Here is a 57,671-nt window from a genome sequence, read left to right as displayed (position 1 = left end):
TCACGAAGTCCACGTCGTTGACCACCAGGAGCACCACGGCGGCGACGACGAGACCCACGGTCACCACCATCGCGATCTTGAGTCTTCGGTTCGACCCGACCAGCCTGCCCAGTTCCTCGGCGCTGAGTTCACGCATGGCGAACTCCCCCCTTTTTCGTCGTTCGTCGGCGGATCCGAAGGCGGGACCGTACCGCCGCGCGACACGCCGGTCGAGACCCCGAAGTCGTCCGGTCGCACGACTTCCGGCGGTCGTCGGTCCACGGGCCGCCGCGCGGTCGGCGACGAGCGGCGCGAGCCCGGTCGGGCACGGCGGAGGCCTGGGTTTGTTGCGAGTCACAACATGTTCTCGGGAGCGTTACCCGCAGGTCACGTAATGGTCTAGACCAAGATCGCCGGTATCCTCGAACCATGGACAACGGTCTACGGGCGAGGGTGGTCACGCCCGTTCCGGTGGAGCTCGCGCAGCACCTGCTGGTGTACAAGTTCGCGATCGACGAGCTCATGACGAAGCTGCGCATCCTGAGCGAGGAGTTCGACTTCGTCCACCAGCACGACCCGATCGAGCACATCACCAACCGGGTCAAGCGCCCCGAGGCGATCGTCGAGAAGCTCGCCCGCAAGGGGCTGCCACCCGAGCCGTCGCTGATCGCCGAGCACCTGCACGACGTCGCGGGCGTCCGCGTGGTGTGCCCGTTCGTCTCGGACGTCTACCGCGTCGAGGCCATGCTGCGCCGCCAGCACGACGTGGAGATCCTCCGGTCGAAGGACTACATCGCCCGGCCCAAGCCCAACGGGTACCGCAGCCTTCACCTGATCGTGCGAATTCCGGTGTTCCTCTCCGACCGGGTCGAGCACGTCAAGGTCGAGGTCCAGGTGCGGACCATCGCCATGGACTTCTGGGCGACCCTGGAGCACAAGCTGTTCTACAAGTTCGACGACCAGGCGCCGTCGGACTTCCTCGACGAGCTGACCAGCACGGCGCTCATCGCCGCGCAGCTCGACGACCGGATGGAGTCGCTGCACCAGCGGGTGCACAAGGAGGGCTGACCGCCCCACGCCGAACGACAGGTCGTCACGACCGATACGGCGGCACCGTGAGCCGAACGCGGTGAACGCGGTCACGCCGTGGGCCCGAAGTGGATTCCCGGTAGTATGATTCCAAGGAATCTACTTCCGAGACATCGACCGCGGGGGCACGATGGACCTCAAGGTCCTGTTCAACGACCTGATCCGCTTCGAGACCGAGCTGTGGAACGCCGTCGACGCCCGGCTGCGCGCCGAGGTCGGCCTGCCACTGGGCAACTTCGACGTGATGCGGGTGGTGCGGCGGGTCACGCCGTGCCGGGTGCACGACATCGCGCGGGAGCTCTCGATCACGGTCGGCGGCACCAGCAAGGCCGTCGACCGGATCGAGGCGCTCGGGCACTGCGAGCGGCGGGCCAACCCGGAGGACCGGCGGTCGTCGGTCATCGTGCTGACCCCGGCGGGCGAACGGCTCCTCGCCGACGCCACCGGGGTGTTCGAGTCCGAACTGGACACCCGCCTCGGTTCGGTCCTCTCCGCCCGCGCGCTGCGGGACTTCGCGGGCGCGCTCGCGAAGCTCCGCGCGGCGGGCGACGACGAAAGGCTTGTGTGATGCCGGAAACGATGCGCGCGGTCGTCCTGGACGCGCCCGGTCCCGTCGAGTCGCTCACGATCCGCGAGCTGCCCGTCCCCGTGCCGCGACCGGGGTGGGTGCTCATCAGGGTGAAGGCGTTCGGGCTCAACCGCTCCGAGCTGCACACCCGGATCGGGCTCGCCGAGGGCGTCACCTTCCCGCGCGTGCTCGGGATCGAGGCCACCGGCGTGGTGGCCGCGTGCCCCGGCGGCGAGTTCGCCGAGGGCACGAAGGTCGTGGCGATGATGGGCGGGATGGGCCGCACGTTCGACGGCGGCTACGCCGAGTACACCTGCGTGCCCGCGACCCAGGTGATCGCGTTCACCAGCGACCTGGACTGGAGCGTGCTGGGGGCGGTGCCGGAGATGCTGCAGACGGCCAACGGCGCCTTGACCATCGGCTTGGACGCACGGCCCGGCCAGTCGATCCTCGTCCGCGGCGGCACGTCGTCGGTCGGCATGGCCGTGGCCGTGCTGGCCAAGCAGCGCGGCATGACCGTGTTCTCGACCACCCGCACCGAGGGCAAGACCGCGGCGCTGAAGGACCTGGGTGTGGACCACGTCCTCGTCGACGACGGCGCCGTGGCCGCGCAGGTGCGGGCGATCCTGCCCGAGGGCGTGCACACCGCGCTGGAGCTGGTCGGCACGCCGACGCTGCCCGACACGCTCGCCGCGACGCGCGTGCACGGCGTCGTGTGCATGGCGGGCATGCTGTCCAACGAGTGGATCGTGAAGGACTTCTACCCCATCGGCTACCTGCCGCGCGGCGTCCGGCTCAGCGGGTACGGCGGCGACGCGGCCGACCTGCCGCCGGAGGTGCTGCAGGGCTTCCTCGACTCCGTCGCGGCGGGCGAGGTCGTCGTGCCGATCGACCGGGTGTACCGGTTCGACGAGATCGTGCGGGCGCACACCGACATGGAGTCGGGGCACACCAAGGGGAAGCTCGTCGTCACCACCTGAGCGACCTGAGCGGAGCGGGCGGGCGGTGCGGGGGCCGAGGGTGCCCCCGCACCGCACGCCGTCAGCGGCCCGGCCAGGAGTGGTACTCGCGCAGGCCGTAGACCAGCGGGCCGTGCTCGTGGCGCTCGGCGACGTTGAAGACCTCGCCGAACACCACGATGTGGTCGCCCACCTGCTCGGTGCGGCTGACCCGGCAGTCCGCCGTCGAGTGCGCGTCCTCGTGCAGGTGCGGACCCCCTGCCGCGGGCGGCATCTCCCACGGGATCAGGTCGAACCGGTCCGGGGCACCCGAGGCGAACAGCTCCGCGACCGTCTGCGCGCGGCCGTGCAGGAAGTTCACCGTGAAGGTCGAGCGGTCCAGGATCGCGTCGAGCGTCGGGCTGCCGCTGCGCAGGCACACCAGCAGCGTCGGCGGGCTCAGCGTGACGCTGCAGACCGACGAGACGGTCATCCCGCGGGGCGAGCCGTCGTCGCCCGTCGTCGTGACGACGGCGACACCGGTGGGGAACCGGGCCATCAGCGAACGGAAGTCCGCGATGGGCAGGTCGGTCAGCGATTGGGTCGGTGACTGCGTCATTGCCTACCACCTTGCAGTTCGAGTACCGGCAACGACGCCGTCCGGCGGGCGCGCAGGTCGATGAGCGAGAGCAGTGGTCCGGTGAGAGCGGTGGTCACGAGCGCCATGACCACGAGCGCCAGGAACAGCCCTGCCGTGAGCAGGCCCGCGCTGTACCCCGCTTGCAGCACCACGATCTCGGTCAGACCGCGGGTGTTCATCAGCACGCCGATGACGACCGAGTCGCGGCGGTCCTCCCCGCCGAGCCGGGCACCCAGGTAACCGCCGCCGACCTTGCCGACGATCGCCAGCGCCGTCGCGAGGACGACCGCGAGCCACGGCATCGAGGAGGTCGGGGTCGCGAACAGCCCCATGCCCGCGACGACGAAGAAGACCGGGACGAACAGCCTGCCCAGCGAGGCGACCGGCCGGGTGACGGCCTCCCAGCGCTCGGCGCCCTCGCCGTTGGGCATGGCGAGGCCGACCACGAACGCGCCGAACACCGCGGTGAGACCCCAGTGCTCCATCTGGATCGCCAGCACGAGCGCGACGACCGCGACCCCCACCGACAGCAGCTTCGGGATCCGGGCGGCCAGGGCGCTGGAGGTGCTGCCGCGCAGCAGGACCCGGCCGAGCACGGCGATGACGACACCCGCCAGGAGCACGGCCAGCGAGCGGACGACGCCGGTCCAGCCACCGGAGGCGGTGCCCATCGCGACGACGAGCAGCAGCCAGGCGGTCGAGTCGGTGAACACGGCCGCGGCCATCGAGAGCTTGCCGTTGCGGCCCGCCATCATGTCGCGGTCCTCGAGGATCCGGGCGAGCACCGGGACGGCGGTCACGCTCAGCGCGACGGCGATCATCAGGACCAGGGACAGGACGGGGGCGGTGCCGCGCAACGCGTCGTCACCCGACCAGAGCACCCAGCCCGCCAGCAGGAACCCCGCCGCGAGCGCGGGGAAGAACGAGCCGATCGCCACCCAGCCGACGGAGCGGGGCCCCAGTCCCCCGCTGCCCCGCCGCAGCTCGTGGGCCACGCCCACGAGGAACAGCACCAGGCCGATCTTGCCGATGTACTTCAGGACGCCGAGCACGTCGGGCGGCAGCAGGGCCGCCAGCGCACCGTGTCCGGCGACGGCGGCCACGACGGGCACCACCAGGATGCCCGCGAGGATCTCGCCGATCACTTCGGGCTGGCGCGCGGCGCGCGCCGCCACCCTTCCCAGCAGAGCCGCGGCCAGCACGACCGCCAGCACCGCGACCACGTGCGCCCCGACGAGCAGGTGCGCGCCCATCAGGCACGCCCCCGCGCACCACCGCCAGCGGACGGGGAGGGTTGCCGGACCATCGACAGGGCGCGGCTCCCGGAGAAGTTCTCGATCCGACGGGTGGTCGTCCTCGGGTGGTTGAACATGCTCACACTCCCCGTGTGTCGACTGCTACTCATGGTGACAGTTCACTCGGCGGGATGGCCCACCAAGTTGAAGAAGACGTCGTCGAGCGTCGGGCGCCGCATGGCGAAGTCCGCCACGTCGATGCCCTCGTCCTTGAGCGCCACCGCCGCCGCGGCGATGCCGTCCATGCCGTCGCGCAGCTGGAGCGCGATGACGCCCTTGACCGGGTCGGAGGTGGGGTGGTCGACGGCGATCGGCGCGAGCACGCGCACCGCCGCCTCGACCGTGTTGGGCAGCGCCACGACGACCTCGAGCCATTCCTGGCCGACCTTGCGCTTGAGCTCGTCGGGCGTGCCGTCGGCGATGACCTTGCCGGAGTTGATCACCACGATCTGGTCCGCGAGGTAGTCGGCCTCCTCGAGGTACTGCGTGGTGAGCAGCACCGTGACACCGTCGGACACCAGGCCCCGCACGGTGTTCCACAGCGACTGCCTGCTGGCCGGGTCGAGACCGGTGGTCGGCTCGTCCAGGAACAGCACGGCCGGGTCGGCGATGAGGCAGCTGGCCAGGTCGAGCCTGCGCCGCATGCCGCCGGAGTAGGTCTCCACCGGTCGGTCCGCGGCGGCGGTCAGGTCGAACCGCTCCAGCAGCTCCGCCGCCCGGCGGCGGGCGCCCGCCCGGCCCAGGTGCAGCAGCGTGCCCAGCAGCACCAGGTTCTCGCGGCCGGTGAGCAGCTCGTCGACGGCGGCGTACTGACCGGCCAACCCGATCCGCCTGCGCACCTCGATGGGCTGCTTCACCACGTCGTAGCCCGCGACCAGCGCGCGCCCGCCGTCGGGTTCGAGCAGCGTCGCGAGGACGCGCACGGCGGTCGTCTTCCCCGCGCCGTTGGGGCCGAGCAGCCCCAGCACCGAACCCTGGCGGACCGTGAGGTCGATACCGCCCAGGGCCTGGTGCTCGTTGTACCGCTTCGTCAGGCCTTCGACCTGGATCGCGACGTCCACGTGCACTCCTCGCCTACTCGAACCGAACCGGGGTCAGCCCGCGCGGGTGGCGGACTGGTCGCGGAGGCTCCTGGGACGCATGTCCGTCCAGTTCTCCTCCACGTACGACAGCGCTGCTTCTCTTGGGCCTTCACCGAGCGCCACGGTCCAGCCGGGGGGCACCTCGGCGAACGAGGGCCACACGCAGTACTGGCCTTCGTCGTTGACCAGCACTAGGAACGACCCGTTCTGGTCGTCAAAGGGGTTCGTCACTTCGGCACTCCCGTTGGCTCGTAACTTCCCCGGTGCCCCGCGGCCAATGCTGTCCGGGGGCGCTGACCGGGCACTGACGGATTCCTGATCTAGTTGGCGACGAGTTCGACGGGCAGACCGCTGTAGCCGTAGACGAAGTTCGAGTACAGCCGCGTGGGCTCACCGGTGAGGCGGATCTCCGACACGGTGTCGCGGAGGCACTGGAGCACCGCGCCGACGTGCGCACGGCCGAGGAAGGCGCCGAGGCAGAAGTGCGGGCCGAACCCGAACGCGAGGTGCTTGTTCGGGGTGCGGGCCAGGTCGAACCGCTCCGCGCCGGGGAACACGTCCTCGTCGAAGTTCGCCGAGCTGTTCCAGAGCGTGACGACGTCGCCGTCGCGGATGGTGCTGCCGCCGACCTCGACGTCGGCGACCGCCCGGCGGCCGAAGTGCATCGCCGGGGTGGTCCAGCGCAGCACCTCCTCGGTGGCGCTCTCGATGCTCACGTCACCGTTCTTGAGCGCCCGCCACTGGTCGGGGTTCTCCGCCAGCGCGCGGATCGCCCCGATGGAGGACATCCGACTGGACTCGTCGGCTCCGAGGATGAGGCTGTAGCAGTTGAACACGATCTCGTCGTCGGGCAGCGGCCTGCCCTCGACCAGTCCGGTGGCGAGCGCGGACACCACGTCGTCACCGGGGTTTCGGCGGCGCTCCTCGGCGAGGCCGCCGAAGTACATCAGGATCTCGTTGCGGGCGAGCCACTCCTCCATCTCGCCGTCTTCCGAGCTGTGCCTCGCGAGCGTCTTGTTGTTCCACTCGACGAGCTGCTGCCGGTCCGCCTGCGGCACGTCCATCAGGTCCCCGATCGTGTTGATCGGGATGTTGTCCGCGACGTCCGCGGCGAAGTCGAACGCTCCCTTGCCGACCACCCCCGCGAACAGGCCGCGGGTGCGCTGCCGGACGAGCTCGGCCACGTGCTCCAGCAGGCGCGGGGAGAACGACTTCAGCATCAGGTTGCGCACGGCCCGGTGGTGCGCGCCGTCGGTGACCGCGAGCATCTTGCCCGCCGCGGAGTCGTGGCCTTGCAGCAGCGTCGAGAGCACGTTGCCGCGCTCGGAGGTGAAGTTCTTGGTGTCCTTGTACACCGACACGACGTCGGCGTACCTGGTCACGGCCCAGAAGCCGGGCACGCCGCCCTTGGGCTCGTTCCAGTGCACGGGGCTCTGCTCGCGCAGCTCGCGCCACATCCACACCGGGTCCACGTCGATGTAGGTCTGCGGGTCGGCCAGGTCGAGCGTCGTCGCGTCGACGACGGCTCGGGAGTCAGTGGTCATCTCGTCCAGGTCCTTCGGCAGGAGGTCAAGCGGAGGCGGTGCGGTAGCGGCGGACGCTGAGCACGGTGGTCACCGCGAACAGCAGGCCGAGCGAGATCGCGATGACCGCGGTCGGGTGCTCGGACGGGAAGCTGGGCGCCACCGTGACCGGGTTGCCCCACAGGTGCCGCAGCGCGGTGATGACGGCGCTGACCGGGTTCCACTCGGCGATCGGGCGGATCCAGCCGGGCAGCTTGTCGACGGACAGGAAGCCGTTGGACATGAAGGAGAAGACGACGGCGACGATGCCCGACACCGACTCGATGGTCTCCAGGTTCTTCGACGCCATGCCGAGCAGGACGCCGACCCAGAGCATCGTGTACATGAACACCGCGAGCAGGGCGAACCCGGCGAGCACCGACAGCGGGTCGTTGTGCGACCGCCAGCCGAACAGCATGCCCACCCCGACGACGATCGCCAGGCCCATCAGCGTGATCACCAGGTCGGCCAGCGTGTGCCCGATGAGCACCGCCGACCGCGAGATCGGCAGCGAGCGGAACCGGTCGATCAGGCCGCCCTGCAGGTCGAGGCACACCGCCACGGCGGTCGGGCCGATGCTGGCCAGCCCGACCTGCGCCGCGACGCCCGCGAAGATGAACTCCATGTAGTTGTTGCTGCCGGGGATCTCGATGGCGCTCTGGAACAGGTAGCCCAGCGCGATCATCGTGATCAGCGGGTTGAGCGTGATCCCGACGAGCCTGCCGGGGTTGCGCTTGAGGCGGCGCAGCCGCCTCCCGCCGATGGCGAGCACCTCGGTGATCGCCGCCAGCGGGGCGGGCGGCGTACCGGGCCGCACGACCTCGAGCTTCCGGTTGTCGTCTCCGACGACGGTGGTGGTGCTCACGATTCCCCATCTCCGATCTCGGCTTCGTGCACCCGGCGGAGGTCCGCCGCGATCGCTGCCCCGATCAGCGCCTGAGGTTCGGGGTGCATCATGTACTCGTGTCCGCAGTGGACCCGGTGGAGCTCGATCTCCCCGTCCACGTGCGGGGCCCAGGCCGCGGTCAGCTCGCCGACCTCGTCCTCGGTCAGGTCCTCCACGGCGGCGAACAGCCGCATCGGGCCGGTGTAGCGGCTCGGGACGAAGCGCTCCATGAGCTTGCCGTGGTTGCGCACCACCGCGAGCATCGCGAGGAGCCGCTCCTCCCCCAGCTCCGCCAACGGGTTGCGGTCGCGCCGCAGCTCGTCGACGACGTCGCGCGCGGTCAGGTCGCGACCGGCGAACTCGGCGCGGTCGTGGCCGATGACCTCCATGACCCGCAGCAGCTGCTCGTGGTCGTCGACCTCCTCGTCGCCGTGCCCCGGCCGGTGCGGGTAGCCGTCGAGGTTGACCAGCAGCCCGACCTCGTCACCCGCCTCCTGCAGCCGCACCGCGATCTCCTGCGCCAGCACACCGCCGAACGACCAGCCGAGCAGGTTGTACGGCCCTTCCGGGCGCACCTCCTTGAGGTAGCCGATGTACTCCGCGGCCACCTCCTCCATCGACCGCGGCAGCGGCGCCATCCGGCCCACGCTGGGCGACTGGAGGCCGTAGACCGGATGCCCCTCGTCGATGTAGCGGGTCAGCCCCACGTACGGCAGCGCCGAGCCCAGGCCGCTGTGCACGAAGAAGAACGGCGTCCGGTCACCCTCCGGCCTGATCGGCAGCACGGTGGCGAACGGGTCCTCCTGCTCCAGCTCCTTGATCTCGTCGAGCACCCTGGCCACCGAGGCCGCGCCGGACGCCGCCTCGCTGTCGGGCTCCTCCTGGGCCGCCGCCGCGAGCGCCTGCACGGTCTTGTGCACGAACACGTCGGCGATGGTCAGCCGCAGCCCGGACTTGCGCGCCCTGCTCACCACACCGGTGGCCAGCAGCGAGTGGCCGCCCAGCTCGAAGAAGTCGTCGTCGATCCGGACCCCGCTGACGCCGAGCACGTCGGAGAACACCTCGACCAGCAGGTGCTCGGCGGGCGTGTTGGGCTCGCGGGTCGGCGTCCTGGTGCCGAAGTCCGGTTCCGGCAGCGCCTTGCGGTCCACCTTCCCGTTGGGGGTCAACGGGAACGCGGGCAGCACCACGAGAGCGGCCGGGACCATGTACTCGGGCAGCGAGACGCCGAGCGAGCGCTTCACCGCGGCCGTGTCCAGCTCGCCCGAGGGCACCAGGACGTAGCCGACCAGGCGCTTGTGGCCACCGGCGTCGGTGCCCACGGTGACGACCGCGTCGACCACGGCGGCCTCGGCGCGCAGGGCGGCCTCGATCTCGCCGAGCTCGATCCGGTGGCCGCGCACCTTGACCTGGTGGTCCTTGCGGCCCAGGAACTCGATCTCGCCGTGGCTGTCCCAGCGCACCACGTCGCCGGTGCGGTACATCCGCGACCCCGGCTCCCCGAAGGGGTTGGCCAGGAACCGCTCTGAGGTCAGGTCGGTGCGGTTGAGGTAGCCCCGCGCCAGCCCGTCTCCGGCGATGTACAGCTCGCCCGGCACGTTCGGCGGCACCGGCCGCAGAGCGCTGTCGAGCACGTAGACCTTGGTGTTGCTGATCGGACGGCCGATCGTCGGCGCACCGGGCGCGGCCGTGTCCACATCGGACACCGTGGACCAGATGGTGGTCTCGGTGGGCCCGTACATGTTGCGCACCTCGTGCGCCGCGGCGCGCAGCTGGTCGGCCAGCGACTCGCTGAGCGCCTCGCCGCCGGTGATCACGACGCGCACCTTGCGCAGCGACTCCGGCGTGATGCCCACCAGCGCCTGCCACAGGCTCGGCGTGGCCTGCATGACCGACGTGCGGCTGGACACCATCAGCTCGCCGAGCACCACCGGGTCGCGCACGGTGTCGCGGTCCGCGACGATCAGCTTCGCGCCCGCCACCAGCGGCACGAAGATCTCCAGGTTGGAGATGTCGAAGCCGAACGTGGTGACCGCGAGCAGCCGGTCGGCCTTGGTCATCGAGAGCCGGTGGCACATGTCCGTGATCAGGTTGGCCAGCGCCTCGTGCGGGATGACGACGCCCTTGGGCCTGCCGGTCGACCCGGAGGTGTACATGACGTACGCCGGGTTGTTCGGCTTGAGGAACCCGTCGCGGTCGGCGTCGGTGACGTCCACCGCGCCGCCGCGCCTGCGCAGCGCCCGCTCGGCCTCGGCGCCGCCGAGCACGAAGCTCGGTGTGCCGCCGAGCTCGGGCAGCTTGGCCCGCGCGGACTCGTCGGTGATCACCAGCACCGGCTTGGCGTCGGTGAACATGTACCGCACCCGGTCGGCCGGGTGGTCCAGGTCGATCGGCAGGTACGCGGCACCGGACTTGAGCACCGCGAGCGCCGCCACGATCAGGTCGGCGCTGCGGGTCAGCGCGATGGCCACCACCCGCTCCGGCCCGGCACCCCTGGCGATCAGCTCCCGCGCCAGCCGGTTGGCCCGCGCGGTGAGCTGCCGGTAGGTCAGCGTCACGTCGCCCGCGATCACCGCGGTGGCGTTCGGGCTGCGCTGCGCGGTCGCGGAGATGAGGTCCGGCAGCACGGTCGCGCTGATCGCGCGGCCGGTGTCGTTCCACTCCACCAGGATCCGGTGCCGCTCCTCGGCGCTGAGCACGTCCGCCTCGCTCAGCGGCGCGTCCGGGGTCGTGACGACGGCGCGCAGCAGGCGCACCAGCCGTTCGCCGATCTCGTCCACGGTCTGCCCGGTGAACAGGTCCGTGCGGTAGGCCAGCACGCCGTCCATGCCCGCGGGCGTGCCGTCCTCGTGCTGCTCGACCAGCTCGAACTCCAGGTCGAACTTGGAGCGCGTCGCCTTCATCTGCACGACGCCGCTCTCCAGGCCGGGCATCGCGTCGGCGGGCTCGTCGTTGTTCTGGAACGAGAGCATCACCTGGAACAGCGGGTGCCGCGAGAGCGAACGGGTCGGGTTGACCGCCTCCACCAGCGCCTCGAACGGCAGGTCCTGGTGGGCGTAGGCGCCGAGGTCGGCCTCGCGGACCCGGTGCAGCAGCTGGCGGAACGTCGGGTCGCCCGCCGTGTCCGTGCGCAGCACCAGGGTGTTGACGAAGAAGCCGATCAGGTCGTGCAGCGCCTCGTCGGTGCGTCCCGCGATCGGGCTGCCCAGCGGGATGTCCGTGCCCGCGCCCAGCTTGGTGAGCAGGGCCGACACCGCGGCCTGCAGCACCATGAACACGCTGGCGCCGGTCTCCCTGGCCAGCGCCACCACACCGGCGTGCAGGTCCGCGGGGACCGCGAACTGGCGCACGTCGCCGTCGTAGCTGCTGATCGCCGGACGCGGGAAGTCGGTCGGCAGCTCCAGCTCCTCGGGCAGCCCGGCCAACGCCTCGGTCCAGTAGGCCAGCTGGGCGGACAGCACGCTGTCCGGGTCGGTCTCCGAGCCGAGCCACTCCCGTTGCCACACCGCGTAGTCCGCGTACTGGGCGGGCAGCGGGCTCCACCGCGGGGCCCGGCCCGCGCGCCGCGCCTCGTAGGCCGAGGCCAGGTCGCGGGCCAGCGGGGCGGTCGACCAGCCGTCGAACGCGATGTGGTGGAACACCAGCACCAGCACGTGGTCGTGCTCGCCGAGCACGAACAGGTTGGCGCGCATCGCGGTGTCGGCGGCCAGGTCGAAGCCGCGGTCGATCTCCGCGGCCACGGCGGCGAACAGGTTCACCTCGCCCAGCTCGCGCACGGTCAGCACGACCGGGCTCGGGGGCAGCACCTCCTGGTAGGGGACGCCGTCGACGTCCGGGAACACGGTGCGCAGGATCTCGTTGCGCGCCACCACGTCCCCGAGCGCGCCGGTCAGCGCCTCGACGTCCAGCTCACCGGTCAGCCGGACCGCGAGCGGGATGTTGTAGGTGCCGGTGGACTCCTCCTCCATCCGGTTGAGGAACCACAGCCGCCGCTGGGCGTAGGACAGCGGCAGGCCCTCGTCGCCGTCGCGCTCCTGGGCCCGCAGCGCGGGTCGGGCGCCGTCGGCGTCCGCGACCAGCCTCGCCAGCCCGGCCACCGTGCGCGCCTCGAACAGCGAGCGCACCGGGAGCTCCACGTCCAGCACGGTCCTGACCCGGCTGACCACGCGGGTGGCCAGCAGCGAGTGGCCGCCCAGGTCGAAGAAGTCGTCGTCCACCCCGACCTCCGGGACGCCGAGCACCTCGGCGAACACGCCGCAGAGGATCTCCTCGACCGGGTTGCGCGGACCGCGGGCCCGCGGCTGGGCCGCGAGGTCCGGCGCGGGCAGCGCCTTGCGGTCCACCTTCCCGTTGGGGGTCAACGGGAGCGCGTCGAGCACCACGATCGCCGACGGCACCATGTAGTCCGGCAGCGCCTGCGCCAGGTGCTTGCGCACCACGGCGACGTCCAGACCGGTGTCACCGGGAGCCGGGACCACGTACCCGACCAGGCGCTTGTGGCCGCCCTGGTCCGAGCTGACCGCGACGGCGGCGTCCCCGACGACGTCGGCGGTCCGCAGCGCGGCCTCGACCTCGCCCAGCTCGATGCGGTGGCCGCGGATCTTCACCTGGTGGTCGCGGCGCTCCAGGAACTCCAGCTGCCCGTCGGGGCGCAGCACCACCCGGTCGCCGGTGCGGTACATCCGCGCGCCGGGCTCGCCGAACGGGTCGGCCATGAACGCCAGCGCGGTCTTGGTGCGGTCGTCCAGGTAGCCGCGGCCGACGCCGGTACCGCCGACGTACAGCTCACCGGCCACGCCGGCGGGCACCGGGCGCAGGTCGTCGCCGAGCACGTAGAGCCTGGTGTTGCGCACGGCCCGACCGATCGGGACCTTGAAGGACGCCCACGCTGTCGTCCCGTTGTCGGCTCCGTCGACGTCGTCCTTGGTGATGACGGCGTGCGTGACGTCGTCGGAGCACTCGGTGGGCCCGTAGGCGTTGACCAGCGCGATGTCCGGGAACCGCTCGAACCAGCGGCCGCACAGGTCGGGCGGCAGCGCCTCGCCCGTGACGACCAGCCACTTCAGGCCGGGCAGCGCGGGCACCTCGCCGGTGACGTCCCACGAGTCCAGCGCTGCCCGCAGCAGCGACGGCACGACCTCCAGGATCGTGACGCCCTCGTTCGGGATGGTGGCGAACAGCAGGTCCGGGTCGACGGCCGTGTCGCGGCCGACCACGCGGGTCGTGCCGCCGACGAGCAGCGTCGTGAGCATCTGCCAGACCGAGATGTCGAAGGTGACCGGCGCGTTGTGCACCAGCTTGTCCACAGAGGACACTTCCAGGTCCTCGGCCTTGCACAGCAGGTGGTTCACCATGCCGCGGCGGTGCACCATGGCGCCCTTGGGCTTGCCGGTCGACCCGGACGTGAAGATCACGTACGCCAGGTCGTCGGCCGCGCCCAGAGCCGGCGCCAGCGCGTTCGGCGCGTCCTCGGCGCCGTCGAGCACGACCACGTCGACCGGGCTCCCGGCCGCCTCGACGATCTCGGCGGCCAGCGCGCGGTGGGCGTCGTCGACGACCAGGCGGGTGGCGCCGCTGTCGGTGAGCAGCGCGGCGATGCGCGTCACGGGCGCGGCCACGTCCAGCGGCACGTAGCCGCCGCCCGCGCCGAGCACGCCCAGCACGGCGGTCACGAACCCGATGCCGGGCGCGGCCAGCACGGCCACCAGGTCGGCACCGGAGACCCGGCGCGACAGGGCGCTCGCCCGGCCGACCAGCGACTCGTAGGTGACCTCGGCGTCGTCGTCGACCACGGCGAGGGCGTCCGGAGTGGACAGTGCGAACCCGCGGACCCGCTCCACCACGCCCTCGTACAGCTCGGGTCGCACGGCGCCGGTGCCGATGGCGAGCAGCTCGTCGCGCTCGCCGGGGTCCAGCACGTCCACCCGGCTCAGCCTCGTGGTCGGGTCGGCGACGACGGTCCGCAGGAACCGGACCAGCCGCTGCGCCAGGCGTTCCGCCGTGGCCCTGGTGAACAGGTCGGTGCTGTACTCGACGATGCCGCGCATCCCGGCCGGCAGGCCGTCGGCGTACTGCTCCTCCAGCAGCACGGTCAGGTCGAACTTCGACCGCAGCGACCGCACCGGCTCGACCCGACCGGTCAGGCCGGGCAGCAGCAGCGGCGCGTCCTCGCTGGTCTGCAACGTGAGCATGACCTGGAACAGCGGCTGCCGGTTGAGCGAGCGCACCGGGTTCAGCGCGTCCACGAGATGCTCGAACGGCACGTCCTGGTGCTGGTAGGCGGCCAGGTTCGTGTCGCGGACGCGGTGCACCAGGTCGCGGAAGCTCGGGTCGCCGCTGGTGTCGGTGCGCATGACCAGGGTGTTGACGAAGAACCCGACCAGCTCGCCCAGCTCCTCGTCGGCGCGGCCCGCGGTGGGGCTGCCGAGCGGGATGTCCGTGCCCGCGCCCAGCTTGGTGAGCAGGGCGGACAGCGCGGCCTGGAAGAGCATGAAGATGCTCGCCCCGGAGTCGCGGGCCAGCGCGACCAGCGCCCGGTAGAGCTCGGGCTCCACGGCGAACTCCAGCTCGTCGCCGTCGTAGCTGCTGACGGCGGGACGCGGGAAGTCCGTGGGGAGCTCCAGCTCCTCCGGCAGGTCGGCCAGCGCGCCGGTCCAGTAGGCCAGCTGGTGGGCCAGCAGGCTCTCCTCGTCGGCGTCGTCGCCCAGCAGCTCCTTCTGCCACACCGCGTAGTCCGCGTACTGCACGGGCAGCGGCTCCCACTCGGGCGCCTGCCCGGTGCTGCGCGCCTTGTACGCCAAGCCCAGGTCGCCCACCAGCGGTGCGATCGACCAGCCGTCGAACGCGATGTGGTGGATCACCAGCAGCAGCACGTGCTCGGTGGGCGAGACCGCGAACAGCCGCGACCGCAGCACCGGTTCGGTGGCCAGGTCGAACGACAGGTCGGCCTCGGCCGTCATGGCGTCGGACAGCTTGGCCTCCGACAGCCGCTTGAGCGGCAGCTCGGGGTAGCCCTCCGGCGCGTCGAGCACCCGCTGGAACGGCTCGCCCTCCACGTCCGGGAACACCGAGCGCAGGATCTCGTGCCGCACCACCAGGTCGTGCAGGGCGGCGCGCAGGGCGTCCACGTCCAGGTCGCCCACCAGCCGCACGGCCAGCGGCACGTTGTAGGTGCCCGTCACGCCCTCTTCGAGGCGGTCGAGGAACCACAGGCGCTGCTGGGCGAACGAGAGCGGCACGACGCCGTCCTCGCCGCGCACCGCGGGGACCAGCGCGGGACGACCGGCCGCCGCGACGCTGTGCACCTGCTCGGCCACACCGGCGACCGTGCGGGTCTCGAACAGCGCGCGGATCGGCAGTTCCACGCCGAGCGCGGCGCGGGCCCGGCTGATCACGCGGGTGGCGAGCAGGGAGTGCCCGCCCAGTGCGAAGAAGTCGTCGTCGATGCCGACCTGGGGCAGGTCGAGCACGTCGGCGAAGATGCCGCACAGGATGTCCTCGACCGGCGTGCGCGGACCGCGGCCGCGGCCCTGCCCGGCGAAGTCGGGCTCGGGCAGCGACTTGCGGTCGACCTTGCCCTGCGGGGTCAGCGGGATCTCGTCCAGCACCACGATCGCGGACGGGACCATGTACTCCGGCAGCGACTCCACCAGCAGCTCGCGCAGGCCGACCGGCACGGTCGTGCCCTCGTCGACGACCACGTAGGCCACCAGCCGCTTGTCGCCGGTCGGGTCCTCGCGGACGATCGCGACGGCCTGGCTGACCGAGGCGTGCGACACCAGCGCCGACTCGATCTCGCCCAGCTCGATGCGGAACCCGCGCAGCTGCACCTGGTCGTCGGCACGGCCGACGTAGTCCAGCTGCCCGTCGGCGTGCCAGCGCACCAGGTCGCCGGTGCGGTACATGCGCTCGCCGTGCCCGAAGAACGGGTCGGCGACGAAACGCTCCGCGGTCAGCTCGGGGCGGTTGAGGTAACCGCGGGCCAGGCCGCCGCTGACGTACAGGTCGCCCACGACGCCGGCGGGCACCGGCTGGAGCACCGAGTCCAGCACGTAGACGCGGTGCGCCGAGGTCGGCGTGCCGATCGGCGGACGGCCGCCGCCCGACAGCGGACCGCCGACGGTCGCGGCGATCACGGACTCGGTGGGGCCGTAGCCGTTGAACATCCGGTGCGTGGCCGACCAGCGGGCCACGACCTCCGGCGGGCAGGCCTCGCCCGCGACCACGATCACCAGGTCGTCGGGGAGCACGGTGCCCTCGGCCAGCCCACCGGCCACCACGGGCGGCAGCGCCGCCAGCGTGACCCGGTTGCCGGTGATCAGGTCGACCAGCGGCTGTCCGGGTGCCCGCGCCTCGTCGCCCGCGACCACGACCGTGCCACCGGCGAGCAGCGGGAGCGCGAACTCCCAGACGGTGGCGTCGAAGCTGTAGGACGCGAACTGCAGGACGTTGGTGTCCGGCGTGATGTCGAACTTCTCGATCAGGCTGGCCGCCATCGCGACGAACCCGCGGTGGTCGACGACGACGCCCTTGGGCTTGCCGGTCGAGCCGGAGGTGTAGATGACGTACGCGGGGTGGTTCTGCCGCAGCGGTTCCACCCGCTCGGCGTCGGTGACGTCGTGCGACGGCAGCGCCTCCAGCTCGGCGACCAGGTCCGGCCCGTCGATCGCGAGCACCGGCGCGCCGGTGACGGTCAGGCCGTCGGCGACCGCCGTGGTGGACAGCAGCACGGCGGGGACGGCGTCGGCGACCATGTAGTCGACGCGGTCGGCCGGGTACTTGGCGTCGATCGGCAGGTACGCCGCACCGGCCTTGAGCACGCCGAGCACGGCCACCAGAGCGTCGAGCGACCGCGGGAACGCCAGCGCGACGACCTGCTCCGGCCCGATCCCGCGGCCGATGAGCAGCCGGGCGAGCCGGTTGGCGCGGGCGTTGAGCCCGGCGAAGGACAGACTCGTCCCCTCGAACACGGCCGCGGTCGCGTCGGGCGCCGCCGCCGCACGGGCCTGGAACACCTCGGGCACCACGTCCGCCGCGATCGGCGCCGGATTGCCCGCCCACTGCCCCAGGATCAGGTCGCGCTCGACCCGGTCGAGCAGGTCGATCCGGGCCAGCGGCCGGTCGGGGTCGGTCACCAGCGAGGTGAGCAGCATCCGGAACCGGTCCACGATGGACTCGACCGCGGGCTCGTCGAAGGAGTCCGAGCGGTACTGGGCCAGCAGCCGCAAGCGCTTGCCGGGGTAGACCGACAGCGCGAACGGGTACTCGGCGACCAGCCGTCCGTCGGCGGAGACCACGCGCACGCCGGGGATGAGGTCGCTCAGGTCGTCCACGTCGTGCGGGTAGTTGTGGAAGCTGACCACGGTGTCGAACAGCTCGCCGACGCCGACCAGCTGCTGCACGTCGGCCAGGCCGAAGTGGTGGTGCGGGGCCAGGTCGAACTGGTCCTCCTGCAACCGCGCCAGCAGGTCCGCGAGCGACGCCTTCGGGTCGAGCTGGACCCGGACCGGCAGCGTGTTGAGGAACAGGCCGACCATGGACTCCATGCCCGCCAGCTCGGCCGGGCGACCGGAGCTGACCGCGCCGAACGCCACGTCGCGCTTGCCGGTGAGCCTGCCGAGCAGGACCGCCCAGCAGCCCTGCATGACGGTGTTCAGCGTCAGGCCGCGGGCGCGGGCCCACGACGACAGCCGGTGCGTCACGTCCTCGGGCAGGTCGACGACCAGCGACTCCGGCATGACCGACACGCGGTCGCGCTCGGCCGGGCCGAGCTTGCTGGCCTCGCCGAAACCGTCGAAAGCCGCCCGCCACGCGGTGCGCGCGGCCTCGTCGTCCTGCGCGCCCAGCCACGCCAGGTAGTCCCGGTAGGGGGCCACCGGCGGCAGCGCCGACACGTCCGCGCCGTTGGCGCACAACGTGAACAGCTCGCGCGCGAAGATGGGCATGGACCAGCCGTCGACCAGGATGTGGTGCACGGCCCAGAGCAGCCGGAACCGCTCGTCGCCCAGCCGGACGACGGTGAAGCGGATCAGCGGCGGCGCGGTCATGTCGAACCGCTCGGCCCAGTCCGCGTCGGTGATCCTGGCCAGCTCGGTCACGGCGTCCTCGTCGGCCATGCCGGTGAGGTCGACCTCCTGCCACGGCAGGGAGACCTCGGCCTGGATCACCTGCACGGCGTCACCGGCCGGGCGCGACCGGAAGGACGCGCGCAGCGCGGGGTGCCGCCGGACGACCGCCTCGGCGGCGGCGCGGAACGCCACCACGTCCAGCGGGCCCTCGACGTCCACGACCGCCTGCAGCGTGTAGACGTCGCTGCCCTGCTTGTCGTACTCCGCCTGGAACAGCAGGCCCTTCTGCAACGCCGACAGCGGGAGCACGTCGTCGACGCCACCGGAGTCGCGCTCGAACTCCTCGATCTCGTCCTCGGTCAGCGAGACGAGCGGGAAGTCCGACGGGCTGTGCCCACCGGCGGAGGGCAGCGCGACGAACGACTCCAGGACCCGGAACCAGGACCGGGCGATGTCGTCCACATCGGACTCGGAGAGCAGGTCGCCCGCCCACAGCCAGTCCGCGACCAGGTGCGGGCCGTCGGGCCGGTCCTCGGTCACCGGGGTGACCGCGAGGACGTGCCGCAGCGGCATGTCCGGGCTGACGCCGGTGCCGACGACGGAGTCGCCGCCCTCCAGCGACCACGGGGCCGCGGTGTCGCCCGCGGCGAAGCGGCCGAGGTAGTTGAAGCCGATCTGCGGCACGGCGAACCTGGCCAGCGCGCCGACGGTCTGCGGGTTGAGGTGGCGCAGCAGGCCGAAGCCGAGGCCGCGGTCCGGCAGCGCGCGCAGCTGCTCCTTGACCCGCTTGATCGCGATGCCCGCGCTGGCGCGGTCCACCTCGCCGGGGTCGACGCGCAGCGGGAACACGCTGGTGAACCAGCCGACCGTGCGGGACAGGTCCAGGTCGTCGTCGAGCTGCTCGCGTCCGTGGCCCTCGACCTCGACCAGCACACCGGAACCCGTGCCGCCCAGGCGCTTGCGCCGCCACTCGGCCACCGCGAGCGCGAGGCCCGCGAGCAGCACGTCGTTGATCTCGCCGTGGAACGCGGTGGGCACGGTGGTGAGCAGCGCCGAGGTCGTCTCGGGCGGCAGCACCACGCGCAGCGACCTGGCCGTGCCGTAGGTGTCCAGCTCCGGGTCGAGCGACCGGGAGCCCAGCCGCGGGTCGTCCGGCTTGACCTGCTCGATCCACAGCGGCAGCTCGCGGGTGCGGGAGGCGGTGCGGGCCTTCTCCGAGAGCACCTTGGCCCAGCGGCGGAACGAAGTGCCGACCGGGTCGAGCGCGATCGCGCGACCGGCGACCACGGCCTCCCAGGCCGCCTTCAGGTCCGGCACCAGGATCCGCCACGACACGCCGTCGACCACCAGGTGGTGGACCACCAGGACGAGGCGGGACTCCAGCAGCACCGCCTGGACGACCCGGCCCTCCTCCGGCACGAGCCGGGCGCGCGCGGCGGCGACCTCGGTGTCCACATCGGACGAAGCGCCGACGGTGAGCACGTCGGCCGCGCTGATCGCGCCGGCCGGCAGGGTCTCCAGCGACCACAGGCCGTCGACCGGCACGGAGAGCCGGGTGCGCAGGCCGTCGTGGTGGTCGAGGACGGCCTGGAGCGCGGTCGTGAGGGCGGCCGCGTCCAGGCCGGTCGGCACCCGCAGCACCACGTACTGGCTGTACTGGCGGGTGCGGTCGGTCAGCGACTCCAGGTCCTCGCGGAGCTGGTGGGCGATGGGGGTCAGCTCGACCTCGCCGACGCCGTCGTCCGCGGTCGCGACGGCCGCGGCACCCGCCGGGCGGGCGATCGCGGCGATGGCCGAGGGCGACCGGTGGCGCAGCACGTCGCGCGAGGTGATCAGCAGACCGGCCCGGCGGGCGCGGCTGACGACCTGGATGGAGCTGATGCTGTCGCCGCCGAGGGCGAAGAAGCTGTCCTCGACGCCGACCTCGGGCAGGCCCAGCACCTCGGCCATGACCTCGCAGAGCACCCGCTCCTCGTGGCTGCGGGCGACCCGACCGCGCGGGCCCGCGCTGAAGTCGGGGGCGGGCAGTGCCTTGCGGTCCACCTTGCCGTGCGCGGTCAGCGGCATCGAGTCCAGCGCCAGCAGCGTGGAGGGCACCATGTACTCGGGCAACAGGCCGCCCAGCCGCTCGCGCACGTCGGCGGTGTCGACCGGGGTCCCGTTGTCGGCCACCAGGTAGCCGACCAGCCTCTTGTTGCCGACGGGGTCGGTGACGACCGCCACGGCCGCGTCGCCGACGTGCGGCAGGCCGCGCAGCGCCGACTCGATCTCGCCGAGCTCGATCCGGTGGCCGCGCACCTTCACCTGGTGGTCGCGGCGTTCCACGAACTCCAACTGCCCGTCCTCCCTGCGGACCACCCGGTCCCCGGTGCGGTACATCCGGAGACCGGAGCCCGCGAAGGGGTCGGGGACGAACGTGGTCGAGGTGCGGGCGGGGTCGCGCAGGTAGCCGCGGCCCACCCCCAGCCCGCCCACGTAGAGCTCACCGGCGACGCCGGGCGGCACCGGGCCGAGGTCGTCGCCCAGCACGTAGAGCCGGGTCCCGCGCACCGCGCGGCCGATCGGGACGCGAGGAGGAAGCCACCCTCCAGTCCGATTGTCGTCTCCGACGACGGTGTCCACGGTGATCGTCGCGTGCGTCACGTCGTCGGAGCACTCGGTCGGCCCGTAGGCGTTGACCAGCGGGATGGTCGGGAACCGCGCGAACCAGCGCAGGCACAGGTCCGGGGGCAGCGCCTCGCCGGTGACCACCAGGCGCCGCAACGAGGGCAGCCGGGGGCGGTCGCCGACGACGTCCCACGCGTCCAGCGCCGCGCGCAGCAGCGACGGCACGACCTCCAGCACCGTCACGGACTCGTCGGCCACGAGCGGGAACAACGCGTTCGGGTCGGCCGCGGTCTCGCGGGTCACCACGCGCACCCGGCCGCCGACCACCAGCGGCGCCAGCATCTGCCAGACCGAGATGTCGAACGTGAGCGGGGCGTTCTGCACCAGCGAGTCCGCCGCCACGAGGGCGAGGTCGTCGATCTTGGCGAGCAGGTGGTTGACCATGCCGCGGCGGTGCACCATGGCGCCCTTGGGCTTGCCGGTCGACCCGGACGTGAAGATCACGTACGCCAGGTCCTCCGGGGCGCCGAGCACCGGCACGAGCACGTCGTCCTCGGCGCCGTCGAGCACCACCAGGCCGATCGGGTGCCCCGCGGCGGCGGTGATCTCCTCGGCGAGCACGCGGTGCTCGGGGTCGACCACCAGCGTGCGGATCCCGTTGTCGGTCAAGAGCTCCGCGCTGCGGCGCACCGGCGCGCGGGTGTCCAGCGGCACGTACGCGCCACCGGCCCCGATCACGCCGAGCACCGCGGACACGAACCCGGCGCCGGGCGCGGCGAGCACGCCGACCAGGTCGGCGGTCACCCGACGGGACAGCGCGCTGGCCCGCGCGACGAGCGCGGCGTACGTGGTCGCGGAGTCGTCCTCGACGACGGCGAGCGCGTCGGGGTGCGCCGCGGCGTGCGCGCGCACCGACTCGACGAGGTCGGCGTCCGCGCCCTCGGCGAACGTGCCGGACCGCTCCAGCCAGCCCGACCGCTCCGACGCGCCGACCACGTCGACGCGGCCGAGCGGGACGTCGTCGGCGACGGCGGCGAACGTGGCCAGGAACGCGGTGAACCGCGCCAGGTGGTCCTCGACCTCCTGCGCCGTGTACAGCTCGGGGTTGCCGTTGACGTGCACCTCGGTGCCGCCGTCGGGCGCGTCCACGACGGTGATCATCAGGTCTTCGATGAGCCCGGTGGACAGGTTGTTGACCGTGACGTCGCACGCCCCGAGCGCGAACTCCGTCTGCTGCGGGAGGATGTTGACGAACGGGCCGAACGGCCTGCGGTCCTCCGAGGACAGCCCCATCTCGCGGCGGATCCGGCTCACCCGGTAGCGCTGGTGCTTGAGCACCTGCGCCAGCTCGCGGGAGGTCTGCGCGAGCAGCTGCGCCCTGGTGGCGTCGGGGCGGACCCGGACGCGCAGCGGCAGGTAGTTCGCGATCATGCCCGGGATGGCGCGCATCGAGGCGCCCATCCTGGCGGTCGCGGGCAGCGTCAGCAGCACGTCGCCGACACCGGTCATCCGCTGCGTGTAGACGCCGACCGCGGACAGCACGACGGCGGGCCAGGTCGAGGTCGACCGGCGGGCCAGGTCGCGCAGCGCGGTGGCCGTCGCGGCCGGGACCACGGCGGTGCGGCGCAGGAACCCGCGCACCGCCGTGCCGGTCTGCACGCGCTGCGACAGGCTCGGCAGGTCCGGCGCCTGCTCGAAGCGCGCGGCCCAGAAGTCGCGGTCGCGCTGGAACCACACCGAGTCGGTGTAGGCCTTCTCGGCGTCCAGCAGCTCCTTGAGCGGGGGCAGCTGGCCCTCGACGACCGAACGGCCCTCGACCAGCGCCTGGTAGATCTCCGCCAGCCTGCGCCAGAACACGACCTGGCTGTACCCGTCGCAGAGCAGGTGGTGGATGCACATGTAGAAGAAGTGCCGCTGTCCCTCCTCCGCCTCTCCGCCGACTGCGGTCCGATTGTCGGCTCCGCCGACGGACAACACAGCCAGCCGGAACATGGGGAAGTCGTCCAGGGTGAACGGCTTCGCCAGGTCGGCGGCCATCCACTCGACGGCCTCGGCCTCGCTCATGTCCAGGGACACGAGCGGGACCTCGGTCAGCGGTTCGACGACCTGCCGCGGCGCGCCGTCGACCTCGACGTAGCGGGTGCGCGTGCACTCGGCCTCGACGACCAGCCGCCGCGCCGCCGCGCGGAACGCGTCCACGTCCAGCGGACCCCGGATGTCCAGGTATCCGGCGGAGTTGTACGCGACACCGCGTCCGTGGAACTTCTCGTCGAACCAGATCTCCGCCTGACCAGCGGACAGTGGCAGACTCGCCGCTGCGGTCATGAGCTTCTCCTTGAGATGGCCGTCGGAGGGGCCGACAGTCGGGATCCGTTCTCCGCCAGCACTTCGGCGCCGTAGATGTCCGCGATCCACTGGTCGTGGTAGATGGTGTCCAGGTACCGGTCACCCAGGTCCGGTGAGATCGCCACGGCCGAGAGCCCGTCGTCCGGCCGGTTGCGCGCGAGCCAGTCCATCGCCCCGCTGATGACGGTTCCGGTGGACCCGCCGAACAGGAAACCGTGGCGCACCAGCATCCGGCAGGCCCGCACGGTGTCGATCTCCGCCACGTGCACGACCTCGTCCACGATGGACTCGTCGAGCAGCGGCGGTCTCACGCTGGTGCCCAGGCCCGGCAGCATCCGCGGCTGGGCGGGCGTCCCGAAGGTCACCGAGCCGACGCTGTCGATCGCCACGATCCGCACCGACGGCCGGTTCTCCCGGAAGTACCGCGAGCAGCCCATCAGCGTGCCGGTGCTGCCCGCGCCGATGAAGAGCACCTCGACCTCGGGGAAGCTCTTGAGGATCTCCGGCCCGGTGGTGAGGTAGTGCGCCATCGCGTTGCCGGGGTTGGCGTACTGGTTGAGCCAGACGTAGCCCCGCTCGCGGCGCATCCGCTCGACGAACCGGATGCGCGCGCCGAGCAGCCCCTCCTCGGGGTGCGGCTCGGTGACGACGTGCACCTGCGTGCCGAGCGACTGCATCAGCTGGCGCGCGGCGAGCGTGCACCGCGTGTCCGTGACGCAGAGGAACCCGTAGCCCTGGCTCGCGGCCACCAGGCTGAGGGCGACGCCGAGGTTGCCCGACGAGCTCTCGACCAGGGTGTCCCCCGGCCGCAGCTGCCCGTTGCGCACGGCGGTCGCGACCATCTCGGTCGCGGCCTTCAGCTTGATGGACCCGGCGAAGTTGAAGCCCTCGCACTTGAGGTACAACGGGTGCCCGGACAGCGTCCGGAGATCTACGTACAGATCGTCCACGTTGAACTCTTGCGGCGTGGATATGACTGGCATGAACCGACTCCTACGAGATCGACCAGCAGCGACTCATCGCTTCCCGTAGCGATGCAGGTCATAGAAGAAGTCGTCCACGTGGGTCAGGTCGCCTGCGCGGCCCACCTCGTCGTGGACGAACTTGCCGACGGCCAGGTCCAGCACACCCAGACCGAACGGCGAGAAGAAGATCGGCTTGTCCGCGGGCAGCCGCGCCGCCCCGGTCATCACGTCGAACAGCGTCCCGGACAGGAAGTCGCGGTTGCCCTCCGCCTGCTCGGCCAGGTGCACCGAGGTGTTGGCCTTGAGGCAGTGCTCGACGTCGTCGACGATGTTCGTGCCCGACAGCACGACCTCCGGGGAGAGGTCGCGCAGCGACACGTGCAGCACCAGCGGGTTGTGCTCGAACCACGTCGGGTCGGTGATGTGCGGCTCGCCCGCGACGGTCGCGAACACCACGAGGTCGGAAGCCCTGATCAGGCTCTCGGCGCTGTCGTGGATCCGCACGGTGCCGTCACCGGTGGACTCGACGTAGCCCTGGAACCCGGCGGCGTGCTCGGCGCTGAGGTCGTGGATGCCGACCTCGTCGAACGACCAGCCGCTGCCGGTGAGGTAGGTGTGGATGTAGCGGGCGATCAGCCCGGTGCCGATGAAACCGACCTTCGTCGGCCTGCCCCGGTCGCGGGTCAGCCAGTCGGCGGCGAGCGCGGCCGACGCGGCCGTGCGCACCGCGCTGATGATGGAGCTCTCCATGCAGGCGATCGGGTAACCGGTCTCCTGGTCGTTGAGGATCAGCACGGCCGAGGCGCGCGGGATGCCCCGTTCCACGTTGGCAGGGAAGCTGGAGATCCACTTCACGCCGTGCACGCCGATGTCACCGCCGACCGAGGCCGGCAGGGCGATGATGCGCGACGCGGGGTCCTGCGGGAAACGCAGGAAATACGAAGGAGGGTTCACGGTGTCCCCGGACCCGTGCAGCCGGTAGGCCGCTTCGACCAAATCCAGGAGGTGCTTGTCGCGACCCTGCAATACCTCGTGGACTTGAGCGCCGGAAATCACCGCGAAGGTCGGAGTCAGATCCGACATGTGTACCCACGCTCCTCTGCGCTAACCGCGGCAACGTACCGCGGCGACCTGATGAATATGCTGCCGACCAGGGCTGACGAGGCGCTGACACAGGGCTGACGAACCGACCTACCTGCGGTTACCGGTCCACCGGGGGTCGACTAGAGAAAATATATAGAAAATCGAGTTGTCCACTCGCGCGCAACGTGGGCGGAACATTGACAGGCTCACTCGACGGTGCTTATGTTTGATCCCAGTAGAGCGCGCCATTTACCGGACTGCCGTCGCGCCCCCATCAACAATTCACATCCGCGACTTTTGTCGTGTGCGGACAGGAAGGATCGTCTTCGATGGAAGATCGCAGGATCAAGAATGTCGTCGTCCTGGGTGGCGGCACGGCGGGCTGGATGACCGCGTCCTACCTCGGCAAGGCGCTCGGCCCCGCTGTCAAGATCACCGTGCTGGAAGCACCGTCGGTCCCCAGGATCGGCGTCGGCGAGGCGACCGTCCCGAACCTGCACAAGGTGTTCTTCGACTTCCTCGGCCTGGCCGAGGAGGACTGGATGCGGGAGTGCAACGCCAGCTTCAAGATGGGCATCAAGTTCACCAACTGGCGCACCGGCGGCAGGGGTGACGCGAACCCCCGGCCCTACCGCGACACGACCGACCACTACTACCACCTGTTCGGTCTGCTGCCCAACCACGAGAACGAGCCGCTGTCGGCGTACTGGTCGCACAAGCGCCTCACCGGCCAGACCACCGAAGCGTTCGACTACGCCTGCTACCGCGAGCCCCCGATCCTCGACGCGAAGCTGGCGCCGCGGTTCGCCGACGGCACCAAGTGGACGAACTACGCGTGGCACTTCGACGCCGCGCTGGTGGCCGAGTTCCTGCGCAAGTTCGCGACCAACAAGCAGGGCGCGATCCACATCCAGGACGAGTTCATCGACGCCGACGTGGACACCCGCGGCCACGTGACCGCGTTGAACACCAAGGGCGGCCGCAAGATCGAGGGCGACTTCTTCGTCGACTGCTCCGGTTTCCGCGCCCTGCTCATCAACGGCGTCATGCGCGAGCCGTTCCTCGACATGAGCGACCACCTGCTCAACGACCGCGCCGTCGCCACCCAGGTGCCGCACGACGACGAGGCCAACGGCGTCGAGCCGTTCACCGGCTCCATCGCCATGACCAACGGCTGGACCTGGAAGATCCCCATGCTGGGCCGTTTCGGCACCGGCCACGTCTACTCCAGCCGCTTCACCACCCAGGACGCCGCCACCCAGGAGTTCTGCGACATGTGGGGCCTCGACCCCAGCGAGCAGAAGCTCAACCACATCAAGTTCCGCGTCGGCCGCAACCGCCGCACCTGGGTCCGCAACGTCGCCGCCATCGGCCTGTCCTCCTGCTTCCTCGAGCCCCTCGAGTCCACCGGCATCTACTTCATCACCGCCGCGCTCTACCAGCTCGCGAAGCACTTCCCGGACAAGAACTTCGACCCGATCTTCGCCGACCGCTTCAACGCGGAGATCAACACCATGTTCGACGACTCCCGCGACTTCCTCCAGGCCCACTTCAGCCTGGCCGCCCGCAACGACACCGAGTTCTGGCGCGCCTGCAAGGACCTGGTGCTCGCGGACGACATCAAGGAGAAGATCCGCATGTACAAGGCGGGTCTCCCCATCAACATGCCCGTCACCGACGAGAGCACCTACTACGGCAACTTCGACGCCGAGTTCCGCAACTTCTGGACCAACGCCAGCTACTACTGCGTCTTCACCGGCCTCGGCTTCGACCCCCAGCAAACCCTCACCAAGCTCACCCACCACCCCTCCATGCTCGACTCGGCGGAACACGTCTTCGCCGACATCAAGCGCAAGCAGGCCGAACTCCTGAAGACCCTCCCCACCACCTACGACTACCTCAAGCAGCTGCACGCCAAGTAGGAAAAGAAAACCCGAAGCCGGAGCGGTCCCCCGACCCGCTCCGGCTTCGGCACGTCTTGGTCAAACGCAAAGCAGGCAAGGACGCCTCGTCCGACGGCCAAGCCGAGCACAACACCACGTTGGGCGCAGCCCGCCAGCACGCATCCGGCGCGGAGCGCCCACCCGCTTTGTCCGACGCGCAGCGAGGACGCCTCGTCCGACGGCGAAGCCGAGGATCCGTCGTCGGGCGAAGCCCGCCAACGCGCATCCGGCGCGGAGCGCCTGGGGCCTTGTCCGCCGCGCAGCAAGGATGCCCTGTCCGACGCGAAGCGCGGATGCCTTGTCCGACGGCGGAGCCGAGGATGCTTGAGTCAGGCGAAGCCTGATGCTGGCGAAGCCAGACTTCCCCTCTGCCCCCGATCCACAGCGCCCTCCTGCTTGATCTTGCTTGTCAAGACAGCTCTATCGTCTTGACAAGCAAGATCAAGCATTGAGACAATCGCGCGCCGGGGGCCGGGCTTCCCCAGGGGTGGGAACAACGAAACCGGAGCCTGGACTCGCGAGGGCAGGACCCAGGAGCCAGCCTCACGGGCAACGACCAGACCAGAGACCAAGCTCCCCGGAAAGCCCCCAGCCACCGAGCGGTACACACACAACCCCTCACCTCCCCCCAAACGGCACAAACCCCACCAGATCCCCCTCCACCATCCCCCCACTCCTCACCACCATCCCCACGAACCCCCTCCTCCCCCTCCCCGCCACGATGAACCCCTTCGCCACCCCTTCCACCACCTCCGGGTAGTACTTCGCGATCATCGCCGCCGGCTGCGCGCACGGCGTGTTCACCCGCGTCACCATCACCGTCGCCCCGGTGAACTTGCGCTGTTCCGCGTCGTACGGCCCGAAGTCCACCCCTGGTGGGAGCACCAGGAAGTCCTCGATCTCCCCGGCCCCCTGGAACCCCTTCACCACCACGTTCACCCCCAGGCACTGCGCCAGGAACAGCCGTACGGCCGCGTCGCCCTCCACGTCCCGCGGCGCCACCTCGTAAGCCGCGGCCAACGACTGCAGCCCCTTCCCGCACGCCTCGGCCTCCAGCCCCAGCTCCCCGGCGATGTGGTCCAGGTCCGTGTCGCTGATCAGGGACACGGACTGCCGGTTCAGCACCGGCGTGTACCGCGGGTAGGCGGGGCTTCGGACGTCCGCACCGATCACCTGCCCGGTGTTGCGGACGCTCCCCTCGATCCGGTTCGCGACCACGTCGAACTCGGCGGCACCGACGGGGACGGTGCAGAACTCGGCGGTGCTGGGGGCGACGAGCAGGAGATCCAGGTGACCGAGCGGGGGAAGCGTCGACATCGCGCGGATTCTAGGCGGCGGAGGTCACGAGCCGGGTTCGTCCGAGGATCCCGGCCCCCAGCCACACCAGGGACGTCCCGACCGCCACGTGCAGCAGGCTGGTCGCCGGGCCGTCCGGCAGCCGGGCCGCGACCGCGAACACCGGCAGCAGCACGGTGTACCCCCACACCGGCACCCGCGGGTGCACCCCGGCCCGCAGCATCGCCACTCCGAACAGCACGGACCCCACCGCGAACACCAGCGCGCTGCCCAGCAACCCCACGACGGGCACCCCCGAGGGTCGTACGTCCAGGAAGAACAGCACCATGTTCAGGCTGAACGCCGCACCCCCGAACAACCCCAGCCCCACCAGGTTCACCAGGTAGGCCACGGCACCGAACCGGTCCGACCGCTGCCCCTCCCGCAGCACCACCAGCAACGGCACCGCCAACGCCGGTGTCAACGCCAGCAGCGCGCTCGTCACCCCCGTCTCGCCCAGGAACCCCTCGACCCCGCCGGTCAGCCCGATCACCGCACCGGCCACCACCCCCGACCACGCGCCGGACCGGGTCACCACCGTCTCGGACATGCCCTCTCCTCCGTTCGACACGCCCCGGAACGCTAGGAACCCGCGGCCGTGCCCCGGAAGTGCCCACCGGCACGTGCCGCCCGGCACTACCGGACCGGCGCCGAACCGGCGACAGTGGTCGGTGATGCGTCTCTTCCGGGTGTCCGTGCTCGTCTACGCCGTGGTGCTGCTGGCGGGCCTCTACTACGCCGTCGCGGGCCTGTCCCCCGACGCCGATCCCCTGCGCTTGGCCGGTTTCGTCGCCGGGATCGGCGTGCTGGTCGCCGTGGAGTCCCTCGGCGGGCGGCACGTCGTCGCGCTGCTCGCCCTCCGGCTCGCGCTCTACGTCGCGGTCGCCGCGCTGGACGAGTCCGGGCTGTCGCGGGTGCTGTTCGTGCTGGTGCCGTTCACCGCCTACCTCCAGCTCGGGCGACGGGTCGGGCTCGCGCTCGGCGGGGTGTCCCTGGTGCTGCTGCTCGGCGGCTACCTGCTGTGGATGCCGGGCTGGTACACCGACGCCACTTCGGTGTCCGACGTGCTGATGTTCTGCGTCGGCCTGGTGCTCGCGCTGTCGATGGCGGCCATCGCCACCCGTGAACGCGAGGCGCGCGCCCGTGCGACCGAGCTGTCCGCGGCGGTGGAGCGCACCCGGCTGGCCCGCGACATCCACGACGGGCTCGGCCACCACCTCACCGCGATCGCCGTGCAGCTGGAGAAGGCCGAGGCGTTCCGCGACCTCGACCCGGCCGCCGCGGACCGCGCGGTCGCCGACGCCCGCCGGTCGGCCCGGCTGGCGCTGCGCGACGTGCGCTCGTCGGTGCGCGCGATGCGGTCGGACACCGACCCGTTCGACCTGCCCTCGGCGCTGGCGGACCTGGTGCGCGACACCGGGATCGGCCTCACGGTCGTCGGCGAGCACACCGCCGCCGACCGCGCGTCGCTGGCCACGCTGTACCGCGCCGCGCAGGAGTCGCTGACCAACGCCCGGCGGCACGCGCACGCGACCACGGTGTCGGCCACGCTCACGTTCGGCGACCGCGAGGCCCGGCTGGAGGTGGTCGACGACGGCCGCGGGTTCGACCCGGACCAGCCGGAGGGGTTCGGGCTGCGCGGGATGCGGGAACGCGCGGAGCTGGTCGGCGGCCGGGTCGAGGTGGCCAGCAGGCCGGGCGCGGGCACGCGGGTGACCGTGACGGTGCCGTCGTGACCGTCCGGGTGCTGGTCGTCGACGACCAGGAGCTGGTGCGCGACGGGATCGCCTCGCTGCTCGGCATCCAGCCCGGCATCGAGGTGGTCGGGGTCGCCGGTGACGGCGCCGCGGCCGTCGAGGCGGCGCTGGAGCACCGGCCGGACGTCGTGCTGATGGACGTGCGGATGCCCGTCGTGGACGGCGTCGAGGCCGCTGGTGTCCTCGCCCGGAGGGCACCGGGGTGCCGGGTCGTGATGCTGACGACGTTCGACGACAACGACTACGTCGTGCGGGCCCTGCGCGCGGGCGCCGTCGGCTACCTGCTCAAGGACCTGCCCGTGCGCGAGCTCGCCGAAGCGGTGCGGCTCGCCCACGCCGGGGTGGCGCAGCTCGACCCCGCGGTCGCGCGCGAGCTCGCCGCGCCCCGTCCCGCGCCGGTGTCCGCGTTGACGGCGCGGGAGACCCAGGTGGTCCGGCTGGTCGGCACCGGCGCCACCAACCGCGAGATCGCCGCCCGGCTGCACCTGAGCGAGGGCACCGTGAAGAACCACGTGTCCCGCGTCCTCGGACGGCTGGGCCTGCGCGACCGCACCCAGTTGGCCTTGTACGCCAACCAGTTGTGACCGGCCGCCGTCAGAACCGCATGCGGGCCAACCGCGCGCGGGTGGCCACCGTCGTGGGGTGCCGTTCCCCCAACACCTGCGCGTAGTCCGACAGGAGCTGGGTGAGCATGCCGCGGGCACGGGCCCGGTTGCCGGACTCGTAGACCGCGGCCACCAGGTTGCCGCACACGTCCATGGTCTGCGGGTGCTGCCGGCCGAGGTCCGCGAGGAACCAGGAGTGGGCGCCTTCCAGCAGGGCCAGGCCCCGCGCGTGCTCCCCCAGCGAGAACAGCACCGCGCCGAGCGTCCCGACGGTGGTGGCCGTGTCGTTGTGCTCCCCCAGCACCCGCCTGCGCCGTTCCAGCGTGTCCTCCAGCAGTGCCAGGCCCTCCTCGCGCTCGCCGCGCATCACCAGCGCGGTGCCGAGGTTGTGGGCGCAGTGCAGCGACGCGGGGTGGTCGACGCCCGCGGACCGGTGGTAGCGCGCCAGGGCCTCCCGGTGCATCGCCTCGGCCTCGGGCAGCCGCCGCATCTGGTACAGCGTCCCGCCGAGGTCGTCCAGCAGGGCGATCGTCACCGGGGCGTCCGGCCCGAGGACCCGTTCGGCCGACCGCAGCACCTCGCGCAGCCCCGGCTCGGCCTCCTCGTGCCGTCCCTCGTCCAGCAGCGCGAACACGCGGTCGCCCAGCTCGACGACCTCCGGCGGCAGCTCCGGCTCGGTCACGGGGTTCTCCTCACGTCCCGGAGTGCACCAGCGGTGCCCAGGTGATCGGTAGGTGCTCGTTGCCCGCGCGGACGCGCAGGACGGCGTGGTGCAGGGCGACGGCCGCGCGGGCGGGGTCGAACGCCCCGGTCGCGGTCAGCTCCCGGTAGACCTCGGCGCTGACCTCCGCCGCGGTGGTGGCGCCCACGGACCAGAGCGTGCCGACCACGTGGCGCCAGCCGGTGTAGTGCAGCGCGCTCGCCAGCGTGACCGCCTCGTCCGGGACGGCGACGGTCCCGCGCGCGGTGTGGCAGGCGGACAGGAACGCGAACTCGCCCTGCTCGAACCGCTCCCCGCCTAGGTCCTCCACGGTGAGCCTGCCGTCGTGCAGCTCGACGCCGCTCGCCGACGGGGTGTCCAGGTCCTGCCTTCCGTGGCAGGACAGGTGCGCCCACGTGCCGGTGCGCAGCGCGGCGCGGACGGCGTCGACGGTCGCCTCGGCGTCGCGCAGGACCAGGGCGTCGGGGAACGTCCTGGCCAGCTCGTCGAGCTCGGCCGCGACCTGCGGCAGCGCGCGCTGCCCCGGTGTGGCGGCCATGCCCACGGCGACCATCCGTCCGTTGTGGACGGTCGGCCGGGCGCGGCTCTCGACCAGCGCGCGGACCGTGGGCGTGTAGGAGGACACGACCCGGTCCGGCACCTCGCCCGCGGCGTGCAGCGGCAGCAGGGCGAGCAGTCCCGTCGGGCACCACCAGACCCGCTCGACCGGCCCGAGCGCGGCCAGCACCGGGGTACCGACCACCCGCCACAGCCAGTCCAGCGTGCTGAGCAGGTGCTGGTTCAACGTGACGCGGGCGGTGGCGTCCTGGGTGGCCTCGAAGTGCTGCAACGCCACCAGGTAGCGCAGCGACCGCTCGAACGCCTCCCGGTCGTCCAGGCCCGCCAACGGCACCACGGCGGTCCTGTCCGCGGTGACGACGAGCGCGTCGCACCGCCACCGGCTCGCCGTGACGACCACGACCGGGCCGTCCACCGCGGCCCGCCGCAGCTCGGCCGCGCCCATCGGGCGGCGGAAGTCGGCGAACCCCGGCAGCGACCTGACCCGCCCGACCAGCTCGTCGCGCTCCTGGGCCAGCCGCAGCCGCTGGTCGGCGACCCGGCGCCACCACGGGTCGGCCAGGTCAGGGCCGGTCTCCAGCGCCGCTTCGACCTCAGCCAGCCGGTCGGCCAGTCCGGGGTCCGCGGCGTGCAGGGCGGTGAGGTCGGCGCGCACGTCGAGCAGCTGCGACCAGAGCACGCCGCGGCCCTGCTCCAGCAGCTCCAGCGCCAGGTCCGGTTCGCCCGCGTTGAGCGCGCACCCGGCCGCCTCGGCCGCGAGCCCGGTCCACCCGGCGAGCCGCCGTTCCCGCACCGACCGGTCGACCCCGCGGGTCGCCAGCGCGCCGAGCATCCCGATCGCCGCCGTGTACCCCTGCAGCGCCAACGGCCAGAGGCCGTGCCCGGCGGCCGTCTCCGCCCACCGCACGGCCGCGCCCGCCCGCGCCGACGGCGCCGCCACCGGGTCCTCGACGACGCCGCGCCACAACGCGATCGCCTCGTCCCAATCGGCGGGGTCGCGGTCGACCAGCAGGCTCGCCAGGTTGGCCGAGGCCGCGGCGCGGGGAAGACCGCCCGACGCGATCGCCTGCCGGAAGTACCCGGCGGCCTCGTCGGCGTCGGCCGGGTCCCGCAGTGCGGAGAACCGGGCGGCCAGGCCGACACCGAGCCCGTTGAGGTGGTCGCCGCGGTGGGGGTGTCCGGGCGCGCTCGCGGCGAGGGCCGCGCGGTGCCACCGCACCACCTCGTCGAGCGCGGCGGCGTCGGGCTCCGGCGGCGGCTCCTCGGCGGCGGGCCCGAACATCGACCAGGTGGCGCGCCGGGCGGCGGGCAGCACGGCCTCGTCGTGGCGGTCGAGCAGCGCGCCCGCCAGGTTCGCCACGTGGAACGCCCGGCGCGGGTGGTCCTCCGGGCACAGGTCCACCGCCTCCCGGAAGGCGGCGACCGCCTCCTCCAGGGCGGCGGGGTCGCCGGTGACCTCGTGGAGGCGGCGCAGGGCGGCGCCGTGGTTGGCGAGCGACAGCGGCCGCTGCGGGTCACCGGGGGCCGACGCCAGGGTCGCGTCGCGGCCCGCGGCCAGCGCGTGGTCGAGGTCGTCGGGGTCGTCGCTGTGCTCGTGCCTGGCCAGCAGCGCCGTGGCCAGGTTGGACAGGTGCACGCCCTTGGTCGCCGAGTCGGGCGGGGTCGCGCCCACCGCGCGGGTGAGCAGGTCGATGGCCTCGTCCAGGTCCGCGAGCCGCCCGGTGCGCCGGAAGCGCGCCTCCAGCAGGCCTCCGAGGTTGGCCTGGTAGGTCACTCGTTCCCGGTGCCCCTCGGGCAGCGCCTCGACGCACATCCGCGCGCGCCCGACCGCCTCGTCGAGGTCTGCCGGGTCCCCGACCAGGGCGTACCGCTGCGCCAGCGCGCCCGCCAGCAGCGACACGTGCACCGCCCAGAACTCGTGCGACCGCGGTGTGCCCCGCACGGACTGGGTGGCGAACTGGACGGCCTCGGCGACGTCGATCGTGTCGCCGTGGTGGCGGGCCCGCAGCGTGAGCGCCGCGCCGAGGTTCGCCACCCGGTTCGGCAGGTCGTCGTCCAGCGGCCCGTAGCGCACGGCCGCGCGCGCCACCTCGACCGCGCGGTCCAGGTCGGCCTCGTCGCCGCGCCGGTCGAACCGCAGCCGCAGGGCGTACGACAGGTTCGACATGTCCCCCGGCCAGAACCGGTGCTCCGGCGGGAACGCCTCGACGGTGCCGCCGTAGAGCTCGACCACCTCGTCGAGCGCGGCCGGGTCGTCGACGACCTGCACCCGCTTGAGCAGCCGGATCGCCCACCGGCCCCACTGCTCAGGGCCGGTGGACGACGGGTCGACCACCGGCCCGCCGCGCAGCAGTCGGAACACCTCGTCGGGCAGCACGGACGGGTCGACCTCGGCGAGCACCGCGTAGAGGCGCAGCGCCGTCCACAGCTCGCCGGTGTTGTCGTCGGCCCGCGCGAGGCAGCGGCACCAGTGCAGCTCGGCCAGCGCGTGCAGGACCTCGAACGGGGCGCCCTGCGGCGACAGCGCGAGCCGCCACAGCTTCCCGGCGTCGGCCAGCACGCCCTTGCCGAGCACCGCGTCCACGTCACCACGCCGGTAGCGGGCGATCCGCCGCCTCACCGCGTCGAGCACCCCGTTCACCCCCGGAACGCCTGGTCTGCCACGTACCGTAGTCGGGCGCGTACGCGGACGGGTGGAGATCGACGGAGGAGGCCCCGGTTGGTAAGCGCCGAGGACTACGCGGCGGCGGCGTGGCTGTGCGCGGCGCTGCCCGCGCTGCGGGCGGGTGCGATGGGCGACGACCTCGTGGCGGCCAGGATCGAGGCGGCCGCGCTGGCGGTGCGCGACGGCGCGGGCGCGGCCGGGGTGTGCCGGGACCTGGGCTACGACGCCGACCCCGCGCCGACCAAGAGCGCGGACCTGCCGGTGCTGGACGACTTCGGCCTGGACCCGGTGCGGGTCGAGGGCACCTACCGGTGTCCGCACCAGCGGTGCTTCCGCCGCGCGCACGCCGACGAGCGCGGCCGCGAGCCGGTGTGCTCGATCGGCGACGCCCCGATGGTCCTGCGGGCGGGGTAGCAGGTGACGACGCTGGTCGCGGAACTGGGGAAGAAGCTCGCGGACCGTTGGCTCGGCACGCTCGTGCTGCCCGGTCTGCTGTTCGTCGCGGTGGCGACCTGCGGGCGGCTGCTCGGCCACGGCCGCGCGCTGCGCCCCGGCGTGCTGCCCGCGGAGGTCGACCGGCTGGTCCGCGGGCTGTCCGGCACGTCCACCGCGTTCGCCGTGGCGGGACTGCTGCTCGCGGCCACCGCGGCCGGGGTCGCCGCGCGGGCGGTGGCCGCCGCGGTGCGCCGGGTGTGGACCGCCCGGCGCCCCCGGCGGTGGGTGGCGTGGCGGCACCGGCGGGCGCTGGCGGCCGCTCCGGAACGGCTGCCCGTGCAGTACCTGCCCGCGCGGGCCACCCCGGTCGGGGACCGGTTCCGGCTGGTCGACGAGCGGGTCGCGGTCCAGTTCGGACTGTCGGTGGTGCTGGCGTGGCCGCGGCTGTGGCTGCTGGTCGCCGAGCCCACCGCGGCGGCGGTCCGCCTGGCCGCGGCGAGGTACCGGGCGGCGACCGAGACCACCGCGTGGGGCGTGCTGTACCTGGTGCTCGGCGCGGTGTGGTGGCCCGCGGCCGTGGTCGGCGCGGCGGTCGTCGTGGTCGGCTACCGGCAGAGCCGGGTGCGCGGCGGCGTGCTCGCCGACGTCGTGGAGGCGACCGTGGACGTGCACCAGAAGCAGCTCGCGGAGGCGGTCGGCGTCGACCTCCCGCACGGTCGGGTGACCCCGGCCGAGGGGCTGCGGATCAACGACGTCCTGAACAAGCGAGCCTGATCACGCGGGTGCCCGCCCGTGCTGCGGGCGGCGGTCGGGACGGGAATGCTGGGAGGCGCCCGTCCCCTACCCCGTGAGGAAGCATGGCGAACCCGAGCCGCACCGCCGCACTGCACTGGACCGTCGTCGTACCGGTGGTCGCGGCCGCCGCGCTCGCGCTCACCTGGGGGCGGGCGCTGCCGGTCGTCGCCGTGGTGCTGGTGGCCGTGCTGCTGGCCGGTGCCGTGCTCGCGGCCGTGCACCACGCCGAGGTCGTGGCCCACCGGGTGGGCGAGCCGTTCGGGTCGTTGGTGCTGGCGGTCGCCGTGACGGTGATCGAGGTGGCGCTGATCGTGACGCTGATGGCCGACGGCAAGCCCGGCAGCGAGACGCTGGCCAGGGACACCGTGTTCGCCGCGGTCATGATCACCACCAACGGGATCATGGGGATATCGCTGCTGGTCGGCGCGTTGAGGCACCGGGTGGCGACGTTCAACCCCGAGGGCACCGGCGGCATGTTCGCCACCGTCACCACGATCACCACGCTGAGCCTGGTGCTGCCGACGTTCACCACCACCAAGCCGGGCCCGGAGTTCTCCCCCGCCCAGCTGGCCTTCGCGGCCGTCGCGTCACTGGCCCTCTACGGCCTGTTCGTGGCCATGCAGACGGTCCGCCACCGCGACTACTTCCTCCCGCTCGACGAGCACGGCGAGGTCGTGGAGGAGCACGCCACCCCGCCGACCTCGAAGGCCGCGGCGGTCAGCCTCGGTCTGCTGCTGGTGTCGCTGGTCGCGGTCGTCGGCAACGCCAAGGCTGTCTCGCCCGCGATCGAGGCGGGCGTCGAGGCCGCGGGCTTCCCGTTGGCCGTGGTCGGTGTCGTCATCGCCCTGCTGGTGCTCGCCCCGGAGACGCTGGCCGCCGTCCGCGCCGCCCGCCGCGGCCGGGTGCAGACCAGCATCAACCTCTCGCTGGGCTCGGCGATGGCGAGCATCGGCCTGACCATCCCGGCCATCGCCATCGCGTCGATCTGGCTGACCGGTCCCCTGGTGCTGGGCCTTGGCCCGACCCACATGGTGCTGCTCGCGCTCACCGTCGTGACCGGCACGCTGACGATCGTGCCCGGCCGCGCCACCCTGCTCCAGGGCGGTGTCCACATCGGACTGCTGGCCGCCTTCCTGTTCCTCGCCGTCAGCCCGTGACGGCGAGGAACAGGCCGACTCACACCACCGCGAGCGGAGCCGTGCGGAACGGGTCGTCGCGGTCGAGCTTGCCGGTGAACAGCCCCTGGAACAGGTTGAGCTTCTGCATGTTCGAGGTGCCCTCGATGAACTCCATGCCCCGCGCGTCGCGGACCAGCTTGTCCAGCACCGGGTGCTCCAGCCGCGCGCCCGCCCCGAAGAACGTGCACGCCTCCTGGGTGGCGTCGTGCGCGAGCTGGGCGGCCCGCACCTTCGCCGCCGACGCCAGGTAGCCGTCACCGGTGCGGGCGTCGACCGCGGCCGCCGCCAGGTGCACCAGCCTGCGGGCGCCGTCGATCCGGCGGGCCAGCAGGTCCAGCCGGTCGCGCTCGTCGCGGCGCAGCGAGGTGCGGTGCGTGATCACGTACTCGTGCGCCGCCCGCGCGATGCCCAGCGCGATGGCCGCGACGCCGGGGCGGAGCAGGTTGAACGTCTGCACGAACGCCCACATCCCGCGCCGCGACGGCGAGAGGTGCCGTCCGAGGAAGCGCTCGGGCGCGATCTCGACGTCCTCCATCGTGATCGCGCTGATCCGCGCGCCGCGCAGGCCGATGGTCTCCAGCGCCTCGGCGTGGAAGCCGGTGCTGGGGTTCTCGACCAGGACGGCGTTGATGCCCAGCGGGCCGGGGCTGGTCCGCGCGAACACCACGCCGAGCTGGGCGCGGGCCGCGTTGCCGACGTACCGCTTGGCACCGCTGAGCAACGCGGGCCGGTCGGCGGTCGCGGGCACGACGGTGGTGCTCAGCGCACCGGCGTCGGACCCGCGGTCGGGCTCGGTCAGCGCGAAGAACGTCCACAGCGGACTCTCCAGCATCCGGCCGTAGAACCAGTCCTTCTGCTGCTCGTCGGCGAGCAGGTCGATCAGCACGCCCGCGAGCAGCGGACCCGGCGAGGCGACCAGCATGCCGACGTCGGCGCAGGACAGCTCCTCCATGATGATCGCCCGTTCCAGGGCGAGCGTCCCGTAGAACCTGTTGCCCGCGATGGGGATCGGCACGTTGCCGTACTCCGGCGGGATGCCCATGGTGGACAGGTACCGCACGGCGGGCAGGTCGAAGTGCTCCCGGATCAGCTCGGGGTCGCGGTCGAGCGCCAACCCGAGTGCCCGGAAGTCGGCACCCCACTCGCGGACCTGCCCGCGCAGCGCGAGCAACCGGTCGTCAAGCTGGATCATCGTCACACCTCCGGACGGCAGTAGGCCTCGGCGAGCAGCTCCGAGACGCGGGCCACCTGCCCCGGCCCACCGGCCAGGTACCCGCTGGCACCGAGCAGCTTCACCAGCGCGCGGTCGGCCTCGGTGAGCTGGGCGTGCAGGTGGTTGAGGACGGTGTCCGGCAGCTCGCCGGGCCCGATCCCGGTGAGCACCGCGCGGACCTCCAGGTGCTCGATGAGGCCGTCGGCGACCGTGGACTTCACCATCTGCTGCTGCAGCAGCGTCGAGTTCCCGGTGCGCCTGCCGTTGAGGTAGCGCATGGCGGTCTCGCGCAGCTCCTCCGACAGCCCGAGCCGCAGCCAGACCAGCCCCAGCGTCCAGCAGGCCCGTTCGGCGGGCGAGAACCCGTTCGCACCGGGCTCCACCTGGTGGCGCAGCAGCTCGACGTCGCCGCCGGGCAGCTCGACCACGCCGAGCGCCTTCTCCACGCCCGCGCCGCGGTCCACCGTGACGCCGTCGGCCCAGACCCGCGCCGCGCCGGCCGCGATGCCCGTGGGCACGATGGCGTGCCCCGCGGGGCCGCACGGCAGCAGGCCGGGCAGCACCGCGGTGGCCAGCTCGGTCAGCGCGGCGGACACGCCGTCGGTGCGCGCGGCGCGGTGGCAGCGCGACCACTGGTCGGCCCGCGCGATCGTGGTCACCTCGGCCCCACCGCGCAGGAACCGAGGTCGCCCGTGGTGCGGTCGTAGTCGATCAGCACGACCGGTCCGGTCGGCACGCCGTGCGCGGCCAGCAGCGACCACGCCGACGTGCACGGGTAGCCCGCACCGCCGACCAGCACGGGGCCGTCGTGGCGCACCAGCTCCGGGTCGACGCCCGCGCCGACGATCACCGTGGCGGCCGAGCCCGGTCGGACCAGCGCGCCCAGCGCCGCGTCGACCGCACCGGGCAGGTCGGCCTCGCGGACCGCCACCTCGTGGGTGACCGCCAGCGGCGCCGAGCCGGTGTCCTCCAGCAGCAGGGCCACCCCCGCGTTGCCCCGCGGCGCCGCGCCCTCGATCTCGTAGGGCAGCGTCGACTGGTCCAGGACCAGCACGAGCGCGCGGTGGTAGCCGTGCCTGCGGGCGTAGTCGCCCGCGAGCTCGAGCGCGGTGAACGGCGCGCAGGTGCCGCTGTCGGACAGCGCGAACACCAGCGGGCCGTTGGTCAGCTCCTCGGACAGGAACGTCGCCGCCGAGAGCCTGCAGTCCAGGTCCGGGGTGCTGTGCGCGACCATCGCGAGGTCGACCACGTCGTCCTGCGCGAGGTCCAGCTCCCGCAGCAGCACCTGCGCCATGGCGGTGAACGTCGTCCCCGCCCCGAGCACCTCCGGGCGGACGGCGACGCCGTAGTCCCTGGTGAGGTCGGCGAAGTGCCGCTGGGAGAACTCGTCGTCGATCCGGCGGTCCCCGCCGTCGAACTTCCTGTGCACGACCCGTGCCACCCCGAGCGGGGACTCGACCAGGCGGGGACGCCTGGTCGCCTCGGGAACGGGTGCCGCCGTCCGGTACATGCTCAGGCGTCCCGCTCTGCCACGACGAAGTCGGCCAGCGAGGCCACCGTCTCGAAGTGCGCCATCTCGAGGTTGTCGGTGTCGAACTCGACCTCCAGCGCCTCCTCCAGCTGCATCAGCAGCTCGAAGACACCGGTCGAGTCGAGGCCCAGCTCGTCGAACAGCCGGGAGGACTCGGTCAGCTCGGGCAGGTCGTAGTCGAGCACCTGGGCCAGCACCGAGGTGATGGCGGAGACGATCCGGGCGCGCTCGGGGGTCGTCGTCTGGAGGTCGGCCGTGTCACTCATGGGTCTTTTCCTTCCGGGGGTGGAGCGGGTCTATTCCGGCGTCGCCAGTGCCGCGGTCTCGGGGAGGTGCTGGTGGCGCAACAGGTCCTCGGTGGTGTCGCGCTCGCGCACCAGGTGCGCCCGGCCGTTCAGCACGAGCACCTCGGCGGGGTAGCCGTGGCTCAGGAACAGCACCGGTGACGCGGTCGGGCCGTACGCGCCGGAGCGCAGCACGCCGACCAGGTCGCCGGGGCGCACCGGCGGGAGGGCGATCTTCTTGCCGAGGGTGTCGTTCGGGGTGCAGAGCGGGCCGGTGACGTGCCAGCTCTCGTTCGCGGGCTCCTCGATCCGGTTGAGCACGCGCATGGGGAAGTTGCGCTTGACGAAGGACCCGATGCCGACCGCGGCCATGTGGTGGTTCGTGCCGCCGTCGGCGACCGCGAACTTCTCCCCCATGGACTCCTTCACGTAGGCCACCCGCACGACGTACGTGCCGGAGGTGGCGGTGAGGTAGCGGCCCAGCTCCATGACGAGCCGGGTCTCCGGGTGGGCGTCGGCGAACTCGGCGATGATCGGGTTGACCCGCGCGGCCAGCAGCGGCAGGTCGAGGTCGCGCTCGCCCTCGAAGTAGGCGACGCCGAGGCCACCGCCGATGTCGACCATGTCCAGCGGGAACTCCAGCACGTCGGAGACCCGGTTGGCCAGCTCGAAGATCCGCTCGGTGTTCTCGGCGATCGCCTCCTCGCTGAGGATGCGGGTGCCCATGTAGACCTGCACGCCCATCAGCCGCACGTTGGGGTGCCGCTGGGCGAGGTCGGCGTTGTCGAAGACCTGCGTCTCGTCGATGCCGAACTGGCGCGGCTTGCCGCCCATGGTCAGGCCGGAGCCCTTGACCGCGAAGCTGGGGTTGATCCGCAGCGCGACCGGCGCGGTGACGCCGCGCAGCCGGGCCAGCTCGTCGATGACGGCCAGCTCGCCGAAGGACTCGCAGATGATCGTGTAGATGCCCTCGTCCAGGCACGCCTCGATCTCGTGCGCGCTCTTGCCGGGCCCGAGGAAGATGATGTTCTCCGGTGCCACGCCCGCGCGGCGCACGGTGAGCAGCTCGGCCATCGAGGAGCACTCGACCCGCGCGCCCGCGCCGTGCAGCACCGAGCAGACGCCGATGTTCGGGTTCGACTTGAGGGAGAAGAAGAACTCGAGCCGCGGGTGCATGTGCTCCTTGAGCCCGTGCACCCGCGACGCCAGCTCGTCGCCGTCGTAGAGGTAGAGCGGCGTGCCGAACTCCTCCGCGATCTCCGTGATCGGAATGCCCTGGACCTCGAACTCAGCGCTCATCGCCGGTCCTCCTCCGCCAGTCGGGTGGTGATCTCCGCGTCCACGGCGGCGATCTCCTCGTCGGAGGTGCCGACGAGGATGCCGTAGAGGCGTCCGTCGAACGCCCCGTCGCCGCGGGCACCCGCGTTGACCGTGGCGAAGTTGTTGACCAGCAGGCCCGTTCCGCCGCGCCGCTCCAGCAGCAGGCCGTCGAGCTGCTCGCGGACGGCGGCGAAGCCGACCTCGCCGGTGAGCCGCATCGGGTAGTGGCGGGCCAGCGCGATCTGGCCCGCGCCCACGAACCGCTCCTGCGAGGGGACCTGGTAGGTGGACATGTTGTTGCGGGCGTTGATCTCGATGACCGGGTAGAGCCCGTCGTCGGGGTCGACCATCGCGTCCACGCCGACCACGCCGAAGTAGCCGTCGGCGGCGAGCTTCTTGCCCAGCAGGTTCGCGGTGTGCACGAGCTCGTCCACCTGCGCGCCCGACAACCGGGCGGGCATCCGGTGTCCCTTGTGGACGCCACCCTCGGTGTAGAGCTCCTTGACGAAGTCGAAGTGCGTCACGCCGTCGCGGCCCACGGTGAACTGGTAATTCAGGTCGGTCTTCTTGGCGACCCAGTTCTCGACGCAGAACGCGATCCGCGGCTGCCCGGACTTCTCCACCTGCTTGGCGATCATCCGGAACAGCCGGTCCATCCGGCGCGGGCTCTCCAGCACGGCGATGCCCTTGCCGGACACGCCGAGCGCCTCCTTGACCACGACCTTCTCTCCGCGTTCGACGAGCCCGGCCGCGGCCGCGAACGCCGCCTCCAGCTGCTCCACGGTGTCGCAGGCCCACCCGGTCGGCTGGCGCAGCCCCAGCTCGTCGGCGGCCCGACGGCTGTAGACCTTGCTGTTGACCACCTTGCAGGTCGCCGCGTCCGGCGCGGCCAGCGGCAGCCCGGTCGCCGCGGCGAGCCGTTCCTCCACTTCGGACACCCCGTGCGCGGTGAGGTGCGCGTCCAGCCCGGAGAGCCGCTCGACCAGCGCCGGGTCGGCGAGCGCGTCCTCGGTGACGTTGCGCAGCGGGTCCTGGTCCGCCACCACGTGCACCGTCGGCAGCGCGATCCCCAGTCCCACCAGGTGGTCGAGGTAGTCCGCGTCCGGCGCGGCCTTGAGCACGACGTGGTCGGCCGGTCCCGCCAGCAGCAGCGCGAACTCGTCCATGTGGTTGACCACGGCGCTGCCGCTCGCGGCGGACACGCGCGGCAGCGTGTGCTCGCCGCGCGCCCACTGCTCCTCGACCTCGAAGTTGCCGAGGAACACCAGCGACGCGTCCGGCTCGCCGACCACGGCCCGCTTCAGGCGGGTGTTGAAATCATCCATTGTCGCGTCCTAGTGCTGGAAAACAGCGGCGGAGAACGTCTGGCCGAGACCGGCGGACGTCATCAGGTACTTGTCACCCGGCTTGAGCAGACCGAGCTCGTGGACGGTCTGGTAGTTGATGAACGGGTCCGCGCAGAAGCAGTGCCCGGTCTTGTCCAGGTTGTCCAGGAAGAACTTGTCGTTGGGCAGCCCGAGGTTCTTCGCCGCGACCGTCCACGACACCCGGTTCACGTTGTGCGGCAGCACCAGGTCGACGTCGGCCAGCGTGAGCCCGGCCTCGCCGAGCGCGCCGAGGATGACCTCCTCCAGCGCGTCCTGGTAGATCTTGCGCGCGTACTTCGCCACGTCCGGCGTCATGTCGATCACGCCGTCGTCCCGGCCGTGGATCCGCGTCGCGTACCCGAGCAGGTGGTCCCGGTCGCCCTTCGCCGACACCAGGACCGCCGCCACGCCCTCACCCATGATCGAGACGTCCTCGACCCACTGCGTGAACGGCGTGAACGTCTTGTCCCCGGCGAGGATCAACGCCATCGCGTCCGGGTCGCCGTCCGCCGCGAGCAACGTGCCCGCCACGTCCAGCGCCAGCAGACCCGTCGCACAGCCGTGGTCGGCCACCGCGAAGGTCTTGGCGTGGGTCAGCCCCAGTGCTTCGCGCACGTCCTGCACCGGGCTGACCGGGTAAGGAGCGGTGGTGCGCATGCCCTTGGCCCGGATGACGTACCGGACCCGTTCCTCCTGGCCGATGAGGGCGTCCAGCTTGCCCGCAGCGGCGACCATCAGCTCCGCCTCGCTCCGACCGGGCGCCTGGCAGATCCGGTCCAGGCCGTACAGCCTGGTGAACCGCCGCACCTGCTGGTCGTTGAGCCCCAACGACTCCCGCAGGTCCGCCACGGACACGGTCTCCGGCAGATGACTCGACACTGCCACCAATGACGTCATGGGGACAGCGTCGCCAGGGGGGCTGACCGGGGGCTGACAGGGGGCTGACCGGGTGCTGGGCGGTGGGTGGTCAGGCGGAAATGTCGTACCCCTTGGGTAGGTTGTGGATCGGGGGGTCCTCACGAGCGGGGGACCTTGGGTTTCGGCGGTTCCGGGGCTGGTGCCGGGTCGGGGTGCGTCGGAGGTGTGGGTGGTTGCACCCCGAGAGCCGAGGGTTCTATACCCACCGAACCTTGTCAAGACGGTAGGGCTGTCTTGACAAGGTTCGGTGGGTATAGAGATGGCTTCTCGTCGGGGTGCGTGGGGGGAGTGTGGGTGGGGAGGGCATCCGACGCTCCGCGACGGACAGGGCATCCTCGCTGCGCGTCGGACCAGGCATCCTTGCTGCGCTGCGGACAAGGCCCCAGGCGCTCCGCGCCGGATGCGCGCTGGCGGGCTGCGCCCGACGACGGATCCTCGCTTCGCGTCGGACCAGGCATCCTTGCTGCGCTGCGGACAAGGCCCCAGGCGCTCCGCGCCGGATGGGCGCTGGCGGGCTGCGCCCAGTGGGGGATCCTCGGCTGCGCCGTCGGTAGGGAAGGCATCCTCGCTGCGCGTCGGACAAGGCATCCGAGCTTCGCCGGGCCAAGGGGGGTGGGGTGGGGTGTGTTTTGTCAGCTGGAGGCGGTGTGGGGTTCTGCGTCGGTGGGGTCGCGGGGCCACCAGCGGCCGGGGCGGGGGAGGAAGTTGGCGAGTTCTGGGAAGTCGGTGGGGCGTTCGGTCATCCAGTTCCAGTAGCGGGGGATGGTTCTGGCGTAGTCGCAGTAGTAGCGGCGCAGTGCGTCGATCAGTTGGCGGAGGGTGTTGGGGTGGATGGAGCCGGGGCGCCAGACGAGGAGGAGTCTGCTGCGTAGAGGTTCTGTGATGGCGACGAGGCTGACGTCGGAGGTGGAGCCGGTGGGGGTGGCCAGGGCGGCGGCGCCCGCGTCGCGGACCCAGGACATGGCCTCGGCGTGGCCGCCCGCGTAGTGCAGGACCTCGGGGGTGGGGTGGTCGAGCTTGCGGAACAGGTGTTCCTCGACGGGGTGGAACCAGTGGCCCTGGACGTGTTGGACCCAGCTGAGGGCGGCCATGTGCCTGCGGCTGACGGTGGTGCGCCTGGCGAGGGCGTGTTCGCGGGGCAGGGCGAGCCAGATGGGCTCGCGGACGATGATCTCCTTGGCCAGCGTGGGGTCGATGGGGCGGATGCCGTCGACGGCCTCGGGGCTGGAGATGAGGGCGGCGGTCAGCTCGCCGCGGTTGACGGCCTCGATGCTCAGCGCGGGGTCGAGGGTGACGGTCTGGACCTCGACCGACGGCAACGAGGCCTGCAGGGCGCGGCGCAGGGTGACCGGTGTCCACTCGGCATTGCCGAAGCGGAGGATGCCGGAGGCCAGAGAGGAGGCCTCGGCCACGACGGCGTCGGCGCGGGTCGCGAGGTCGGCGAGCATGGGGATCAGGCGTTCGCCCAGGGGGGTCGGGGTGATGCCGAAAGCCGATCGCACGAACAGATCGCCGCCGACGGCCTTCTCGATCCGGCGCAGCTGGGCGGTGAGGCTCGGCTGCGGCAGCGAGAGCTTGGCGGCGGCCTTCGAGATGCTCCCCGCCTCGGCGAGCGTCATCACCACCCGTGCGTGCCGGATTTCGAGGTGCATGCGCTCAACCGTTCACCTGGGACAGGCGGCTCGGCCCGAACCTACCCCAGCACTACGTCCGGAACAGGGGATTTCGTCGGATATCCGAAGGTCCGCGACCGCAGCCATAGGTTCTGCCTATCGCTGCCCCACCAGGGGGAACCCGTTCCGGCGAGGGGACTTCGGGGGGCCTGCACCAGTGCGACCACTTGCGCACCGTCCGTAAGGTCGGCCCGTGTTCGGAGTGGAAGACGGTGCACCAGTGGGGAGCGGGAACGTGGAGATGTCGCCGAGCAAGGGATCGGACGACGTGGTCCGACTGGAGTCCGTGCGCAAGGTGTACGGCAACGACCGCAACGGTGTCGTCGCGCTGGGCGGTGTCACGCTCGGCATGCGGCGCGGCACGTTCACCGCCGTGATGGGGCCGTCGGGATCCGGCAAGAGCACCTGCCTGCACTGCGCCGCCGGGCTGGACCGGCCGACGTCGGGGTCCGTCGTGCTCGACGGGCACGAGCTGACCGGGTTGAACGAGCGCGAGCTGACCAGGCTGCGCCGCGACCGGATCGGCTTCATCTTCCAGTCGTTCAACCTGCTGCCCGCGTTGAACGTCGTGGAGAACGTCCAGCTGCCGCTGCGCCTCGCCGGTCGCAAGGCCAAGCGCGCGGACGTCGACGAGGTGCTGGCGCGGGTCGGCCTGTCCGACCGCAAGCACCACCGGCCGGGCGAGCTGTCGGGTGGTCAGCAGCAGCGCGTGGCCATCGCGCGGGCGCTGATCACCAAGCCCGCCGTCATCTTCGGCGACGAGCCGACCGGCGCGCTGGACACCAGGACCGCGCTGGAGGTGCTGGCGCTGATGCGCCAGGCCGTGCGGGAGGTGGGGCAGACCGTGGTGATCGTGACGCACGACCCGGTCGCGGCCTCGCACGCGGACCGCGTCGTGTTCCTGGCCGACGGCCAGATCGCGGGCGAGCTGCACGAGCCGACCGCGCAGGCGGTCAGCGAGCGGATGACCCAGCTCGGCGCATGGGCCGACGTGCCCGCGGGCACGGTGAACTGATGTTCCGCCTCGCACTGCGCACGCTGCGCTTCCGCAAGGGCGGGTTCGCCGCCTCGTTCATCGCCCTGTTCTTCGGCGCCGCCATCGTGATGGCGTGCGGCGGTCTGATGGAGACCGGCATCCGCGACGCCGTGCCGCCGCAGCGGCTGGCCGCGGCCCCGCTCGTCGTGGCGACGAGCGAGTCGTACGTGGAACGGGCGCGGGTGGACGCCTCGCTCGTGCCGAAGATCGCCGCCGTGCCCGGTGTGGCGAAGGCCGTGCCGGACGTGTCGTTCCCGCTGGACCCGTTGCGGGACCGGGTCCCGATCACCGGCGGCGAGGTCGACGGCCACGCGTGGTCCTCGGCCCTGCTCGCCCCCTACTCGTTGAGGTCCGGCGACGCCCCGACCGACGGCGACGTCGTGCTGGACGAGGGCGTCGCGGCGGCGACCGGCCAGGGCGTCGGCGGCACGCTGTCGGTCGCGATCGGCGGCAAGGTCCAGGACTTCCGGGTCTCCGGCGTCGCCGCGGCGGCCTCGGACAACCGGGCGGTCTTCTTCAGCGACGCCGACGCGACCCGGCTGCACGCCAAGTCCGGCAAGGTCGACGCGATCGGGGTGCTGCCCGCCGACGGCGTGTCCGTCGCGGACCTCCAGGAGCGGCTCACCGCCGTGATCGCCGACAGCAAGCTGGCGGTGCTGACCGGGGACGACCGCGGCCGCGCCGAGATCTCCGGCTCCCCCGGCGGCGGTGACGACCTGGTCGCGCTGTCCGCGGTGTTCGGCGGGCTCGCCGTCATGGTCGCGATGTTCGTCGTGGCGGGCACGCTGGGCCTGTCCGTCCAACAGCGACACCGCGAGATGGCGCTGCTGCGCGCGATCGGCAGCACGCCGGGGCAGCTGCGCCGGATGATCCTCGGCGAGACCATCGTGGTCGCCGTGCTGGCGACGGCGCTGGCGTTCCCGCTCAACCTGGTGCTCGGCCGGTGGCTGCTGGAGCAGCTCGCGGGCGCTGGTGTCACGTCGGAGGCGATCGCGTTCCGCCAGGGCTGGATCCCCGTCGCGGCCGGTGTCGGCATCTCCTTGCTCAGCGCCACGGCGGCCGCGTTCGTCGCGGGCCGGGGCGCGGCGCTGACCCGTCCCACCGAGGCGCTGGCCGAGGCCAGCCTCCAGACCAGGTGGTTCAGCTGGATCCGGCTCACCTTCGCGCTGATCTGCCTCGCGGGCGGCACCGCGCTGTCCGTGGTGACCGCGCTGGTCATGAGCGGCCCGGTGGCCGCGAGCACCGCCGGACCGACGGCGATGCTGTGGGCGTCCGGGCTCGCGCTGCTGTCCCCCGGCATCACCAGGGTGCTCATCGCCGTGCTGCGCTGGCCGGTGCGCGCGGTGACCGGCCTGTCCGGCTACCTGGCCGTGATGAACTCCGACGCCCGGCGCATCCGGGTGGCCGGGGCGATCACGCCGGTCATGCTGGCCACCGGGCTGGCGACCGCGTTGATCTACCTCCAGACCACCACCGCCAGCGGTGCCCCGAGCTTCGCCGACGACCTCGACGCCGACGCGGCGGTCACCTCGCAGACCGGCGGCGTGCCGCTGGAGCTGGTGACCACGGTCAAGGCGCAGCAGGGCGTGGGCGCGGTGTCGGCGCTGGTGGACAGCACGGCCACGTTCCGGGCCGGTGAGGACAACGACGACTCGGCCACCGCGCTGGGCGTGACCGGCGACGGCGTCGAGGGCACGCTGGGGATCAAGGCCACCTCCGGCAGGCTGGCCGACCTGACCGGCGGCACGGTCGCGCTGACCACCGACCGGGCCGACCGGCTGCACTACGCGCTGGGTGACAGCGTGCAGCTGCGGATGGGCGACGGCGCGAACGTCGACGTGCGCCTGGTCGCCCTGTACGCGGGGTCCGGCGAGGAGACGATGCTGCTGCCCGCGGACCTGGTCGCCAAGCACACGACCACCGGGCTCGCCTCGCAGATCCTGGTGGCCGCGGCGGACGGCACGTCGGCGTCCGCGCTGCTCGCGACCCTCCAGGACCTGGCGAAGACCGACCCCGACATCCGGGTCGGCGACCGCGCGTCGCTCGTCAGCTCGGGCGGTGGCGGCGGTGGCGAGCAGACCGGCGCGTGGGTGAACTACCTGCTGGTGGGCATGATCCTGGCCTACACGGTGATCTCGCTGGTCAACACGCTGGTGATCGCCACCGGCGAGCGGCGCCGCGAGTTCGCGCTGCAACGGCTGATCGGCGCCACGCACGGGCAGATCCTGCGGATGGTCGGCGTCGAGGCGGTGCTGATCGCGCTCGGCGGGATCGTCCTGGGCGCGCTGGTGTCGGCGATGACGCTCGTCCCGTTCGCCTACGCGGTGTACGACTCGCCGTGGCCCAGCGGGCCGCTGTGGATCTACCTCGCGGTGACCGGTGGCGCGACCGGGCTGACGCTGCTGTCGACCGTGCTGTCGACCGGGTACGTGCTGCGGACTCCGCCGGTCGAGGCAGCGGCGACGATGAGCTGAGGCAGACTGGTCGGATGACCGAGGAACCCGCCGTGCGCGCCGAAGACCCGTACCTGTGGCTCGAGGACGTCGGCGGTGACGAGGCGCTGGCGTGGGTCCGGGAGCACAACGCCCGGACCACCGCCGCGTTCGGCGCCTCGGAGGGGTTCGAGACCCTCCGGGGCCGGGTCAAGGCGGCGCTCGACTCGGACGCGCGGATCCCGTTCGTGCGGCGGCGCGGCGAGTTCCTCTACAACTACTGGCAGGACGCGGCGAACCCGCGCGGCCTGTGGCGGCGCACCACGCTGGAGTCCTACCGCACCGAGGCGCCGGAGTGGCACGTGCTGCTCGACGTCGACGCGCTGGGCGCGGCCGAGGGCGAGAACTGGGTGTGGAAGGGCGCGGCCGTGCTGCGGCCGGACCACCGGCGGGCGCTGGTCGAGCTGTCGCGGGGCGGCGCGGACGCGGTCGTGGTGCGCGAGTTCGACCTGGAGACCCGCGAGTTCGTGCCGGACGGCTTCGCGCTGCCGGAGGCGAAGGGCGCGGTGGGCTGGCTGGACGCCGACCGGATCTACGTCGGCACCGACTTCGGCCCCGACTCGCTGACCAGCTCCGGTTACCCGAGGGTGGTCAAGGAGTGGCGACGCGGCACGCCGCTGGAGGAGGCCGCGACCGTCTACGCGGGCAAGTCCGACGACGTGTGGATCCGGGCCTACCACGACTCCACCGAGGGCTTCGAGCGCTCGTTCGTGCGGCGCGGGGTGACCTTCTACACCGGCGAGAGCTTCTACCGGGCGCCCGGCGGCGAGCTGGTCCGCGTGGACGTGCCGGACGACGCGACCATCGACGCGCACCGCGAGTGGCTGCTGGTCACCCTGCGCACGGCGTGGACGGTCGGCGGGACGACCCACCCGGCGGGCGCGCTGCTGGTGACGGGGTTCGACGACTTCCTCGCGGGCGGGCGGGACCTGACGCCGCTGTTCACCCCGGACGCGCACACGTCGCTCAGCGGCCACGTGTGGACCCGCAACCACCTGGTCATCAGCACGCTGCACGACGTGCGGACCCGGATGGAGGTGCTCACCCCCGGCCCTGACGGCTGGACGCGGGCACCGCTGGCCGGTGTGCGGGAGTTCGAGACCGCCGACGTCGTCGGCACCGACCCGCACCGCAGCGACGAGTACATGGTCGCCTCCGGCGGGTTCACCGAGCCGACCGAGCTGCGCCTCGGGCACGTCGGCGGCGAGGTCGAGGTGCTCAAGCGGGCGCCCGCGTTCTTCGACGCCGAGGGCATGACCGTCGCCCAGCACTTCGCGACCTCCGACGACGGCACGCGGGTGCCCTACTTCGTCGTCACGCCGCCCGGCGCCGAGGGCGGACCGACGCTGCTCTACGCCTACGGCGGCTTCGAGGTGTCGCTGACGCCCGCCTACAACACCGTCGCCGGGCTCGGGTGGCTCTCGCGGGGCGGCACGTACGTCGTGGCGAACCTGCGCGGCGGCGGCGAGTACGGGCCGCAGTGGCACCAGTCCGCGCTGCGCGAGAACCGGCCGCGGGTGTACGAGGACTGCGCCGCGGTGGCCCGCGACCTGGTGGCGCGCGGCATCACCACGCCGGACCGGCTGGGCATCCGCGGCGGCAGCAACGGCGGCCTGCTGGTGGGCGTGATGCTCACCCGCTACCCGGAGCTGTTCGGCGCGGTCGTGTGCCAGGTGCCGCTGCTGGACATGAAGCGCTACCACCTGCTGCTCGCGGGCGCGTCGTGGATGGCCGAGTACGGCGACCCCGACGAGCCGGGCGACTGGGCGTTCCTGGAGGAGTACTCGCCCTACCAGAACGTCCGCGCCGAGCGGCCCTACCCGCCCGCGCTGTTCACGACCTCCACCCGCGACGACCGGGTGCACCCCGGTCACGCGCGCAAGATGGTCGCTCGGCTGCAGGAGCTGGGCCACGACGTGACCTACCACGAGAACATCGAGGGCGGGCACGGCGGCGCGGCCGACAGCGAGCAGTCGGCGTTCATGTGGGCGCTCGCGTACACGTTCCTCTGGAACCACCTGACGAAGTGACCCCGGTCACATAACGGGGTGGTTCGGGGACGCGGGCGCCGCGCCCGGACAAGAACTGGCGTGAACCGGATCGAGGAACGCAGAGCCGACCAGGAGCAGCGCGCTCCGGACGCCGACGAGACGCGTCCTGACTTGGCGAACGCGGAGCCCGCGGCCGCCTTCGCCGCCTTGTTCGACACCTACGCCCACGCGTTGCGGGGCTACCTGGCGGGCCGGGTCGGGGTCGACGTCGCCGACGACCTCGTCGCCGAGACGTTCCTGGTGGCGCTGCGCAGACGCGCCAGCTACGACCCGACGCAGGCACCCGTGCGCGGCTGGCTGTACGGGATCGCCACCAACCTGGTGCGCAACCACGTCCGCACGGAGGTCCGCGGTTACCGGGCCTCCGCGCGGGTGTTCGCGCTCCGGGAGGCGGGCACCGACCACGACGGGCAGATCGTCGACCGGCTCGACGCCCAGCGGCACACCAGGAGGCTCGCCGACGGCCTGGCCGGACTCACCGAGCAGGAACGCGACGTGCTGCTGCTGACGTCGTGGGCCGGGCTCGAACCGACCGAGGTCGCCGTCGCCCTCGGTGTGCCCGCCAGCACCGTCCGGTCACGCCTGCACCGGGTGCGCCACAAGCTCCAAGCACACCTCCGCACGAACGAGGAGACCCGCGATGACTGACCGCGGCGCCCACGACCCCGACCGAGAGCTCGACGACGCGCTCGCCGCACTGCACCTGGAGGCACGGATGTCCGACCGACCGCTGACCGACGCCCGCGAGAAGCTGATGCGGGCGGCGGCCGAGGAGCGTCCGCCGGCGTCGAAGTCGCCCTTTCGCCGCCGTGGCGCGGTGGTCGGCGTCGCCGCGGCGGCGGCCGCGATCGTGGGGGGCGCCGTGGTCTTCGGCACGGGCGGCGGAGCACCGGCGCAGCCCGTGGCCCAGCCCTCGGCCCAGCCGACCACCGCGCAGCAGCCCACCAAGCGCGACGTGTCGCTCCTCTCGGCGTCCCAGGTCCTGAACGACGCGGCCGACAAGATCACCGCGAAGGACCCGGAGCTGAAGCCGGGCCAGTACCGCTACATCGAGGTCAAGGGCGCCTACCTGCGCGGGTTCCAGACCGGGACCCCGCAGGAGGTCGTGAGCGCCCCGGTCGGCTACAGCTACCTCGTCGACGTCACCTACCAGACCTGGATCCCGGAGGACGTGACGCAGGAGTGGCTGGAGAGGCGCGCCTCCGGTGACGCGAAGCTGATCGGCAGTTCCATGCCCGCGTCCGAGGTGCCCGCCTACCAGCCGATGGACACCGACACGGGCGAACGGCGCGGCGCGTGCGGCGACTTCTTCCCCAACTCCAAGCCGAAGAAGGTCTGCGGCGACGAGACCGACATGGCCCAGCCCGCGTTCTACGCCGACCTCCCGCGCGACCCCGACCAGCTGCTGGCGTGGCTCAGGGACTACACCTCCCAGCGCGGCTCGTCCCCCAGCACGATGTTCCACTTCGGCATCCAGTTCCTGGACTCCGGGATCATGCCCGCCGACCTGCGCGGCGCCCTCCTGCGCGCGATGGCGAAGATCGACGGTGTGAAGGTCGTCGAGGAGGCGACCACCCCGGACGGGCGCAAGGGCCTCGCGCTCGGCCTGGACGGCGACCAGGAGCGCCGCGACCTGATCGTGGACCCGGACAAGGGCGAGGTCATCGGCGAGCGGACCGTCGCGAAGGCGCAGGCGGACTACCCGTGGATCGAGCCGGGCACCGTGACCGGCAGCGTCTCCGTGACGACGAAGGTCGCCGACGCCATCGGCGTGGTCCCGGCGGGCTGACCCCCGTGCGGGAATAGGCGCCGGTCTGCTCGGTGTTGACCCCGATATCCATGCAAACGCATCGACTTCGGGAGAGGCACCATGCAGATCGGCGTCTTCACGGTCGGGGACGTCACCCCGGACCCGACCACCGGCACCACGATCGGTGAGCACGAGCGCATCAAGGCGATGGTGGCGATCGCCGAGCACGCCGAGCAGGTAGGCCTGGACGTGTTCGCCACCGGCGAGCACCACAACCCGCCGTTCGTGCCGTCGTCGCCGACGACCCTGCTGGGCCACATCGCGGCCCGCACCGAACGGCTCGTCCTGTCCACGTCCACGACGCTGATCACCACCAACGACCCGGTGAAGATCGCCGAGGACTACGCGATGCTCCAGCACCTGTCCGACGGCCGGGTGGACCTGATGCTCGGCCGCGGCAACACCGCGCCGGTGTACCCGTGGTTCGGGAAGAACATCCAGGACGGCATGGCGCTGACCGTGGAGAACTACCAGCTGCTGCGCGCGTTGTGGGACAACGAGGTCGTGGACTGGGAGGGCAGGTTCCGCACCCCGTTGCAGGGCTTCACCTCCACCCCGCGCCCGCTCGACGGCATCGCGCCGTTCGTGTGGCACGGCTCGATCCGCAGCCCGGAGATCGCCGAGATCGCCGCCTACTTCGCCGACGGGTTCTTCGCCAACAACATCTTCTGGCCCAAGGAGCACTACATCCGGCTGATCACCCTCTACCGGGAGCGCTTCGAGCACTACGGCCACGGTCGCGCGGACCAGGCGATCGTCGGCCTGGGCGGCCAGGTGTTCATGCGCCGCAACTCCCAGGACGCCGTCCGCGAGTTCCGCCCGTACTTCGACAACGCCCCGGTCTACGGCCACGGACCGTCCCTAGAGGACTTCACCGCGCAGACGCCGTTGACGGTCGGCAGCCCGCAGGAGGTCATCGAGAAGACGTTGACCTTCCAGGAGTTCTTCGGCGACTACCAGCGCCAGCTGTTCCTGCTCGACCACGCGGGCCTGCCGCTCAAGGTCGTCCTGGAGCAGCTCGACATGCTCGGCGAGATCGCCCCCGAGCTGCGCCGCGAGTTCGACGCCCGCCGCCCGGCCGACGTCCCGTCCGACCCGCCCACCCACACCTCCCGGAAGCTCGCCCGTGACGCCGCCCCCGTCGCCTGAGCCCAGCCGCACCGAGCTCGCCGCGGAGTCGTGGGAAGCGCTCTTCCGAGCGCAGTCCGCGCTCCTGCGGCGGTTCGCGGCCGACGACGTCTGGTCCCCCATCAGCCTGCGCGAATACGACGTCCTGTTCACCCTCAGCCGCCGCCCCGACCACCGCGCCCGCCTGCGCGACCTCAACCGCGAGGTCCTCCTGAGCCAACCGTCGCTGAGCAGACTGGTCGAACGCCTCTCCGACGCGGGCCTCCTGCGCCGCGAGGCGGACCGCTCCGACGGCCGCGGCACGATCGTCGTCCTCACCGACGCGGGCCTCGCCATGCAGCGCTCGGTCGGCCGACGACACACCACCAGCATCCGCCGCTACGTGGGACCGGCCCTGGACGACGAGGAGCTGCGCACGCTGCAACGGTTGTGCGACAAGCTCAGGCTGGCCCAGGAGTCCATTCCGGACTGATCGCGGTCAGCAGTAGTGCCGCTCCGCCGCGGCCACCATCGCGTCGGCCTGGTCCTCGGTCACCAGGCCGCCGATGGCGGCGATGTCGTCGACCAGCTTCTGCCGGGACATGCCCTGGGCGAGCTGCGTGCACACGCCCTGCGCGATCTGGATCTCCGTCGCGCCGCTGGTGCTCGTCGGCACGCCCGCGGCGTTCAACGCGGACAGGTAGGCCGCGCCCTTGTCGTCCGGGCGGGGTGGGGCGGCCGGGGTGCCCGCGGGTGGGGACAGGATCGGGGGTGCGGGGGTGCCGGCGCCCGCCGGGGTGGACGGGGCGGTGCCGGACGCGTTCGCCGAAGCCGAAGCCGGTGCCGACGCGGAGGCAGAGGCGGACGGGGAAGCCGAGGCGGAACGGCCGGCGGACGCGGGTGACGAGGAGGACGAGGACGGGGCCGAGGTGGGGGTCGACGAGCCGCAGGCGGTGACGGCGAGGGCGACGGCGGCGATGACGACGAGGTCGTACCTCAAGGCAGGGCTCCTTGGCAGGGGGTGCGCGGCGGCGGTCACCCGTCGCCGTCGTGGCCCGAAGGTACGCGACCCCGCGCCCCCGTGACCGGGTTTCGGAACGGACCGCGCGGTCCACCGACGCGCCCCGGACCGCGCCCGGTCCGGGGGCACCTCCCTAGTTCAGCGGGCGCGTGTCCTCGGGCAGCCCGCCGCCCGCGACGACGTCGAGGACCAGGTCCTGCAGCGCGGTCAGCGCCACGCGCTGGCTGAACGGCCCGTAGGACACCCGCGCCACGCCCAGCGCCTCCAACCGCGCCAGCGGCAGGCTGCCCGGCGCGCCGATGACGGTGAGCCGCCGCGGCCCGAACGCCTCCACCAGCGCCTCCACGGCGGCCTCGTCGAGCCTGCCGGGCACGAACACGACGGGCGCGCCCGCGTCCAGGTAGGCCTTGCCGCGGGTGATGGCGTCGGCGAGCACCTCAGCCGGGTCGCGGTCGCCCGCCTTGACGAAGGCGTCCGTGCGGGCGTTCAGCACGAACGTCACGCCCTCGGCCTCACCGGCCTTCATCGCGGCCTCGACCGCGGCCACCGACTCCGACAGCGGCTTCATCTGGTCCTCGAGGTTCGCGCCGACGACGCCGACGCCGATCGCCTTGCGGACCGTCTCCCCCGCGTCGCCGTACCCGCCCTCCAGGTCGGCCGTCACGGGCAGGTCGACCGCGGCCGCGATCCGGCCGACGGCCTCGATCATCAGGTCGACGGGGATCCGCTCCCCGTCCGGGTAGCCGTAGGAGGCGGCGATGGAGTGGCTGGCGGTGGCGAGGGCCTTCGTGCCCTCCACGTCGGCGACGACCTTGGCGGTGATGACGTCCCAGACGTTGACGACCTTCAGCAGTTCGGGCGCGGTGTGCAGGTCCAGCAGTGCGGTGGCCTTGGCGGCGAGTGAGGTCATGCCCCGAGCCTATTGGCCCACCTCGTTCGCGCGCGTTGGGCCGGACGGAGGAGTATGTGCGGTCATGTCCTTCGCCGATGACGTGTCCGCGGCCGCCCGGCGCCTGTCGGGTGTCGCCCTGACCACACCGCTGCAGCGCAACGACCGCCTCTCGGCCGCGACCGGTGCCGAGGTGTGGCTCAAGCGCGAGGACCTCCAGGTCGGCCGGTCCTACAAGCTGCGCGGCGCCTACAACCTGCTCTCGCAGCTGGACGAGGCCGAACGCGAGGCGGGCGCGGTGTGCGCCAGCGCGGGCAACCACGGGCAGGGCGTCGCCTACGCGTGCAGGCGGCTGGGCGTGCGCGGCCGGGTCTACGTGCCCAGCACCACTCCGCGGCAGAAGCGGCACCGCATCGCCGCGCTCGGCGGTGACGTGGTCGAGCTCGTCGTCGAGGGCGACACCTACGACGACGCCGCGACCGCCGCGCTGGAGCACGCGGCCGCGACCGGCGCCACCGTCGTGCCCGCGTTCGACGACGTCCGCACCATCACCGGCCAGGGCACCGTCGGCCTGGAGATCATCAGCCAGCTGGGGCGCGCCCCCGACGTGGTCGTCGTCCCGGTCGGCGGCGGTGGCCTGCTCGCGGGCCTCGGCACGTGGTTGGCGACCGAGTTCCCGACCACCCGCATCGTCGGCGTCGAGCCCGCGGGCGCCGCCAGCATGATCGCCGCCCTGGCCGCCGACGGCCCCGTGAAGCTGCCCGAGGTCGACACGTTCGTGGACGGCGCGGCCGTCCGCCGGGTCGGCGACGCCGGCTTCCCGCTGGTCAGGGACTCGGGTGCGGAGCTGGTCACGGTGTCGGAGGGCCAGATCTGCACCGAGATGCTCGACCTCTACCAGGTCGACGGCATCATCGCCGAGCCCGCGGGCGCGATGGCGTCGGCGTCCCTGGCCGAGTCCGTCGTGGTCGAGCCCGGCCAGACCGTGGTCTGCCTGCTCTCGGGTGGCAACAACGACGTCAGCCGGTACGCCGAGGTCGTCGAGCGCTCACTCGTGCACCGCGGCCTGAAGCACTACTTCCTGGTGGAGTTCCCGCAGGAGCCGGGCGCGCTGCGTCGCTTCCTGGACGAGGTCCTCGGCCCGGACGACGACATCGTCCTGTTCGAGTACGTCAAGCGCGACAACCGCGAGACCGGTGCCGCCCTCTGCGGCGTCGAGATCGGCCGCCGCGAGGACTACGACCCGCTCTGGTCCCGGATGAAGGCCAGCCCGCTGAAGATCCAGCACGTCGCACCGGGGACGACTGCTTACCGGTTCCTGATCTAGGCGCCGCGATGAGTTCCCGTGCGTCCACCGGTCCAACCTCTCGACCAGGACGACAGCACCCACCGGGAGCAACGCATGGGCCTCATCCACATCGAGCTGTTCGCGACCCTCGACCTCGTCGGGCAGGCGCCCGGCGGCCCCGACGAGGACCCGGAGGGGTTCCCGTTCGGCGGCTGGCAGGCGCCCTTGATGGACGAGGTCGCCGGGGCGCAGGTCGGCGCCGCGTACGAGGGCACGGACGCCCTGCTGCTCGGCAGGCGCACCTACGACATCTTCGCCGGCTTCTGGCCGCACCAGGACGAGAGCGGCCAGGACGGCGACATCACCGAGCTCTTCAACCGCATCCCGAAGTACGTGGCCTCGCGCGGCACGCCCGACCTCGGCTGGGCCGGGTCCACGCAGCTCGGCCCGGACCTCGCGACCGCGGTGCGGGAGGTGCGCGACCGGCACGAGAACATCAAGGTCGTCGGCAGCCTGGACCTCGTGCAGACGCTCCTGCGCGAACGGCTCTTCGACCGCATCGACCTGTGGGT

42 protein-coding genes (2 of these 42 only partly in view) are annotated in these 57,671 nt (G+C 72.2%); 18 read left to right on the top strand and 24 right to left on the bottom strand.

Going from position 1 to position 57,671, the window contains the following annotated elements; genetic code table 11:
* Positions 1 to 136 carry the 5' portion of a hypothetical protein gene (locus tag CLV43_RS31815; RefSeq protein WP_106191772.1) on the bottom strand. The gene continues 425 nt to the left of window position 1, outside the view, so 136 of the gene's 561 nt are visible here — the first part of the coding sequence; the start codon lies at positions 134 to 136; its stop codon lies beyond the left edge, outside the window.
* Between the two features lie 272 nt (positions 137 to 408).
* Between CLV43_RS31815 and CLV43_RS31810 the strand changes: the two genes are divergently transcribed.
* From CLV43_RS31810 to CLV43_RS31800, 3 genes are all read left to right on the top strand, one after another.
* Positions 409 to 1,047 carry a GTP pyrophosphokinase gene (locus CLV43_RS31810; RefSeq protein ID WP_106191771.1) on the top strand — a complete coding sequence of 213 codons (639 nt, stop codon included), beginning with the start codon at positions 409 to 411 and terminating at the stop codon, positions 1,045 to 1,047.
* Positions 1,048 to 1,198: 151 nt separating this feature from the next.
* Positions 1,199 to 1,636 carry a MarR family winged helix-turn-helix transcriptional regulator gene (locus CLV43_RS31805; protein ID WP_106191769.1) on the top strand — a complete coding sequence of 146 codons (438 nt, stop codon included), beginning with the start codon at positions 1,199 to 1,201 and terminating at the stop codon, positions 1,634 to 1,636.
* Positions 1,636 to 2,616: a zinc-binding alcohol dehydrogenase family protein gene (locus CLV43_RS31800; RefSeq protein ID WP_106191968.1), complete on the top strand. Its 981-nt coding sequence runs from the start codon at positions 1,636 to 1,638 to the stop codon at positions 2,614 to 2,616. Before CLV43_RS31805 ends, CLV43_RS31800 begins: the two co-directional genes overlap by 1 nt.
* Before the next feature lie 61 nt (positions 2,617 to 2,677).
* Here the strand turns inward: CLV43_RS31800 and CLV43_RS31795 are convergent, their stop codons facing one another.
* The 9 genes from CLV43_RS31795 to sbnB form a co-directional block, all read right to left on the bottom strand.
* Complete coding sequence (locus tag CLV43_RS31795) at positions 2,678 to 3,193, bottom strand: flavin reductase family protein (RefSeq protein WP_211304641.1); 516 nt, start codon at positions 3,191 to 3,193, stop codon at positions 2,678 to 2,680.
* Positions 3,190 to 4,467, bottom strand: coding sequence for a cation:proton antiporter (locus CLV43_RS31790; RefSeq protein ID WP_106191768.1), 1,278 nt, complete (start codon positions 4,465 to 4,467; stop codon positions 3,190 to 3,192). The genes CLV43_RS31795 and CLV43_RS31790 overlap by 4 nt, the downstream gene beginning before the upstream one ends.
* 161 nt (positions 4,468 to 4,628) lie before the next feature.
* Entirely contained in the window at positions 4,629 to 5,570 is a 942-nt protein-coding gene (locus tag CLV43_RS31785; RefSeq protein WP_106191766.1) for an ATP-binding cassette domain-containing protein, read from the bottom strand.
* A 33-nt stretch (positions 5,571 to 5,603) separates the two neighbouring features.
* A complete protein-coding gene (locus tag CLV43_RS31780) occupies positions 5,604 to 5,822 on the bottom strand; it encodes an MbtH family protein (RefSeq protein ID WP_106191765.1) in 219 nt (72 codons plus the stop codon).
* 89 nt (positions 5,823 to 5,911) lie between these two features.
* Positions 5,912 to 7,135, bottom strand: a complete 1,224-nt coding sequence (locus CLV43_RS31775) for a cytochrome P450 (protein ID WP_106191763.1) — start codon at positions 7,133 to 7,135, stop codon at positions 5,912 to 5,914.
* A gap of 25 nt (positions 7,136 to 7,160) precedes the next feature.
* On the bottom strand, positions 7,161 to 8,018 hold the full coding sequence (locus CLV43_RS31770; RefSeq protein ID WP_245887131.1) for an ABC transporter permease: 858 nt from the start codon (positions 8,016 to 8,018) through the stop codon (positions 7,161 to 7,163).
* The gene (locus CLV43_RS31765) at positions 8,015 to 23,038 is read right to left on the bottom strand and encodes a non-ribosomal peptide synthetase (RefSeq protein WP_106191761.1); all 15,024 of its coding nucleotides are present in this window, start codon (positions 23,036 to 23,038) and stop codon (positions 8,015 to 8,017) included. Before CLV43_RS31765 ends, CLV43_RS31770 begins: the two co-directional genes overlap by 4 nt.
* On the bottom strand, positions 23,035 to 24,042 hold the full coding sequence (sbnA, locus tag CLV43_RS31760) for a 2,3-diaminopropionate biosynthesis protein SbnA (protein ID WP_106191760.1): 1,008 nt from the start codon (positions 24,040 to 24,042) through the stop codon (positions 23,035 to 23,037). Before sbnA ends, CLV43_RS31765 begins: the two co-directional genes overlap by 4 nt.
* Positions 24,043 to 24,075: 33 nt before the next feature.
* Complete coding sequence (gene sbnB / locus CLV43_RS31755; RefSeq protein WP_106191758.1) at positions 24,076 to 25,107, bottom strand: 2,3-diaminopropionate biosynthesis protein SbnB; 1,032 nt, start codon at positions 25,105 to 25,107, stop codon at positions 24,076 to 24,078.
* Positions 25,108 to 25,436: 329 nt separating this feature from the next.
* On the opposite strand from sbnB, the gene CLV43_RS31750 reads away from it, so the two are divergent.
* The gene (locus tag CLV43_RS31750) at positions 25,437 to 27,029 is read left to right on the top strand and encodes a tryptophan halogenase family protein (RefSeq protein WP_106191756.1); all 1,593 of its coding nucleotides are present in this window, start codon (positions 25,437 to 25,439) and stop codon (positions 27,027 to 27,029) included.
* Positions 27,030 to 27,668: 639 nt separating this feature from the next.
* Here CLV43_RS31750 and CLV43_RS50160 read toward each other — a convergent pair.
* Both CLV43_RS50160 and CLV43_RS31740 read right to left on the bottom strand, forming a co-directional pair.
* On the bottom strand, positions 27,669 to 28,367 hold the full coding sequence (locus CLV43_RS50160; RefSeq protein WP_106191755.1) for a hypothetical protein: 699 nt from the start codon (positions 28,365 to 28,367) through the stop codon (positions 27,669 to 27,671).
* Positions 28,368 to 28,377: 10 nt separating this feature from the next.
* Positions 28,378 to 28,935, bottom strand: coding sequence for a hypothetical protein (locus tag CLV43_RS31740; protein WP_106191753.1), 558 nt, complete (start codon positions 28,933 to 28,935; stop codon positions 28,378 to 28,380).
* A 124-nt stretch (positions 28,936 to 29,059) separates the two neighbouring features.
* On the opposite strand from CLV43_RS31740, the gene CLV43_RS31735 reads away from it, so the two are divergent.
* Both CLV43_RS31735 and CLV43_RS31730 read left to right on the top strand, forming a co-directional pair.
* On the top strand, positions 29,060 to 30,121 hold the full coding sequence (locus tag CLV43_RS31735) for a sensor histidine kinase (protein ID WP_106191752.1): 1,062 nt from the start codon (positions 29,060 to 29,062) through the stop codon (positions 30,119 to 30,121).
* Entirely contained in the window at positions 30,118 to 30,726 is a 609-nt protein-coding gene (locus tag CLV43_RS31730; protein WP_106191750.1) for a response regulator, read from the top strand. The genes CLV43_RS31735 and CLV43_RS31730 overlap by 4 nt, the downstream gene beginning before the upstream one ends.
* Positions 30,727 to 30,736: 10 nt before the next feature.
* Here the strand turns inward: CLV43_RS31730 and CLV43_RS31725 are convergent, their stop codons facing one another.
* Positions 30,737 to 31,429: a tetratricopeptide repeat protein gene (locus tag CLV43_RS31725; protein WP_106191749.1), complete on the bottom strand. Its 693-nt coding sequence runs from the start codon at positions 31,427 to 31,429 to the stop codon at positions 30,737 to 30,739.
* A 10-nt stretch (positions 31,430 to 31,439) separates the two neighbouring features.
* Complete coding sequence (locus CLV43_RS31720) at positions 31,440 to 34,658, bottom strand: CHAT domain-containing protein (RefSeq protein ID WP_146174972.1); 3,219 nt, start codon at positions 34,656 to 34,658, stop codon at positions 31,440 to 31,442.
* A gap of 87 nt (positions 34,659 to 34,745) precedes the next feature.
* Here CLV43_RS31720 and CLV43_RS31715 point away from each other — a divergent pair, with 87 nt between their 5' ends.
* The 3 genes from CLV43_RS31715 to CLV43_RS31705 all read left to right on the top strand — a co-directional run bounded on the left by CLV43_RS31715 (position 34,746) and on the right by CLV43_RS31705 (position 37,078).
* A complete protein-coding gene (locus CLV43_RS31715; protein WP_106191746.1) occupies positions 34,746 to 35,105 on the top strand; it encodes a hypothetical protein in 360 nt (119 codons plus the stop codon).
* A 3-nt stretch (positions 35,106 to 35,108) separates the two neighbouring features.
* Entirely contained in the window at positions 35,109 to 35,900 is a 792-nt protein-coding gene (locus tag CLV43_RS31710; protein WP_106191744.1) for a hypothetical protein, read from the top strand.
* An 83-nt stretch (positions 35,901 to 35,983) separates the two neighbouring features.
* Positions 35,984 to 37,078 (top strand): calcium:cation antiporter, encoded by a 1,095-nt coding sequence (locus CLV43_RS31705; protein ID WP_106191742.1) that lies wholly within the window; start codon positions 35,984 to 35,986, stop codon positions 37,076 to 37,078.
* A 19-nt stretch (positions 37,079 to 37,097) separates the two neighbouring features.
* On the opposite strand, the gene CLV43_RS31700 is transcribed toward CLV43_RS31705, so the two are convergent.
* The 8 genes from CLV43_RS31700 to CLV43_RS31665 all read right to left on the bottom strand — a co-directional run bounded on the left by CLV43_RS31700 (position 37,098) and on the right by CLV43_RS31665 (position 45,384).
* The gene (locus CLV43_RS31700; RefSeq protein WP_106191741.1) at positions 37,098 to 38,291 is read right to left on the bottom strand and encodes an acyl-CoA dehydrogenase family protein; all 1,194 of its coding nucleotides are present in this window, start codon (positions 38,289 to 38,291) and stop codon (positions 37,098 to 37,100) included.
* Positions 38,292 to 38,293: 2 nt separating this feature from the next.
* Positions 38,294 to 38,971 carry a hypothetical protein gene (locus CLV43_RS31695; protein WP_106191739.1) on the bottom strand — a complete coding sequence of 226 codons (678 nt, stop codon included), beginning with the start codon at positions 38,969 to 38,971 and terminating at the stop codon, positions 38,294 to 38,296.
* Positions 38,968 to 39,822: a hypothetical protein gene (locus CLV43_RS31690; RefSeq protein WP_106191737.1), complete on the bottom strand. Its 855-nt coding sequence runs from the start codon at positions 39,820 to 39,822 to the stop codon at positions 38,968 to 38,970. The genes CLV43_RS31695 and CLV43_RS31690 overlap by 4 nt, the downstream gene beginning before the upstream one ends.
* Positions 39,823 to 39,824: 2 nt before the next feature.
* Positions 39,825 to 40,109 carry an acyl carrier protein gene (locus CLV43_RS31685; RefSeq protein ID WP_106191736.1) on the bottom strand — a complete coding sequence of 95 codons (285 nt, stop codon included), beginning with the start codon at positions 40,107 to 40,109 and terminating at the stop codon, positions 39,825 to 39,827.
* Positions 40,110 to 40,139: 30 nt separating this feature from the next.
* Positions 40,140 to 41,426 carry a type III PLP-dependent enzyme gene (locus CLV43_RS31680; protein ID WP_106191734.1) on the bottom strand — a complete coding sequence of 429 codons (1,287 nt, stop codon included), beginning with the start codon at positions 41,424 to 41,426 and terminating at the stop codon, positions 40,140 to 40,142.
* Entirely contained in the window at positions 41,423 to 42,772 is a 1,350-nt protein-coding gene (locus CLV43_RS31675; RefSeq protein WP_106191732.1) for a preATP grasp domain-containing protein, read from the bottom strand. Before CLV43_RS31675 ends, CLV43_RS31680 begins: the two co-directional genes overlap by 4 nt.
* A gap of 9 nt (positions 42,773 to 42,781) precedes the next feature.
* Positions 42,782 to 43,711, bottom strand: coding sequence for a 3-oxoacyl-[acyl-carrier-protein] synthase III C-terminal domain-containing protein (locus CLV43_RS31670; RefSeq protein WP_106191731.1), 930 nt, complete (start codon positions 43,709 to 43,711; stop codon positions 42,782 to 42,784).
* A gap of 653 nt (positions 43,712 to 44,364) precedes the next feature.
* Positions 44,365 to 45,384, bottom strand: a complete 1,020-nt coding sequence (locus tag CLV43_RS31665; protein ID WP_106191729.1) for a LysR family transcriptional regulator — start codon at positions 45,382 to 45,384, stop codon at positions 44,365 to 44,367.
* 262 nt (positions 45,385 to 45,646) lie between these two features.
* On the opposite strand from CLV43_RS31665, the gene CLV43_RS31660 reads away from it, so the two are divergent.
* The 7 genes from CLV43_RS31660 (at position 45,647) to CLV43_RS31630 (ending at position 54,394) form a co-directional block, all read left to right on the top strand.
* Positions 45,647 to 46,420, top strand: coding sequence for an ABC transporter ATP-binding protein (locus CLV43_RS31660; protein ID WP_106191963.1), 774 nt, complete (start codon positions 45,647 to 45,649; stop codon positions 46,418 to 46,420).
* On the top strand, positions 46,420 to 48,915 hold the full coding sequence (locus tag CLV43_RS31655; RefSeq protein ID WP_106191728.1) for an FtsX-like permease family protein: 2,496 nt from the start codon (positions 46,420 to 46,422) through the stop codon (positions 48,913 to 48,915). The genes CLV43_RS31660 and CLV43_RS31655 overlap by 1 nt, the downstream gene beginning before the upstream one ends.
* A 14-nt stretch (positions 48,916 to 48,929) precedes the next feature.
* Positions 48,930 to 50,963 (top strand): prolyl oligopeptidase family serine peptidase, encoded by a 2,034-nt coding sequence (locus tag CLV43_RS31650; RefSeq protein ID WP_106191726.1) that lies wholly within the window; start codon positions 48,930 to 48,932, stop codon positions 50,961 to 50,963.
* 69 nt (positions 50,964 to 51,032) lie between these two features.
* Positions 51,033 to 51,632: an RNA polymerase sigma factor gene (locus CLV43_RS31645; protein ID WP_106191961.1), complete on the top strand. Its 600-nt coding sequence runs from the start codon at positions 51,033 to 51,035 to the stop codon at positions 51,630 to 51,632.
* Entirely contained in the window at positions 51,625 to 52,773 is a 1,149-nt protein-coding gene (locus tag CLV43_RS31640; RefSeq protein ID WP_106191724.1) for a CU044_5270 family protein, read from the top strand. Before CLV43_RS31645 ends, CLV43_RS31640 begins: the two co-directional genes overlap by 8 nt.
* Positions 52,774 to 52,854: 81 nt before the next feature.
* On the top strand, positions 52,855 to 53,943 hold the full coding sequence (locus CLV43_RS31635; RefSeq protein ID WP_106191723.1) for an LLM class flavin-dependent oxidoreductase: 1,089 nt from the start codon (positions 52,855 to 52,857) through the stop codon (positions 53,941 to 53,943).
* Positions 53,921 to 54,394 carry a MarR family winged helix-turn-helix transcriptional regulator gene (locus tag CLV43_RS31630; protein ID WP_106191721.1) on the top strand — a complete coding sequence of 158 codons (474 nt, stop codon included), beginning with the start codon at positions 53,921 to 53,923 and terminating at the stop codon, positions 54,392 to 54,394. The genes CLV43_RS31635 and CLV43_RS31630 overlap by 23 nt, the downstream gene beginning before the upstream one ends.
* 6 nt (positions 54,395 to 54,400) lie before the next feature.
* Here the strand turns inward: CLV43_RS31630 and CLV43_RS31625 are convergent, their stop codons facing one another.
* Positions 54,401 to 54,901, bottom strand: a complete 501-nt coding sequence (locus tag CLV43_RS31625; protein WP_170156101.1) for a DUF732 domain-containing protein — start codon at positions 54,899 to 54,901, stop codon at positions 54,401 to 54,403.
* A gap of 154 nt (positions 54,902 to 55,055) precedes the next feature.
* Positions 55,056 to 55,832 (bottom strand): isocitrate lyase/PEP mutase family protein, encoded by a 777-nt coding sequence (locus tag CLV43_RS31620; protein WP_106191718.1) that lies wholly within the window; start codon positions 55,830 to 55,832, stop codon positions 55,056 to 55,058.
* 64 nt (positions 55,833 to 55,896) lie between these two features.
* On the opposite strand from CLV43_RS31620, the gene ilvA reads away from it, so the two are divergent.
* Both ilvA and CLV43_RS31610 read left to right on the top strand, forming a co-directional pair.
* Positions 55,897 to 57,138 (top strand): threonine ammonia-lyase IlvA, encoded by a 1,242-nt coding sequence (gene ilvA, locus CLV43_RS31615; protein WP_106191717.1) that lies wholly within the window; start codon positions 55,897 to 55,899, stop codon positions 57,136 to 57,138.
* 75 nt (positions 57,139 to 57,213) lie between these two features.
* Positions 57,214 to 57,671: the 5' portion of a dihydrofolate reductase family protein gene (locus CLV43_RS31610; RefSeq protein WP_106191715.1), read on the top strand. 181 nt of this gene lie beyond the right edge of the window; only the first 458 of its 639 coding nucleotides appear in the window; the start codon lies at positions 57,214 to 57,216; the stop codon falls past the right edge of the window.

This window comes from Umezawaea tangerina (assembly GCF_003002815.1).
Taxonomy (GTDB): domain Bacteria; phylum Actinomycetota; class Actinomycetes; order Mycobacteriales; family Pseudonocardiaceae; genus Umezawaea; species Umezawaea tangerina.
The sequence above is the reverse complement of the archived record's forward strand: the minus strand, read 5'-3'. Positions and strand labels throughout refer to the sequence as shown.

What these genes read in the sequence shown, in the direction of transcription:
- CLV43_RS31810 (WP_106191771.1), top strand. Translation starts at nt 409, where the DNA reads ATGGACAACGGTCTACGGGCGAGGGTGGTCACGCCCGTTCCGGTGGAG.
- CLV43_RS31805 (WP_106191769.1), top strand. Translation starts at nt 1,199, where the DNA reads ATGGACCTCAAGGTCCTGTTCAACGACCTGATCCGCTTCGAGACCGAG.
- CLV43_RS31800 (WP_106191968.1), top strand. Translation starts at nt 1,636, where the DNA reads ATGCCGGAAACGATGCGCGCGGTCGTCCTGGACGCGCCCGGTCCCGTC.
- CLV43_RS31795 (WP_211304641.1), bottom strand. Translation starts at nt 3,193, where the DNA reads ATGACGCAGTCACCGACCCAATCGCTGACCGACCTGCCCATCGCGGAC.
- CLV43_RS31790 (WP_106191768.1), bottom strand. Translation starts at nt 4,467, where the DNA reads ATGGGCGCGCACCTGCTCGTCGGGGCGCACGTGGTCGCGGTGCTGGCG.
- CLV43_RS31775 (WP_106191763.1), bottom strand. Translation starts at nt 7,135, where the DNA reads ATGACCACTGACTCCCGAGCCGTCGTCGACGCGACGACGCTCGACCTG.
- CLV43_RS31765 (WP_106191761.1), bottom strand. Translation starts at nt 23,038, where the DNA reads ATGACCGCAGCGGCGAGTCTGCCACTGTCCGCTGGTCAGGCGGAGATC.
- sbnA (WP_106191760.1), bottom strand. Translation starts at nt 24,042, where the DNA reads ATGCCAGTCATATCCACGCCGCAAGAGTTCAACGTGGACGATCTGTAC.
- sbnB (WP_106191758.1), bottom strand. Translation starts at nt 25,107, where the DNA reads ATGTCGGATCTGACTCCGACCTTCGCGGTGATTTCCGGCGCTCAAGTC.
- CLV43_RS31750 (WP_106191756.1), top strand. Translation starts at nt 25,437, where the DNA reads ATGGAAGATCGCAGGATCAAGAATGTCGTCGTCCTGGGTGGCGGCACG.
- CLV43_RS50160 (WP_106191755.1), bottom strand. Translation starts at nt 28,367, where the DNA reads ATGTCGACGCTTCCCCCGCTCGGTCACCTGGATCTCCTGCTCGTCGCC.
- CLV43_RS31740 (WP_106191753.1), bottom strand. Translation starts at nt 28,935, where the DNA reads ATGTCCGAGACGGTGGTGACCCGGTCCGGCGCGTGGTCGGGGGTGGTG.
- CLV43_RS31735 (WP_106191752.1), top strand. Translation starts at nt 29,060, where the DNA reads ATGCGTCTCTTCCGGGTGTCCGTGCTCGTCTACGCCGTGGTGCTGCTG.
- CLV43_RS31705 (WP_106191742.1), top strand. Translation starts at nt 35,984, where the DNA reads ATGGCGAACCCGAGCCGCACCGCCGCACTGCACTGGACCGTCGTCGTA.
- CLV43_RS31700 (WP_106191741.1), bottom strand. Translation starts at nt 38,291, where the DNA reads ATGATCCAGCTTGACGACCGGTTGCTCGCGCTGCGCGGGCAGGTCCGC.
- CLV43_RS31690 (WP_106191737.1), bottom strand. Translation starts at nt 39,822, where the DNA reads ATGTACCGGACGGCGGCACCCGTTCCCGAGGCGACCAGGCGTCCCCGC.
- CLV43_RS31685 (WP_106191736.1), bottom strand. Translation starts at nt 40,109, where the DNA reads ATGAGTGACACGGCCGACCTCCAGACGACGACCCCCGAGCGCGCCCGG.
- CLV43_RS31680 (WP_106191734.1), bottom strand. Translation starts at nt 41,426, where the DNA reads ATGAGCGCTGAGTTCGAGGTCCAGGGCATTCCGATCACGGAGATCGCG.
- CLV43_RS31675 (WP_106191732.1), bottom strand. Translation starts at nt 42,772, where the DNA reads ATGGATGATTTCAACACCCGCCTGAAGCGGGCCGTGGTCGGCGAGCCG.
- CLV43_RS31670 (WP_106191731.1), bottom strand. Translation starts at nt 43,711, where the DNA reads ATGACGTCATTGGTGGCAGTGTCGAGTCATCTGCCGGAGACCGTGTCC.
- CLV43_RS31665 (WP_106191729.1), bottom strand. Translation starts at nt 45,384, where the DNA reads ATGCACCTCGAAATCCGGCACGCACGGGTGGTGATGACGCTCGCCGAG.
- CLV43_RS31660 (WP_106191963.1), top strand. Translation starts at nt 45,647, where the DNA reads ATGTCGCCGAGCAAGGGATCGGACGACGTGGTCCGACTGGAGTCCGTG.
- CLV43_RS31655 (WP_106191728.1), top strand. Translation starts at nt 46,420, where the DNA reads ATGTTCCGCCTCGCACTGCGCACGCTGCGCTTCCGCAAGGGCGGGTTC.
- CLV43_RS31650 (WP_106191726.1), top strand. Translation starts at nt 48,930, where the DNA reads ATGACCGAGGAACCCGCCGTGCGCGCCGAAGACCCGTACCTGTGGCTC.
- CLV43_RS31640 (WP_106191724.1), top strand. Translation starts at nt 51,625, where the DNA reads ATGACTGACCGCGGCGCCCACGACCCCGACCGAGAGCTCGACGACGCG.
- CLV43_RS31635 (WP_106191723.1), top strand. Translation starts at nt 52,855, where the DNA reads ATGCAGATCGGCGTCTTCACGGTCGGGGACGTCACCCCGGACCCGACC.
- CLV43_RS31620 (WP_106191718.1), bottom strand. Translation starts at nt 55,832, where the DNA reads ATGACCTCACTCGCCGCCAAGGCCACCGCACTGCTGGACCTGCACACC.
- ilvA (WP_106191717.1), top strand. Translation starts at nt 55,897, where the DNA reads ATGTCCTTCGCCGATGACGTGTCCGCGGCCGCCCGGCGCCTGTCGGGT.